This window comes from Epilithonimonas pallida (assembly GCF_900182975.1).
GTDB lineage: Bacteria > Bacteroidota > Bacteroidia > Flavobacteriales > Weeksellaceae > Epilithonimonas > Epilithonimonas pallida.
Map to the genome: position 1 here is coordinate 115,344 of NZ_FXUO01000007.1, position 57,671 is coordinate 173,014.

Annotated in this window: 52 protein-coding genes and 1 tRNA gene (2 of these 53 cut by a window edge); 20 read left to right on the forward strand and 33 right to left on the reverse strand. The window is 35.3% G+C overall.

Annotated elements, in window-relative coordinates; genetic code table 11:
* The 6 genes from QOL71_RS13915 to QOL71_RS13940 form a co-directional block, all read left to right on the forward strand.
* Positions 1–42, forward strand: partial view of a hypothetical protein gene (locus tag QOL71_RS13915; protein WP_283417519.1) — the 3' end only. Its footprint begins 549 nt before the window's first position; only the last 42 of its 591 coding nucleotides appear in the window; the start codon falls outside the window, past its left edge; its stop codon occupies positions 40–42.
* A 79-nt stretch (positions 43–121) separates the two neighbouring features.
* On the forward strand, positions 122–892 hold the full coding sequence (locus QOL71_RS13920) for a T9SS type A sorting domain-containing protein (protein WP_283417520.1): 771 nt from the start codon (positions 122–124) through the stop codon (positions 890–892).
* Positions 893–1,005: 113 nt separating this feature from the next.
* Complete coding sequence (gene ruvX, locus QOL71_RS13925; protein WP_283417521.1) at positions 1,006–1,419, forward strand: Holliday junction resolvase RuvX; 414 nt, start codon at positions 1,006–1,008, stop codon at positions 1,417–1,419.
* Positions 1,416–1,988: a peptide deformylase gene (def, locus tag QOL71_RS13930; RefSeq protein WP_283417522.1), complete on the forward strand. Its 573-nt coding sequence runs from the start codon at positions 1,416–1,418 to the stop codon at positions 1,986–1,988. Before ruvX ends, def begins: the two co-directional genes overlap by 4 nt.
* A gap of 88 nt (positions 1,989–2,076) precedes the next feature.
* Positions 2,077–2,673 carry a DUF5606 family protein gene (locus tag QOL71_RS13935; protein ID WP_283417523.1) on the forward strand — a complete coding sequence of 199 codons (597 nt, stop codon included), beginning with the start codon at positions 2,077–2,079 and terminating at the stop codon, positions 2,671–2,673.
* 119 nt (positions 2,674–2,792) lie between these two features.
* Positions 2,793–3,515, forward strand: coding sequence for an ABC transporter substrate-binding protein (locus tag QOL71_RS13940; protein WP_283417524.1), 723 nt, complete (start codon positions 2,793–2,795; stop codon positions 3,513–3,515).
* Positions 3,516–3,528: 13 nt separating this feature from the next.
* On the opposite strand, the gene QOL71_RS13945 is transcribed toward QOL71_RS13940, so the two are convergent.
* The 6 genes from QOL71_RS13945 to QOL71_RS13970 all read right to left on the reverse strand — a co-directional run bounded on the left by QOL71_RS13945 (position 3,529) and on the right by QOL71_RS13970 (position 9,974).
* Positions 3,529–4,089 (reverse strand): Crp/Fnr family transcriptional regulator, encoded by a 561-nt coding sequence (locus QOL71_RS13945; protein ID WP_283417525.1) that lies wholly within the window; start codon positions 4,087–4,089, stop codon positions 3,529–3,531.
* A gap of 85 nt (positions 4,090–4,174) precedes the next feature.
* Entirely contained in the window at positions 4,175–5,377 is a 1,203-nt protein-coding gene (locus QOL71_RS13950) for an ABC transporter permease (protein WP_283417526.1), read from the reverse strand.
* Positions 5,378–5,392: 15 nt separating this feature from the next.
* Positions 5,393–6,352 carry an HlyD family secretion protein gene (locus QOL71_RS13955; protein ID WP_283417527.1) on the reverse strand — a complete coding sequence of 320 codons (960 nt, stop codon included), beginning with the start codon at positions 6,350–6,352 and terminating at the stop codon, positions 5,393–5,395.
* 20 nt (positions 6,353–6,372) lie between these two features.
* Positions 6,373–7,779 (reverse strand): TolC family protein, encoded by a 1,407-nt coding sequence (locus QOL71_RS13960; RefSeq protein ID WP_283417528.1) that lies wholly within the window; start codon positions 7,777–7,779, stop codon positions 6,373–6,375.
* Between the two features lie 276 nt (positions 7,780–8,055).
* Positions 8,056–8,505, reverse strand: coding sequence for a GAF domain-containing protein (locus QOL71_RS13965; protein WP_283417529.1), 450 nt, complete (start codon positions 8,503–8,505; stop codon positions 8,056–8,058).
* Between the two features lie 44 nt (positions 8,506–8,549).
* On the reverse strand, positions 8,550–9,974 hold the full coding sequence (locus QOL71_RS13970) for a TonB-dependent receptor (RefSeq protein WP_283417631.1): 1,425 nt from the start codon (positions 9,972–9,974) through the stop codon (positions 8,550–8,552).
* Between the two features lie 54 nt (positions 9,975–10,028).
* Here QOL71_RS13970 and QOL71_RS13975 point away from each other — a divergent pair, with 54 nt between their 5' ends.
* The gene (locus QOL71_RS13975; RefSeq protein ID WP_283417530.1) at positions 10,029–10,796 is read left to right on the forward strand and encodes an MBL fold metallo-hydrolase; all 768 of its coding nucleotides are present in this window, start codon (positions 10,029–10,031) and stop codon (positions 10,794–10,796) included.
* Between the two features lie 73 nt (positions 10,797–10,869).
* Positions 10,870–10,949, forward strand: a tRNA-Leu gene (locus QOL71_RS13980).
* Here QOL71_RS13980 and QOL71_RS17740 read toward each other — a convergent pair.
* The 22 genes from QOL71_RS17740 to QOL71_RS14085 all read right to left on the reverse strand — a co-directional run bounded on the left by QOL71_RS17740 (position 10,903) and on the right by QOL71_RS14085 (position 36,814).
* Complete coding sequence (locus QOL71_RS17740) at positions 10,903–12,495, reverse strand: recombinase family protein (RefSeq protein WP_379954105.1); 1,593 nt, start codon at positions 12,493–12,495, stop codon at positions 10,903–10,905. The genes QOL71_RS13980 and QOL71_RS17740 overlap by 47 nt on opposite strands.
* Entirely contained in the window at positions 12,482–12,661 is a 180-nt protein-coding gene (locus QOL71_RS13985) for a hypothetical protein (protein ID WP_283417531.1), read from the reverse strand. Before QOL71_RS13985 ends, QOL71_RS17740 begins: the two co-directional genes overlap by 14 nt.
* A 3-nt stretch (positions 12,662–12,664) precedes the next feature.
* Positions 12,665–13,462 carry a hypothetical protein gene (locus QOL71_RS13990; RefSeq protein ID WP_283417532.1) on the reverse strand — a complete coding sequence of 266 codons (798 nt, stop codon included), beginning with the start codon at positions 13,460–13,462 and terminating at the stop codon, positions 12,665–12,667.
* 154 nt (positions 13,463–13,616) lie between these two features.
* Positions 13,617–15,248 carry a DUF262 domain-containing protein gene (locus QOL71_RS13995; RefSeq protein WP_283417533.1) on the reverse strand — a complete coding sequence of 544 codons (1,632 nt, stop codon included), beginning with the start codon at positions 15,246–15,248 and terminating at the stop codon, positions 13,617–13,619.
* 6 nt (positions 15,249–15,254) lie between these two features.
* Complete coding sequence (locus QOL71_RS14000; RefSeq protein ID WP_283417534.1) at positions 15,255–16,169, reverse strand: hypothetical protein; 915 nt, start codon at positions 16,167–16,169, stop codon at positions 15,255–15,257.
* Complete coding sequence (locus tag QOL71_RS14005; RefSeq protein ID WP_283417535.1) at positions 16,159–17,301, reverse strand: AAA family ATPase; 1,143 nt, start codon at positions 17,299–17,301, stop codon at positions 16,159–16,161. Before QOL71_RS14005 ends, QOL71_RS14000 begins: the two co-directional genes overlap by 11 nt.
* A gap of 77 nt (positions 17,302–17,378) precedes the next feature.
* Positions 17,379–18,227 (reverse strand): hypothetical protein, encoded by an 849-nt coding sequence (locus QOL71_RS14010; RefSeq protein WP_283417536.1) that lies wholly within the window; start codon positions 18,225–18,227, stop codon positions 17,379–17,381.
* Positions 18,228–18,614: 387 nt separating this feature from the next.
* A complete protein-coding gene (locus QOL71_RS14015; RefSeq protein WP_283417537.1) occupies positions 18,615–19,271 on the reverse strand; it encodes a recombinase family protein in 657 nt (218 codons plus the stop codon).
* A gap of 34 nt (positions 19,272–19,305) precedes the next feature.
* The gene (locus QOL71_RS14020) at positions 19,306–19,767 is read right to left on the reverse strand and encodes a hypothetical protein (RefSeq protein WP_283417538.1); all 462 of its coding nucleotides are present in this window, start codon (positions 19,765–19,767) and stop codon (positions 19,306–19,308) included.
* Positions 19,768–19,865: 98 nt separating this feature from the next.
* Complete coding sequence (locus QOL71_RS14025) at positions 19,866–20,297, reverse strand: hypothetical protein (RefSeq protein WP_283417539.1); 432 nt, start codon at positions 20,295–20,297, stop codon at positions 19,866–19,868.
* A 224-nt stretch (positions 20,298–20,521) separates the two neighbouring features.
* Positions 20,522–21,274, reverse strand: a complete 753-nt coding sequence (locus QOL71_RS14030) for a hypothetical protein (RefSeq protein ID WP_283417540.1) — start codon at positions 21,272–21,274, stop codon at positions 20,522–20,524.
* Positions 21,275–21,341: 67 nt separating this feature from the next.
* Positions 21,342–21,533, reverse strand: coding sequence for a hypothetical protein (locus QOL71_RS14035; RefSeq protein WP_283417541.1), 192 nt, complete (start codon positions 21,531–21,533; stop codon positions 21,342–21,344).
* A 25-nt stretch (positions 21,534–21,558) separates the two neighbouring features.
* Positions 21,559–21,705 carry a hypothetical protein gene (locus QOL71_RS14040; RefSeq protein WP_283417542.1) on the reverse strand — a complete coding sequence of 49 codons (147 nt, stop codon included), beginning with the start codon at positions 21,703–21,705 and terminating at the stop codon, positions 21,559–21,561.
* A complete protein-coding gene (locus tag QOL71_RS14045) occupies positions 21,702–22,610 on the reverse strand; it encodes an alpha/beta hydrolase (RefSeq protein ID WP_283417543.1) in 909 nt (302 codons plus the stop codon). The genes QOL71_RS14040 and QOL71_RS14045 overlap by 4 nt, the downstream gene beginning before the upstream one ends.
* A gap of 349 nt (positions 22,611–22,959) precedes the next feature.
* Complete coding sequence (locus QOL71_RS14050; protein ID WP_283417544.1) at positions 22,960–25,284, reverse strand: beta-glucosidase; 2,325 nt, start codon at positions 25,282–25,284, stop codon at positions 22,960–22,962.
* A gap of 3 nt (positions 25,285–25,287) precedes the next feature.
* Positions 25,288–27,987, reverse strand: coding sequence for a TonB-dependent receptor domain-containing protein (locus QOL71_RS14055; RefSeq protein ID WP_283417545.1), 2,700 nt, complete (start codon positions 27,985–27,987; stop codon positions 25,288–25,290).
* Positions 27,988–27,998: 11 nt separating this feature from the next.
* Complete coding sequence (locus tag QOL71_RS14060) at positions 27,999–28,880, reverse strand: prolyl oligopeptidase family serine peptidase (RefSeq protein WP_283417546.1); 882 nt, start codon at positions 28,878–28,880, stop codon at positions 27,999–28,001.
* A gap of 2 nt (positions 28,881–28,882) precedes the next feature.
* A complete protein-coding gene (locus QOL71_RS14065; protein WP_283417547.1) occupies positions 28,883–30,445 on the reverse strand; it encodes a long-chain-fatty-acid--CoA ligase in 1,563 nt (520 codons plus the stop codon).
* Positions 30,446–30,644: 199 nt separating this feature from the next.
* On the reverse strand, positions 30,645–31,520 hold the full coding sequence (locus QOL71_RS14070; RefSeq protein WP_283417548.1) for a helix-turn-helix transcriptional regulator: 876 nt from the start codon (positions 31,518–31,520) through the stop codon (positions 30,645–30,647).
* Positions 31,521–31,581: 61 nt separating this feature from the next.
* A complete protein-coding gene (locus QOL71_RS14075; protein ID WP_283417549.1) occupies positions 31,582–32,706 on the reverse strand; it encodes an alpha/beta hydrolase-fold protein in 1,125 nt (374 codons plus the stop codon).
* Positions 32,707–32,727: 21 nt separating this feature from the next.
* Entirely contained in the window at positions 32,728–35,808 is a 3,081-nt protein-coding gene (locus tag QOL71_RS14080) for a glycoside hydrolase family 2 TIM barrel-domain containing protein (protein WP_283417550.1), read from the reverse strand.
* 10 nt (positions 35,809–35,818) lie between these two features.
* Positions 35,819–36,814 (reverse strand): alpha/beta hydrolase, encoded by a 996-nt coding sequence (locus QOL71_RS14085; RefSeq protein WP_283417551.1) that lies wholly within the window; start codon positions 36,812–36,814, stop codon positions 35,819–35,821.
* 217 nt (positions 36,815–37,031) lie between these two features.
* Here QOL71_RS14085 and QOL71_RS14090 point away from each other — a divergent pair, with 217 nt between their 5' ends.
* The 6 genes from QOL71_RS14090 to QOL71_RS14115 all read left to right on the forward strand — a co-directional run bounded on the left by QOL71_RS14090 (position 37,032) and on the right by QOL71_RS14115 (position 45,160).
* Positions 37,032–37,487: an Hsp20/alpha crystallin family protein gene (locus tag QOL71_RS14090; protein WP_283417552.1), complete on the forward strand. Its 456-nt coding sequence runs from the start codon at positions 37,032–37,034 to the stop codon at positions 37,485–37,487.
* Positions 37,488–37,568: 81 nt separating this feature from the next.
* A complete protein-coding gene (locus tag QOL71_RS14095) occupies positions 37,569–38,741 on the forward strand; it encodes a cation:proton antiporter (RefSeq protein WP_283417553.1) in 1,173 nt (390 codons plus the stop codon).
* A 196-nt stretch (positions 38,742–38,937) separates the two neighbouring features.
* A complete protein-coding gene (locus tag QOL71_RS14100; protein WP_283417554.1) occupies positions 38,938–40,593 on the forward strand; it encodes an AraC family transcriptional regulator in 1,656 nt (551 codons plus the stop codon).
* Between the two features lie 510 nt (positions 40,594–41,103).
* Entirely contained in the window at positions 41,104–43,998 is a 2,895-nt protein-coding gene (locus QOL71_RS14105; RefSeq protein ID WP_283417555.1) for a hypothetical protein, read from the forward strand.
* Between the two features lie 29 nt (positions 43,999–44,027).
* A complete protein-coding gene (locus QOL71_RS14110) occupies positions 44,028–44,609 on the forward strand; it encodes a hypothetical protein (RefSeq protein ID WP_283417556.1) in 582 nt (193 codons plus the stop codon).
* A 149-nt stretch (positions 44,610–44,758) separates the two neighbouring features.
* Positions 44,759–45,160: a hypothetical protein gene (locus tag QOL71_RS14115; RefSeq protein ID WP_283417557.1), complete on the forward strand. Its 402-nt coding sequence runs from the start codon at positions 44,759–44,761 to the stop codon at positions 45,158–45,160.
* Between the two features lie 72 nt (positions 45,161–45,232).
* Here QOL71_RS14115 and QOL71_RS14120 read toward each other — a convergent pair whose 3' ends face one another.
* Positions 45,233–46,339, reverse strand: a complete 1,107-nt coding sequence (locus QOL71_RS14120) for a PAS domain-containing sensor histidine kinase (protein WP_283417558.1) — start codon at positions 46,337–46,339, stop codon at positions 45,233–45,235.
* Positions 46,340–46,614: 275 nt separating this feature from the next.
* Here QOL71_RS14120 and QOL71_RS14125 point away from each other — a divergent pair, with 275 nt between their 5' ends.
* The 5 genes from QOL71_RS14125 to QOL71_RS14145 all read left to right on the forward strand — a co-directional run bounded on the left by QOL71_RS14125 (position 46,615) and on the right by QOL71_RS14145 (position 52,620).
* Entirely contained in the window at positions 46,615–46,965 is a 351-nt protein-coding gene (locus tag QOL71_RS14125; RefSeq protein WP_283417559.1) for a prevent-host-death protein, read from the forward strand.
* 212 nt (positions 46,966–47,177) lie between these two features.
* Positions 47,178–48,602 (forward strand): helix-turn-helix domain-containing protein, encoded by a 1,425-nt coding sequence (locus QOL71_RS14130; protein ID WP_283417560.1) that lies wholly within the window; start codon positions 47,178–47,180, stop codon positions 48,600–48,602.
* Positions 48,602–49,738, forward strand: coding sequence for a hypothetical protein (locus QOL71_RS14135; RefSeq protein WP_283417561.1), 1,137 nt, complete (start codon positions 48,602–48,604; stop codon positions 49,736–49,738). Before QOL71_RS14130 ends, QOL71_RS14135 begins: the two co-directional genes overlap by 1 nt.
* Positions 49,739–49,868: 130 nt before the next feature.
* Complete coding sequence (locus QOL71_RS14140; RefSeq protein WP_283417562.1) at positions 49,869–51,686, forward strand: T9SS type A sorting domain-containing protein; 1,818 nt, start codon at positions 49,869–49,871, stop codon at positions 51,684–51,686.
* Positions 51,687–51,762: 76 nt separating this feature from the next.
* Entirely contained in the window at positions 51,763–52,620 is an 858-nt protein-coding gene (locus QOL71_RS14145) for a T9SS type A sorting domain-containing protein (protein ID WP_283417563.1), read from the forward strand.
* Positions 52,621–52,836: 216 nt separating this feature from the next.
* On the opposite strand, the gene QOL71_RS14150 is transcribed toward QOL71_RS14145, so the two are convergent.
* From QOL71_RS14150 to QOL71_RS14165, 4 genes are all read right to left on the reverse strand, one after another.
* Entirely contained in the window at positions 52,837–54,294 is a 1,458-nt protein-coding gene (locus QOL71_RS14150; RefSeq protein WP_283417564.1) for an ELWxxDGT repeat protein, read from the reverse strand.
* 275 nt (positions 54,295–54,569) lie between these two features.
* On the reverse strand, positions 54,570–55,403 hold the full coding sequence (locus QOL71_RS14155; RefSeq protein ID WP_283417565.1) for a cyanophycinase: 834 nt from the start codon (positions 55,401–55,403) through the stop codon (positions 54,570–54,572).
* A gap of 87 nt (positions 55,404–55,490) precedes the next feature.
* A complete protein-coding gene (locus tag QOL71_RS14160) occupies positions 55,491–56,090 on the reverse strand; it encodes a YciE/YciF ferroxidase family protein (protein ID WP_283417566.1) in 600 nt (199 codons plus the stop codon).
* Between the two features lie 82 nt (positions 56,091–56,172).
* Positions 56,173–57,171 carry a KGG domain-containing protein gene (locus QOL71_RS14165; protein WP_283417567.1) on the reverse strand — a complete coding sequence of 333 codons (999 nt, stop codon included), beginning with the start codon at positions 57,169–57,171 and terminating at the stop codon, positions 56,173–56,175.
* Between the two features lie 482 nt (positions 57,172–57,653).
* On the opposite strand from QOL71_RS14165, the gene QOL71_RS14170 reads away from it, so the two are divergent.
* A protein-coding gene (locus QOL71_RS14170; protein WP_283417568.1) for a Crp/Fnr family transcriptional regulator crosses the window boundary here: on the forward strand, positions 57,654–57,671 show its 5' portion. 579 nt of this gene lie beyond the right edge of the window; 18 of the gene's 597 nt are visible here — the first part of the coding sequence; its start codon is at positions 57,654–57,656; its stop codon lies beyond the right edge, outside the window.

The window sequence follows — 57,671 nt, forward strand, 5'->3', positions numbered from 1 at the left end:
TACATCGATAAAATCAAAAAACTGGTTGAAGACTTAAAATAAAAATATATATTTTTTTTGTATTCTAAAAATTAATAAGTTAAATTGCTACTGATTTACAGCATAATAAACAATTATTAATATGAAAAAAATATATCTGCTTAAAAGTTTCCTGCTGGTTGTATGTTTAATAATATTTGGAAATATAGAAACGAAGGGACAGAATGTAACCCTCAATTTCGATGAGCCGTTTGGCACAAAAAACTGGACAGAAGATGGTTACAATTGGAGCTGGGATCAGTCCGGTTGGGATAACATTAGAAACTACAATCCTAAAAGTGGAACAGGGCATGGCGCAACCGCCAGTGAGTATAGTTCAAAACTCAGCACAACCAAAAACATCAATATATACGGAGTCTGGATATATTGTTTTATAAGTAATACTAATGATTTAGAATACCTCAATTTAAAAGGATATGATATCAACGGAAATGTCTTATACTCCAAGTCTCTTCCTCCTACAACATTTCTTTCAAATTTTGATTATCAATATATTGTTTTAAATTGGACTAATGTTAAAAGTTTTGCCGTAGAATACAAAAAAGGAAGCCAAGTACAGCCTGGACCGTCTGTATATTACGATGATTTGGTCTATTCCATCAATGAAACTCTGTCAGCAGAGGACGCATCTAGTGAAGAAGCAGTTTCAATATATCCAAACCCCGTTAAGAAAAATCTTACAATAGACACAAAAAAACCTTTCTTATCTGCAGAAGTCTATAATGTAAACGGACAAGTTCTAAAAATTTCTAATAGCAAGAATATTGACTTATCAAAATTGGAAAAAGGAAATTATGTTGTAAAAGTTAAAACAGACAACAATGTTATTTCAAAAAAAATTATAAAAGAATAATTTTTACAATTATTCATCACAAACCCTCCAGTTTAAACTTCCGGAGGGTTCATTTTTAAATGAAGAAAAAACCAATTTCCATAAGCTGAAAATTTTTGTAAATTTGCACACTTATGGGACAAATCCTAGCCATTGACTACGGAAAAGTGAGAACGGGAATCGCCGCAACGGACGACCTGCAAATTATTGCGAGTGGGCTTGCAACGGTTGAGACTTCAAAACTTGTAGATTTTTTGAAAAAATATTTTTCCGAAAATAACGTGGACGAAGTTGTCATAGGACTTCCCACAGATTTGAAAGGAAACATGTCCGAAATCGAAACTGATATTCAGAAATTTATTTCGGTATTTGAGAAGGATTTCCCTGATAACAAAATCAATCGTCTGGATGAACGTTTCACTTCCAAAATGGCTTCTTTTTTCATTAGCCAAAGCGGAAAGAACAAAAAGCAGAGGCAGGAAAAAGGATTGATTGACAAAGTAAGTGCAACAATATTGTTGCAAAATTTTTTAGAACAAAAAAGATGATTTTACCAATTAGAGCTTTCGGAGATTCCGTTTTGAGAAAAAAAGCACATGAGATCGAAAAAGATTATCCTGAGCTTCAAAATTTGATTGACAATATGTTCGAGACCATGTACGGTGCCAATGGAATTGGCTTGGCTGCACCACAGATTGGTTTGGATATCAGACTTTTTGTTGTGGATGTTTCTCCTCTTTCTGATGATGAAGATTATGAAGACATTGCTGAAGAATTGAAGGACTTCAAAAAAGTTTTCATTAATGCAAAAATCTTAGAAGAATCTGGCGAAGAATGGAAATTCAACGAAGGATGCCTCAGTATTCCGGAAGTCCGTGAAGATGTGAAGCGAAAATCAACCATCAAAATAGAATATTATGATGAAAATTTCGTTAAACATACCGATACATTTTCCGACATCAGAGCCAGAGTGATCCAGCATGAATATGACCACATCGAAGGCATTCTTTTCACAGATCACCTGAGCGCTTTGAAGAAAAAAATCGTCAAAGGAAAACTACAGAAAATTGCTAACGGGGACGTGAACGTCAGCTATAAAATGAGATTTCCAAAATAGACGTTACATGCTAGAATCTAGATTTTAGACTAACAACTATAAACCGACACTATCAACTAATAAAAATATACTAAAGAAAAATATTAAAATGCAGTTAGAAAAAATTATTTCAATCTCCGGAAAACCGGGACTTTTCAAATTGGTTTCTCAGCTTAAAAACGGTTTTATCGTTGAGGACATCACCACTAAGAAAAAAGCGAGCATCTCCAACTCCAGCCAGGTAAGTCTTCTTGACAATATCGCTATGTTCACATTTGATAAAGAAGTTCCTTTATTCGAAGTTTTTGAGAATATTGCAAAAAAATACGACTACAAACCAACCATCAACCACAAGTCTTCCAGCGAGGAGTTGAGAGCTTTTATGGCAGAATCTCTTCCTAACTATGATGTGGAAAGAGTTTATGAGTCTGATATCAAAAAATTGGCTCAATGGTACAACTTGCTTCAAAAAGCTGGTTATATCACTCCTGAAAGCTTTATAAAACCAGAAGAAACGCCTGCAGCAGAAGTTGTTGAAGAAACTAAAGCTGAAGAAAAAACTGAAAAAGCAGAAAAAGCAGAAAAAAAGCCTGCCGCTAAAAAAGCTCCGGCAAAAAAAGCTGCTGAAAAAACAGAAGAAGCTAAAGCAGAGAAACCTGCTGCTAAAAAGCCTGCTGCTAAAAAAACGACCAAGAAAGAAGATTAATTATTAGTCTTTTAAATTATATGCTCTCTCAAAATTCCTTATTTTTGAGAGAGCTTTTTTATATTTAAAGTCTTCGAGAGCCTCAGACTGACATCTCGAGAAATTAATTTTTGTCATTTATGAGAGTTATTTCATTAGTTCCTTCGATCACAGAAGCTTTGTTTGATTTGGGTTTAGCAACTGATGAAATTGTTGGTCGCACAAAGTTCTGTATCCATCCAAAAGATTGGGTTGATAAAGTTGAAATAATTGGTGGAACTAAAAACCTCAACATTGACAAAATCAAAGCTCTGGAACCTGACCTCATCATTGCCAATAAGGAGGAAAATATCAAAGAGCAGGTGGAAGAACTGATGAAGGATTTCAAAGTTTTGGTAACGAATATCGAAACGCTGGAAGACAATTATTACTTATTGAAACAACTCGGGCATCTATTCGGAAAGGAAGAAAAAGCTCAGTTTTTCAACCTGAAAACATACGAAGCCTTTAATATTACGAAATCTGATAAACGTTTAAAAGTTGCTTATCTGATTTGGAAAAATCCTTATATGACAGTTGGCGGCGATACTTTTATTTCGAAGATTCTGGAAGAACTGGGATTTGAAAATCTGTTCAAAGATCAGAATCGCTATCCGGAAGTTCAGCTGGAAGATTTGAAGGATGCTGATCTGATTTTCCTGTCGTCAGAGCCTTTTCCTTTTAAAGAAAAACATATTGTCGAGATCCGGGAAGTCTGTCAAAATCAGAAAATTATGATAGTTGACGGCGAAGCTTTTTCCTGGCACGGAACACATCTGGCGAAATGTGGGGATTATTATCGGGAGTTGTTAGAAGATTTGTAAATTAAAATTAGCACTAAATTTCGCTTCTGATCCTGCTCAATGTTTCCTGTGAAATGCCGAGATACGAAGCAACCATCCCAAGAGGTGCACGCAGAATAATATCCGGATTTTCCTCCAGAAGTTGTTTATATTTTTCCTTAGCTGTCATGTGCTGGAGCGACACAATTCGGGCTAACATTTGCGTCATCAGATTCCCAAGTATGTACCTGCTGAAATTGGCCGCAGTAAGCGATGCTGAACATAATTTTTCTAATTTGTCGTAATTGCAGCTGGTAACGATCGATTGTTCTACCGCTTCTATATTATTTCTGGCGACTTCATTTTTAAAAAGTGTATCAAGATTCGCAGTAACCTTACCCTCCGAATAAAAATTAGTCGTTATATCTTTTCCGTTTTCATAGTAAAACATCCGGAGCAAACCTTCGTTTACAAAAAAAATAGTTCTGTTATAGTGGTTTTGTTGACTAAGAAGTTTACCTTTTTCAAAACTTTGAGTATTACATTCTTCATTAAAAAAACGCTCTATTTCGGTATCGATTTTTATATGTTTTTCCAGCTCAAGAAGAATGTCCATAGATTATTTTTCGTAAAAATACGAAAAATGAGCGTTTCAAAATTTTCCGAAACGCTCACATACAAACATTAGAACAAATGAAAACTTATTCCGGGTCAATTTCCTGACCTTCATAATTTTCCACAATATGATGAGCCTTGAATAGCATATTGATTTTTATCTTCAAAGCAATCCATCCTAAAATAAAATAAACCCATCCTAAAATAAATAAATGCCAGAAATATTTATAGGTGAGATAATCTGATCCTTTCTCTACAACCATTATCTTCAAAGCCTCTAAATAAGGCGTTAGCGGAATGATATTGGTAAAATTGGCGATAAATGAAGGCATTGCATAGGTCGGCCAAGTAAATCCACTGATAATAAACGCCGGTGAAGCAATTACCATAAGAATTTGTGTCGCTTTGAGTGCATCAGGGATGATAATACTTACCAAAACTCCCAGATTGGTTGCTGCAACTATAAATACAGCAGTCAATAAAAAGAAGTTCGCGACATTTTCCGGTGCAGGAATTTTAAAATAAATACTGCATAGATAGAATATCAGAATATTGAAATTAGAAAAAATCCAGACAGGAAGACATTTTATCGCCATAACCAAAACCGCATACTTATGTTTCCCCGCGAAATCTTTTATAAAGGATTCTCTTTTAAACTCCTCAGAAAAGGTAACTGCCATTGCCAGCAGAATAACTTGCTGTAAAACGACTGCCATCAAAGCCGGCCACATAAAAACCAGATAATTACCTGTTGTATTAAAAAGTGTAATATAGTTTGCTTTGAAAGGCTCAATATTCATTTTTGCCTGTTCTGCACTCATTCCTTTTTTCTGCAAAGCCTTTATATCTACACCTGCCGAAAAAGTTCCCAAAGTCAGCTGAATAGCTTTTGAAGCAAAATTGGCAGTCAATACGTTAGAAGTATTAATATACACGTTGATTTCGGGATATTTTTTCTGAAGAATATTAGCTTCAAATCTTTCCGGAATGATTACAACTGCACCCGCTTCGGTCTTTATAACCTCGTCTTTTATAACAGCCGGCTCTTCTTCGTAATTCAGTACCTTAATTGATTTGTTATCATTCAGCATGTCTATTATTTGGTATGATAACGGTGTTTTATCATAATTAACCACAATTACAGGAATATCCGTAACCTTCCCGCTTTTGTATGTAAATCCCATCAGCAATGCATAGAAAACCGGTGCAATAAAAAACACAGAAAGCATTGTTTTGTTCGTTAAGAACAATTTAAACTCTCTTTTCAAAAGATATCTTAACTGTTTCATTTTTGTAAGTTTAGATTACTTCAAAACAACGCTAGAATTGACCAAAAGTCCGTTGACCTTTGTTCTGTCTGTTGGGATTACCTTTATTTCATAAACTGCATCTCCCGGCTGATAATCCGGAAAAGCTGTTGTGATGTCTGCATATTTTGTCAATTGCTTGATGGAAACTATTTTACCTGAAAATTCTTGATTACCATAGGTAGATTTCATATTTACAGTTGAATCTTTATGAAACTTGGACATTCCACTCTCAGGAATTGTGAAACGAAAGTATGTTGTTCCCGGTATATATCCATTGAATAATGCATATCCTGCGGTCGCTAACTCTCCTACATTCAAAGAAATAGTTTCAATTTCCATATCGTTTGTTGCAATGATATATCTTTCGGAATAGGCCACATTAGCTTCTTGCAATACTCCTTTTGCCTGATTTTCCTGTCCTATGGCCATTTCTATTTTCTCTACTCTGGTTCCCAATTCTACATCATGTAGCTCCGCATTCACGGCATCTAACTGAGCTTTTGCACCTTGATATTTTGCAAAAATTTCATCGTAATTTTGGGGTGACATCAGACTGTCTTTGAACATATTGGATGCTCTTTTATAAGATTTTTGTGCAAATTCATATTGTTCGGCCAGACCCTTTTGTTTGGCTCGTAACTGCCGAAGCTGATCTGCTGTGGCGCCGTTTTTTGCCAATTGCGCCTGAGCTTTGGCAGCAGCAGTAGCCCCTTTTGCCTGTGCAATTTTTGCAGAGACTTCCGGCACATCAAGCATTGCCAGTGTATCACCTGCCTTGACCGTCTGTCCCTCTTCTACATAGATTTTTAGAATACGACCACTGATTTTTGGAGCAAAGGAAATAATTTCCTTTTTTGTTTTTCCTTCGATAAGTTTATTAGGTTTCTCATTTTTACAAGCAACTAAAGAAAGTAGACTTGCTATAGCGATAGATTTTAAAGTATAAGTTTGCATTTTATGTCGAATGTTTGTTGTTAAAGTTTTTCAATTGATAGATTTTGTGTGGACTTCATTAGTTCTACAGCGGCTCTTCTCTGATTAAAAATAGCGGTCTGATATTCCAATTCTGCTGTTTCCATATCATTTTCAGCTTCTATCAGCTGACTGGATTTTATCAAGCCATATCTGAATTCTTTTTCGGCCTGGGTTAAGGCATTTCTGGCAATTTGCCTCGCTTTCTCTTTCAATTCTATTTGAGAAAATGCAATATTGTAGTTGGTCTGATTGTTTGCAAGATTTAGTTGCAATTTCTTCTTAGCATCCGATTTTTTACTTTCCAGGATTTCCTTTTCAATCTTTGCTTTTTCGATTTCGTGCTTTCCTTCATTCCCATCAAAAACATCCCATTTGAAGCCTATACCTGCCTGAAAAATTGGAAATAAATTCAGATTAGTCAGCTTATAGTCTAATGAAGATCCTGTGCCTGGTATTATTTCTTTGGAAGAAGAAATATTGGTATTGTAGAAGCCCAGATATGATAATGATGTGGAAGCCTGAACTTTTGGAATCCACCAGGTTTTTTCAGCTTTTATTTTAGCATCAATTGCTTTCATGCCATAATCTAAAGCTATCAGCTCTACTCTGTTTTCTATATTTTGATTATCATCCAGATATTCAATTCTTTCCAGATTTGGGTTAATAAGAGCAATTCTATTCCTATCAATTCCTGTCAAAATATGCATTTGTGTAATCAGTAATTCTTTTTTGCCTTCATATTCTACCATTTTAGAATCCAAAGTAGCCTGTGCCAATTCTATTTTTTTAAAATCATACGGCGTTATCAATCCGTAACCAAGTGCTTTTTCGGCAGTTTTTTTATTGATGTTCAATCTTTTTTTGCCCTGATCCAGTACATTTTTACTTTCTGCAATTAGTGCAAATTGATCATAAGCTTTCGAAATTTCGGTTATCACTTCATCTATATTTTTTGCCTTTAGGGCCTGACTGGCGTTATTTTTTTCAATCAAAGCCTGTTTTAGGTGTTTCACTTTTCCACCTGAGTATATCAAAATTTTGGCTTCGGCTTTGGCCGCTGCTTCAAAACCGGATAAGGTGAAATTATTGTTAAAGCTACCTTTTGGGATTGTTGCCCCTGGAAAAACAGGTTGGATTGCTGGCAGAGTAATTTCCGGAGAGGTAAGTCTTGCTGTTGCATTGACATACCCCGTTTTTCCAGAAAATTCAATTTTTGGAAGAAAAACATCTTTCAGTTTTTGCTGGTCCAGCAGATTAGATTTAGACTCTAAGTTTTGCTGTTCAATTACCGCATCTTTTGCCATTGCAGCACTTACCAGCTCTTGTAATGTTGGAGCAGATTGTGACTGTAAAACCAAAGGAAAACAAATGATTGAAAAAGAGACAATTTTCTTTAATGTTTTCATTTTATGTTCTGTTTGTTGGTGCAAATTTCCGAATGTAAGGCTTTGTTTCCTTTGACATTTATCAAAAAACGAAAATAACTTTTGCCTTATCTCTTAATTGAAAATTACAAAAAAGCTATAAAATAATTTTTACAGCTAACAATATAATTTTAAAAATCAGTAAAATTAATGATTGATAATTAGTGAAAAACCCGGTAAATCAGCTTCTTTTGAATAGAATGAATCAATAAAAAAAGCCGCAATAATTGCGACTTTAATATTTTATAGAAAAAGTAATTACAAAATCTTCGCAACCTCTACACAAAGCCAGTTCAGCAATTCTTCATCTTCTTTTGTGAATGGATCTTTGGAGTGGCTATCAATATCAATCTGACCAATATTTTCTCCGTTTTTGAAGATTGGAACAACAATTTCTGCTTTGGTGTCAAGCGAGCACGCTAAATAATTATCCTGAGCCCAAACATCAGGAACCACAAAAGTCTCGCCGGAAACTGCCACCTGCCCACAGATTCCTTTTCCAAAAGGTATAATCGTATGATCCGTTTCCGCTCCAACATAAGGACCGAGAATCAACTCATCCTTGTCCCCGTTCTTGAAATAAAATCCCGTCCAGTTATAATAAGAAATCTCTTTATCTAAAACCTGACAGATCTTCAGAAGTTTTGAATTTGTATCGTGTTCGGGACTTTCCAAAATGAACGAAAGTCTCTTTCTAAGTTCTACCATTTTGTAATTATTATATGTTATAACCAGAACTGTTATAATAAAGTTTAATTTAATCCTTCAAATGTCAATTCTTTGTAGCCAAACATGCCGCGCTCTTTTATGATTTCGGCAACACCTTTTGGTAATTCTTCTTCCCAACCCAGTTCGTGGGTAACAATTTTCTTGAGAATCTCGCGGGAATAGATTTCCAAGAACTTTGGGTTATGATTGGCAATATCCACAATTCTCTTATTAAGTTTGAAGTATTTATATAATTCTTTCAGATTATCATGAACCTTCAGATTTTCTGATGTCAGCAATTCACCGTTTTCAGGATTTTTATAAGGGTAAAGATAAACACGCATATCCTTTTTAAAGAACTTACCAAAGGCTTCCAAAATTCCTCCGGGAAGATTTTTATAATATTCCTCATCAAAAACATCCAGAAGATTATTAACGCCCATCGCAACACCAATATGCTGATTGGTAAAGGTTGAGAAATAATCTACCATTCTGTAATATTCGGAGAAATTGGAAATCATTACGGTATAGCCTAAAGTTCCCAGGATATCGACTCTATCCAGAAAATCTCTTTCATCGATATCACCGGCAGCTCTAAGGTTAGAAATCGTAATTTCAAATAAAATCTGTGTATTCTCGTGGTCACACGCATTATCCTGGTTGAACATCTCCAATCCGTGTTCAAACATATCGATATTAACTCTTGTTACCGGACGGAAACTTCCTCTTACTGCAAAAATATTTTTTTTGTAAAGAATATCTGCGGGCAACATATTATTACCTTCGGAATTGAAAATCACAGCATCAGTCATTCCCAGTTTTACCAGCTGAAGACTCATCAGACGGTTATCTACATATTGGAAAGCCGGCCCGCTGAAATCAATCATATCAATTTCTAATCGGTCGGTAGAAAGATCATCATAAAGAGATTCGATTAAAACGCGCGGATTATCAATATAGAAATAAGCACCATAAATGAGATTCACCCCAAGACTTCCCAATGTTTCCTGCTGAAGGGTTGCATTGGTTTCTTTAAATTTGACATGGATAACAATCTCGTTAAAATCTTCGTTCTCGTTATTCTGATATCGGATTCCTACCCAACCATGGCCTTTTGATGTTTTATCAAAATTAATGGTTGTAACCGTATTAGCATAGGAAAAGAATTTTTTGCCCGGATTTTTCTCTCTCGGGATTCTTTCTTCAATAAGTGCCATCTCGTAACGCAACATTTTTCTGAGACGATTTTGCGTTACATACCGGTTTTTGGTTTCTTTACCATAAATAGCGTCAGAAAAGTCCTTATCGTAAGCAGACATTGCCTTTGCAATGGTTTGAGAGGCACCGCCGGCACGAAAAAAATGCCTTACAGTTTCTTGACCCGCTCCTATCTCCGCAAAAGTTCCGTAGATGGATGAATCTAAATTAATGGCTAATGCTTTCTGCTTAGGGGTAAGTTTTGGCTTTATCACGAAGAATTAGATTTATTTTGTAAATTTACCAAAATAACAGCAAAAACAAAAATGCTTTTAAAATTTTTAGGCACCGGTACTTCTCAAGGCATTCCTGTTATTGGCAGCCATCATCCGGTTTGCCTCTCCAAAGACCAAAAAGATAAACGTTTACGCACTTCTGCTCTTATCACTTCCGACTCTGGAAAGAAAATATTAATTGATTGCGGACCAGATTTTCGCCAACAAATGTTGATGAATAACGAGGAGCAAATCGATGCGGTTTTGATAACACATGAGCATAACGATCACATTATCGGATTGGATGATCTGCGACCACTGATTTTTAAAAATAGATCATCAATGCCAATTTATTGTAATTCACGAGTTGCAGGAGAAATCAAGGATCGTTTTCCTTATGCTTTTATTGAGCATAAATATCCTGGCGCGCCAAGTTTTGATTTATTTGAAATCGAGAATAATTTTATTCTTTTTGACGAAGTTGAAGTTCAACCAATTGATATTATTCATTCTGAGATTAATATTCTGGGATTTAAATTCAAAAATCTGGCTTACATAACAGATGCGAGTAAAATTGATGATAAAGAAAAAGAAAAACTGAAAAATCTGGATTTTTTCATCATTAATTGTCTCAGAAAAAAAGATCCTCACCACTCGCATTTCATATTACCACAGGTTCTTGAACTGGTTGAAGAGCTGAAGCCAAAGAAAACTTACCTTATCCATATCAGTCATCATTTGGGTTTTCATGAAGAAGTCGAAAGTGAACTTCCTGATAATGTACATCTTGCTTATGACAGTCTGGAAATCGAATTTTAAATTTGAAAAAACTTTGAAAAAAATTTCTGAATCAATAATTTTTGACATATATTTGCACACCAATTTAAAGCAAGCCCAGGTGGCGGAATTGGTAGACGCGCTGGTCTCAAACACCAGTTCTTAGGAGTACCGGTTCGATCCCGGTCCTGGGTACAGAAGCGGAGACTTTAGAAATAAAGTCTCTTTTTTTGTTTTCAACATCTCGGAAACCCCTATTAAAACTGAAAATTAAGGCAACAGCTTCATTCAATTTTGGCGTTCGATATCTTCGATTTTCAAAAATCAATTTTTCGGCAAATATCGAACGGACAATTTGACGTTTAACCCGTGTCTTTGCATTTCTATAAAAAACATCGATGTTCGAAAGCAATTGCAATCCGAAATCTACCAACTTCTGAATGTCATTGGATTGGTCTTTTGCTTCGGATAATTTTAAGACAATCTCTTCCATCTCTCCGTTATATTTATTTTTTAGTCTTTCATAACTCAATTTATCTAAATCATCAGCCACATATTTTTCAGTCAGTTTATCCAATTTTTCTTCAATAGATTTTTTTGATGTATTTAGCAATTTCACAGACTTTTCTCTATCTACTTGATGTAATTTATATTTATCATCCAAGATGGCTTTAAATAGAGCCAGAATACCTTTAGATGGCTTTAAAGATCTTAATAATTCTTCTAACTTTCCATTAACTTCATCAGCAGGTAAATTTTCATTTAAGCCTTTATGCTTCTGACAATGGTAATAATAAACTTTTTTTCCACTTCCATTAGTTGAAGGACTTCCAGTCATATTGCCTCCGCACTTTGCACATTTTAATATTCCACCCCTCAAAGGCAAAGCCTCATCATTTTTACTTTTGCTACTTGAATTTATTTTAAACGGAATTCTACCGTTCTTTACCATTTGAACTTTAATAAATAAAGATTCATTCACTATAGGTTCGTGTAATCCCTTTACAATCTCTTCTGGATAGTCTTTGTATGCTGGTACAAATATTTTTCCTGCGTATAATGCATTGGAAAGTAATTCGCCGAACTGACTTTTTCCTCTCTTTATTCCCAATTTATAATATTTTTGTCTAAGCGACTCCTGTGAGTAATTTCCTGTAGAAAAATCTTCAAAAATATTTTTTATTAAAATTGCTTTTTCTGGGCAAGGTTTTATTAATGGTTTATTAGGATTTTCAGGGTCTCTCGAATTGATATAACCAATAGGTGCCATATTTACAAATCTACCTTCTCGTAGTGCTCCAATTATACCATCTTTCGTTCTTTCACTTCTTTTTTTATTTTCAACTTTCGCTTGCAGGATGTAAATACCAAGATAAAAATAATAACTTGCATCATTAAAATCAATCCATTCCGAGATGGAGTTTGGTTTAATTCCCAACTTTAGCAATTTCTCAACTTCTGGTATTCCTTCAGGTTCTCTAGAAAACCTGTCCCATTTATGAAAAAGTATATAATCAATTTTTAATTTTTTGGCTTGAATAATTAACTCTTTGTACTTTGGTCTTTCAAAGGTCGTAGAAGTATAATCTTCTTCAAAATACCCTAAAACTTCAATTTTGTTTCTTTCACAGAAATCAAGCAAATATTTTTTTTGCTGTGGTAGACTATAACCGTTGTCCTTTTGGTCAGTTGTACTTACTCTACCATATAAAAACGCCTTTTTACTTTCAAGATTTCTCATTTTCAGTGTTTTTTAAATCATCATCAATATTTTCTTTTTCGGAGATAATTTCTAATACCATTGTGGCATATTCATCAAGTTGTTCAATAATCTTATCCATTTCCTCATCAGAAAAATTCTCTCCCTCATCCAGTAGAATTTTTCTAGCTTTCTCTTTAGTAACCATAATTCAAGGTTTTATGCTTGTTGCTAAATCATCATTGATAATAATGTCGATTTTATGAAAATTCCAATCACCAATTCGTCGCATCACCTCTTCATTTTGAATTAGACTTTTTGAGTTCTCAATTAACCTCACGTCTCCCTGTTTCAAGTGCACTTTAACATATTGGTAATCTCCTGTTTTAAGGAAATACTGAAGCAACATTTTGTTTTTATCCTCAAATAGGTTTTTAATATGAAAATCTTCTGAAAATGCATTATTTGGATATTCTAACGCAATATAATCTTCTAACCTGAATGCAGCGTGAGGAGGAAATCTTTTTTTTGAAAACCATTGTGCATAAGCATCTATTGAGTATAAACTTCCTTTACCTCCAATTGGAAATACTAAAACTTGAGGCATTGCAAATATTGTTTTTATAACTCCTAATTTGAACAAAGAAAAATTTTTGACTGGAGATTCGAACAATTTCTTTCTCGTATACTTCAAATCATCAATGGGAATTCCAAATTTTCGAGCATCAAAAACAATATTTAGCCAGATATTTTCAAGCCGGTCAAATCTGCGTATTTTACCTTTATCTCCCTCTTGTATTTTGATAACATCTTGAGCAAGCCAGCTGTTTACAATTCTTATTGGATGTCCGGTCTTGATTCCTGTTTTATGTTCGTGCAGGCAATAGTTTAGAACTTTACTATTCAGTAAATTGATTATTGCCACTGGCAATTCTCCCAAAACCTCCCTAACGGATTGTTCATTTAATCTATCCTGTATTTTTTTTGCTTTATCGATGTCAAGAGTCATAATAAAATATTTTTACAAAGATATGAATTTTACATTTATATGTAACAAAATATTTTTTTTAATTCTTTTTATTGTAACAAATAAAATCCTATACTAATGTACAGGATTTTGACTACTAAACAAATGTGAGTTTTTGTGATGATATTCAATAATTTTAATCAAAGGGTGAATATTTTCCAAAATCAAAAAAATTCTCATTTTCATAATCCACATCTCCTAGAGATTTTACAAATGTCTTTTCTGCTTCCTTAATAAGGTAATATCTTTCTCTTCCAAACTTAAATTCATCATTATAAGTTTTCATAATAGGAGTAATGAAATTTGCTTGATAATCAAAATTTGGAACATCCTCTGTTAATAAAAATGAATAGTTTCTATTCTTCTTTCTGCTCGTCAAACTTGTAAATTCTGGAAAATAATCTAAATATCTAAATTTTGGGAACATATACTCTGCATCCTTGTTGGAAGGATATAAACTATAAAAATCCTCGAGATCATTATTAATAAGTTGTTGATTATTTTCTAAAACACATTTTATTAAAAACAATGCTAGGGTTTTAGACCTTACACTACCATAATATATAGATTTGGGAAATTCTGGAACTGAAAAATTTTCATTTGTGGCTTTAAACAAAGGGGTTTCTTCTATACCTCTAGAAAAATTCTGAAACTTAAGAAAAGCCCTTCGTTGTTTACTTAAAGAATACAAGGAAAAGTAATTGGAATAAGATGTTTGCCAAAACCAAATTTTTAGCTTTTCAATCTGATTTTGAGTAGGGATTGTGTTGGTTCTAAAAAATTCGGTTAAGAAAATTAACTGTAAGTTATATGGTAATAATTTATATGCTACAACATTCAGTTCATTATATAAAAATTTTACAGTTTCCAATATACTATTAAAAGTTATATCACATAAAGTATTAAAATCTTCCCTTTTTGCCAAAGATTCGGTTTTTACATCAAAATAAATTTTTCCAGTTGCTGTTTCAACACATTGTAAAATTATTTCTGTTTTTAAATCATCGAAATTATACTCAGAAAGTTTAACTCTTAGCTTTTCTATTTCTTCACTAAATTTGAAACCATCATTGTATGTAAGGGCACTTAACATCCACATTGGAGACATATCACTACCTTTACTATTTATTCTTGAAAATATTTCAACAGAATCTTGAATAGTCCCTCCATTGATATTTACAAATGCAATAGAATAATCAAGTAATGTTGTTGCTAATTTTTTTGCTCTATTAATGTATTTAGTACTTAAATCTTCATTATATTGTTCCTTTAGTTCATCTGAAAATGTTAGGAATAAAAATGTATCTACCAAGACGTATAATGGAATAAAATATGGTTCAATATTTTTACTCAAGGGTTGAGAAAATTCTTGGTTTTCTAAATCATAGTAAACAATATACTCTTGTAACTTATCTTTATTAGATAGAGTGGTGGATTCGTCTTCCGGATTCGTTAAAGCACTAAATAAAGTCGTAATTCTTTGATATCCATCAATGATATAAGAGTATTTATTGGGATTAATATTTAATTTGTATGGTCCTACCTTATCATTATATTCATATTCATTTGATTCTGGATTCCAAAACAATAAACTTCCAATAGGAAAACCTCTTTTGATACTATCAAACAAATCTATTCGCTGTTTTCTATCCCAGATATAATCTCTTTGAAATTCTGGAACAACTAATCTACCCTTTTTAACATATTCAAGGATATTTATTAGTCTATCTATTTCAGGTTTTACACTTATTTTATTATTAAAATCCATCTCAGATTATATTAAAGAATTAATTTTGTCTATTATCATTTGAAGTTCTTCTGGATTATCTTGATGAGAACATTCATTTAAAAGCATTTCTTGTGTAAGGTTTTCGCTTAAAAATAATTTAGGAAATTCATGTTTTGTTTTATAAACCCTGGTTGAAAGTTTCTCAAAATCATAATAATCTTTCTCTTCTTTAGTAGCGCTTCTCAAATTCTCTAGTTCACTTTTCTTTACATCCTCTATACCATCTATTACACTTAACGGCAAATAGTTTTCCATCTCTCTTTTTTCCAAAATATGTAAGAGAATTTTATTTTGCGCACAAAATTCTGTTATCTCAAATTCTTTTCTTAATCTTTCAGAATCTGAATCATTTTTTTTTGTTTTGTCACTATCTAATATTAGTATTGCTCTAACATAATGAAAGTTTTCTAAAGACTCCGTATCATATGTTGATAGATTATGGGATATTTGACTAACTGCATCTGTTCTTCCTCCACAATTCCCAAACTTTACCCACCTCTTATCAATAAAACGATTAATTTTTTTTCCACGTTTTTTGAATTTAGAGACCAAACCCTTTATGAAATAACTGTCATATTTTGCATTTTCAACAAATATAATAACTTCATTATTGAGATATATTAATCCATTATCTATACTGTATTTGCCATTTTCTACATCATCATCAATCGAAAGTTCAACATCAAACTTCTTACTTCCTTCTACAGTCTGTACAAAAGTTTCAATAAGTAAGTCTTTATAATTTTCTCTTGCCTCTTTTATCCAATATGAATTTTCAAGGATTTCTTCATCATCAAAAAATAGATCATACCTTCTGTCTAGAACATAATCTAGTACCCTATCAATCTTATTTACGGAAGATTCTTGATTAAACAAATCTGTATTTATCTTAACTACCACTTTTATTTTCTTTTTGAGCAACCTTTAAAGCAATAGTTTCAACAAAACTCTCATCAAATATATGTTCTGGCCAATAATCAACCTCTCCAATATCATTTACATTAATCTTCTTTATTATTGAACTTTCAATATCTTCGTCATAATCAACAAAACACAAATTTAAGTCTTCTTTTTTCATTATTCCTTTTGCAATTAATGTACGAAGCCTTAAAATGAAATTTTTCGAATGAGTTTCAATTAAGTATCTATTATTTGAATTTTGAGTTGAATTAAACAAGAGTTCTGCTAGACTTCCATGTGCAGCAGGGTGCAAGTGAAGTTCTGGTTGTTCAAGAATGTTTAATACTTCTTCATTCTTATAGTCAGTCAACGCTTTGATAATAATTGGCAAAGCCTGACTCATGCCCTGTCCAACATCGACAATATTAACGCCATCCCAATTAGAATCCCTTCTAATTTTCAACTCATAATATGGTTGTTTTCTATCAACAAATAATTCCCATCCATCAAAATTCTTCTTAAACCATTCAGAGACCCTTTTTTCTAACTCTTCATTTTTAGCTATTATGTAATAAGCTTTATCACCCATACCACCAATTGAGTTCGGGTCTCTTAAATCGTTGATATAAAAAATTCTATGCGGTTTAATTCTAAAAGGTCCTAAATAATCTGTTTTTAAATGGAAAGCAGATTTAGAAGGATGCTCATCCAATAGAAATCCTCTGGTTGACTTATGGGTAGATTGTTCTTCTTGGGTTTTATAATCAAAAATAACACTTCCATCTTTTTCTGAGTGAATTTCTAATTTAGATATTAAAGGGATGGATAATGTATTTATTATAGATATTTTTAGTTCATTATTGCCTTCCTTCAGAGAAAAATCTATTTCCCCTTGTATTTCTCCTTTATAAAACAAATCGCGATAATCCGCCCCTAATTCAATGCCTTTATTTATATACATCAAAGGTTCATCGAAATCTAACGACAGAGCTCCCTCAATTAAAGTTGGAAGTTTTGCAACGGCACTTTTACCTGAACTATTTTTCCCAAACAAAACTGTTACAGGTTTCAATTCAAGTTCTGTTTCTACTTTGAATGACTTGTATCCTTTAAATTTTATTGTATCCAGCATAATTATGAATAATCATTAATAAGCAAATTTAATTTAAAAGGATTATATAATTATAATATTAATTATAATTATATAAATCACTTTATATTTCCATTCCCATCAAACCTAATCTTCTTTTCTTTTGATGGTTCTTCTAGTTGGTTATCATCAATAATTTCTTCTTGGTCTTCCTTAATTTGCATTCTCATAAACTTTGAATACTTTGATTTATGAATACTGAACGTAATTCCTTCGATAGTTGTTTCCGCTCCGTCTTTATTTAAATTATTTTCGACCCATTCTCGGGCCTCTTGTGGCTTCGAGTTTTTATATTGTAAGGTAGCCATATATCCTAAAAATGATTTAATGGCCTCAGAGTTGTTCCCAGAAGCATCCATTGCTGTAGTTTCTACCGAAATAATATCACTTGGGGTACAACCTGTAACAATTACATCATATTTTAAACCTCCGTAAGAGAGAGAACAATGTATGTCTATACCTTCATTTTTAATATTTTTATTAACTGAAAATCCTTTCTCTTGTAGATTTGTGTAAATATCAACCGCTATTAAATCTGGAATAATATAAAAATCTCCTCCAACAAAGTTGCAAGTCTTAAAATTTGATTTCTTGTTACTTTGTGCGTCTTCTTTAGGATTTTCGTCTTTCTGAGATACCATAAAGCTTTTTTCTTTTAAAGCTTGAGCATCAAGTTCATCTATGGGAAGAAATGCTCCTATGATGCCCAGAATGACGATATAAAAAACATATCTAATACCTTTGCTTCGCCAGATTTTAAATTTTTCTTTAAGTTGTTCCGAGACAGGCGGTAAAAACAATGCTCCAAGAACACACATTAACAGACCTGCAATCATTATTCCTTGTGAGATTGAGCCAATCCCTCCGAGTATAAAGAATACTCCTAAAGTGTACTTTACTACTTTCATAAGACTGATATTTTTAAAATTAAACTTCAATTTTATCTCTTTCAGTCCCAGAAAGATTTTTAAAACAGGAAACTGATATTTAATAAAAATGAGTTTCCAATCTTAGGGCTTATTTGTTGGTTGTACCTACGGAAAGCCGTAAATCAACGAAAAAGCGTGGAACTAAACTTATCCTATCATCAGAGGCTCGCCAGAACCACGCACCAAGGTAAGATAGTCCACGCCATACGTGAACATCTTACTTTTGAGTTGGTGCTAATTTGAAACTGGCGATTTCTGATGACCATCAAAAGCAAACGCTTTTATATTTTTCGTTAAAATTTTCTACTGCTAAAGTAAGAATTTTGGAGTTAATTACAATTCCAAAATCTTCACTTTAGTTTATCACTAACTCTTCAAAAATATTCTCCTCACTTGAACTTTTGAGAACTTACAATTACTGCTAGTCTTGTAGTCATACTCGTTCAAACTATCGGCAATCTCCTGAAAACTTAGTCCCTTTTGCCGAAGACTTGATATAAGTATAGATGCTTTCTTCGTATTCTCGTTGTCTCGGGCTTTCTGCTGTCTAACCTCCAAACCTTTTGCTCTGGCCTCTGCATTCAGATTCTGAGGACTTCCGAGTTTTACTCCTTTTCTTTTCAATTCTGCGAGTGCGGATTTTGTTCTTTCACTGATGTATCTTGCTTCCTGTTCTGCCAATGCTGCAAAAATGTGTAGAGTGAATTTGTTTGCGGTCGGAAATTCACAAATGACAAATTCTACTTCACTATCCATCAGCTGAGCAATGAAAGAAACGCTTCTTGACAGTCTATCCAACTTGCTCAGAATTAAAGTTACTTTATGTTGTTTGCAATATTCGAGAGCATCTTTTAAGCCTTTTCGGTTATTGCCTTTGGCTGTCCCACTCTCGACATCAATAAATTCTTTAATAGGTTTTTTATTTTTCAGAAAAGTTTCGACAGTTCTCTTCTGTGCATCAAGCCCAAGTCCCGAATTGCCCTGTCTTTGAGTGGACACTCTGTAATAACTAACATATTCCATAATCTATCTTTTGTGACATTTTTTAAATGTGGGTTTATGAAATGTTACGATCTCCCGAAATAAAAAATGAACTTACTTCAAGTTCATTTTTCTTTAGATTCTCATCACTTAAAAGTTTCATTACCTCGTATCCTCTTTTTCTTAAATCTGCTTCAATAATGGTAATCTGAATATCCGAATCGGCTGACATTAATGCAATTCTGTAATTAAATTCCAAACCTGCCTCCAGATAACTTATGCTGTTGAGATAATTAATCGTCATTCGGGATTCTTTCATCTTAGTAAGGTATCCTAATTCTCTACCCATAAATTTGTAAGAAATTTTTTCATTGATGAGATATTGCTCCAAAACATTACAATTGTAACTTGAAATAGAATTTTCCATCGGATTTGGACGAACATCAATAAGAAGATTTACTTGACGACTATGAAGTAGTGATATAAAATCTTCGATTTTTCTCTTTGAGCAATCAATCGTGTAAAATAATTTTTGCATTTGATAAGTATTAAAATTAACTTCGATGTAAACATACTATTAGATAGTTGATTACTAAATATTTACCAATAATAAATCTTTATTTTTTAGAATTTTATCTAAGAAAGAAGTTTCTCATATTTCTTTATCAATTCCGATACCTCTTCTCGGCTACGATAATTTTTCTCGTTTAAAGGTTTTGGTGCTGGAGACTTGTAAACAATTTTCACTTTCTCAGAATAGCCTCTTGACTTTCCTCTTGTTCTGAGAAAGAATATAATTGCCATTGCATTTTCTTTTTCTATAAGTTTAAATAATGCTGATTCAGCAAAGTCTAATGCTGTCGCATCAATCTCTTCTACATTTTCTCGGTACTTTAAATCATTTTTTATCCAACTATAATGAGTTGTTCTGCTGATTCCTGTCTTCTTACAGGCAAAAGCAACTATTCCTAATGACTTTTTAAGAGCATTTAGCATCAATCTTTTTTTGTTGACTGTAGACAGTCTTTCTCGTCTAATAATATCGTTTTCGTGTTCAGTTTTGTTCATTTTGTCATTGGTTTTTGATTCTAATTCTGCATAGCCCTTAACCCTAAAAAGCCTATATCTATTATATCTTCAATAAAAATTCTTAATCATTCCCTCTCACTCTCATCATTCTCTCTAAATTAACCTTTAATACTACTAATGATAGGGACACTCAGCAAAAAGTTGAAAGATTGCGATTGCGATATTAGTCCCTAATATCCTTTTCAGTTTTTTCCACTTAAAAATTAAAATCCAACATTCTTTTTCTTCAAAGTGATAAAACTGTGAATAAGGTCTGCATCTACTTCCTGCAAATGCTTTTTATGATTTCTGATAGTATTGGGCTTACCCTCCTCTTTATGATTAAGAATGAATGCAAAATAATTATCGGAAGTAATTTTTTCTCCTTTGCTGTTCATCACAAAATTCAGATTTGACTTTGTTTCGATAAATCCACCATTCTCTGCTTGCTCCTTGTAGCGGTATGCTGTGGCTGTAGATACGTTCAGACTTTTTGCCAGATAGTTATTTGGCATCGGTGTGAAGCCGTCATTTTTCTTACAGTTCTTTGATATGGCAAATCCCTTGATATTTCCCGACTGTCTATTAAAATAACGTTTTCTCCCCATATAGAATGTGATTACTACACCACAGCACATGGCTTTAAAATATTTATAATTTTCAGGTTCAAACAAAAAACCTGTCTTAAATTTTAAGTCTAATTTTATTGCTAAGTTTTTATAACTAATTATTCTTAATGTATTTTGGATGCTGTCGACAGTTATCCACTTATTTTTTATTAGCCATACTAAAGAATTTTTAATTGTTCTTGAACTTACGCTCAACTCCTTTGCCCATTTTCCATAACTACTCACATCGTAGCTGATTTCACCGCTGCAATTAATTTTGAGATAGATATACAACTTTAATTGATTAATCTTCTGATTAACCAAAGCATATTCGCATAATGAGGCTGGTATGTTGGTATAGCCTAACATTATGGTCGAGAAAATGTTTTTTGATTAGTTGGTGGTGGATAAAGCCCTTCTGCTTCAAGAATAGATTTTAGTTCGTATAATCGTCTAAATCCTTGACATGCCTCGTTCGATAATTCTCCGTTCGAGTGTACAAAACCGGAAAAAGGTGATAATTCACTTTTCTTTCCGGTTTTTTTTGTATATGAAGAAGATATAAACCTAACTTAGAGAAAACCTTACCCGCAGGAATAATAATCGGGATAAAAAATAAGGCTGCCATTTGATTTGGAATTAGATCTTCATATCTAAAATTTACAGGAATCATCATTCTCGCTTTTCGTAGCACCATATAACGTCTGGGAACGTTCCACTAAAATCCCAACACTATTCAGCAGTGCTCCAAAAACAAAAAAAATGACGAAAATGGAAATCTTTACACTGTATTTCTTCATTGATTTTCCAGATGATTATTTTTCAGGAATGCTGTAATCTTGGACCAAGTGATTTGACCTGCAATAGAATTAGGATTGGCATCGTAAACGTGCTCTCCGTATGGTATTTCCACATAAGTAACAGGAAGTTTCATTTTTTCGGTTTTTTCTGCAAATCGCCGAATAGCCTCCACATTCACTACATGATCAATTTCGCCGGTGAGAATCAGAGTTGGAGAAATTCCGTTGTTGAGGTGATCAATAAGATTCACACGCTTAAAACGGTCTGGAAACCGATTCGGGTCCCCACCCAAATATTTATTCATCGGTTCATTAAGATCTACTGTTTTGCCTTGTTTCATTTTATAATAAAGATCGGATAAACTTACAGGCGGATAAAGTGCAATAACTGATGCAGGTGGTGAAACTTCTGTGGCGTCATAAGATTTCACATAGCCTTCCCTTAGTCCTAAGTCGGTCTGCATTACAAGAGCCGCCCCTGCAGAACCTCCTACCAAAACCAGCTTTGAAGCATCTATGTTAAATTTTTTAGCATTTTTGCGGATAAAACTCATGCAAGTTGCAATGGAATTAACAGCACTTTCGTAAGTCTGACGGTTTTTTTTTGCCAACGGATATTCGATACCAAAAGAGGTATACCCCTTTTCTGTAAACCAATTGGCCGCATATCCAAGTTGGTCTTTTTCACCTTCGATGAAAGCACCACCATGAACCAGGATAACTGGAATTGTAGGTTTACCAGACCCAACTTTGGGGCGATACACATCAAAGAGTTGCCTTTCGTTATAAATGGTTAGATAGTGATATGTTTCTTTCGATTTTAAAGGTGTCACATAGCCCTTCAATGTGGGTAAAAGAGAAACTTTTACATCATATTTTGAAGCGGTATTGAGCATGATCTGCATAAAAATCAATTGTCCGATAAGTAAAATAGCACTTAAAATTAAATTCAGTTTCCAGATTTTTTTATCGGTCCTCTGTTTTTTTAAAAACAGAAACGATACCAGTAATGATATCAATGCAAACACAATAAATCCTGAATTGAATTGTGTTGTGAATAAACTGCTGTAACCGCTAAGATACATAGGCCACTTCAAATACACAGATATTATTGAAATACTTAAAACAAGCAATAATATCATTATAATAACAGCAAAAACACTATTAATGACTCTTTTCATTTCGTTTGTAATTTTTATTTATCCTTATAATTTTAGAAATCATAAGAATTATGTTAAATAAATTATCTCAGTTTTATAATTCATTGACAACCCTATCTGGTTTCAACAGATTTTCCGTTTTGAGTACCATCGTTGGATTTGAAACGTGAAAAACCTGTTTTATTAAAATATTCTGTGAAGAATTCCCAACTCTCAATTCATAATTTCCTGCCTCAAGTTTCCAAGATGACGTTGCCGAATCAAATGATGACAAATCATAATACGGAATTGTTACCGAAAATGTCTGGGACTTTCCAGATTGAAGAAGTTCTGTTTTTGCGAAAACTTTAAGTTCCTGAATCGGTTTTTTCATTTTCTGATGGGGCGCCGAAACATAAATCTGAGCCACTTCTTTTCCCTCCGTATTCCCGGAATTGGTAACTGTGAAACTAACTTGCAATGTTTTAGAAGACTCGTCATTTTGCACTTTTAAATCGCTAAAATCAAATTGCGAATAGGACATTCCGTAACCAAAAGGATAAGCCACAGGAATTTTGAACGTGTCGTAATACCGATAGCCAACAAAGATTCCTTCATTGTAATTGGAATCGAGCGGAAAATCAGCCGGAATACCAGGAAAAGAATTAGAAGAAGGTACATCTTTATAGTCTTTAGGAAATGTCTGTGCCAGTTTCCCCGAAGGATTTACAATCCCCGAAAGAACTTCTGCAACAGCATCTCCGGCTTCCTGTCCCGGCTGCCAGGATAGAAGAACAGCATCTGCTTTATCTTTCCAGCTTAAGGTCTCGATAACACCTCCAATATTCATAATGATAATGAATTTTTTATTTTTTTGATGAAAAACAGAGCTGATTCTGTCAATCATTACTTTCTCGTCATCAGCCAGATAAAAATCCGAAACGGGGCGGTCTCCGTTTTCACCTGCATTTCTCCCGATGGTGAAAATTGCAAAATCATTTTCATTGGAAGCACGTTCTATTTCTGCATCAGAAAAAGGCATTTCACGGATTCTGATATACTTAGAAAGTGCTCCTTCCCGCTTTCTTCTTTCGGTTTGTATACTGTCTTCAATTTTGATATAAGGAAGGTATTTTGAAGAAAGGCGTACATCAGTCTTTGCACCGCTATTTTTCAACCCGTCCAGTAACGAAACGACATATGCTTCATTCACATCCCCACTACCTGTACCTCCCGAAATAAAATTATAAGACGTATTACCGAAAAGGGCAACTTTTTTCCCATTAAGTTTTAAAGGAAGTGTATTACTTTTGTTTTCAAGCAAAACCATACTTTCAGTAGCTGCCTGTTTGGATATTTTTGCGTGGGCTTTTAAATCCGGATTGTCCGAATATTTGTAATTCCTGAAAACAGGGGATTTCAGAATGATTTTCAAAATTCGTTCTGCACTTTTATCCATTGCCGATGTATTAAGTTTTCCGCTTTTGACCTGTTTTATAACTGCTTCTATTTGCTGTGGTGTTCCAGGCATGAGCCAATCGTTTCCGGCATTGATTTGTGCTGCCACATTGGAAACCTTGTTGGCTCGTACTTCATCTTCGCTTCCATAACCACCGAACCAATCCGTCATTACCAATCCTTCGAATTTCCATTCGTCCCGCAGAATGTCCGTCAATAGTTCTTTATTTTCAGAAACATAAGTTCCGTTGATTTTGTTGTAAGCTGTCATTATTGCCCATGGCTGCGAATTTTTAACGGCAATTTCAAATCCTTTCAGATAAATTTCGCGGAGCGCACGTTGCGAAATGTGCTCATTAACACCAAAACGGTTGCTCTCCTGATTATTGGCAGCAAAGTGCTTTAAAGTTGCTCCAACACCGTTCCTTTGTACCCCATTCACATAGGCTGCAGCCATTGTTCCGGTTACTAAAGGATCTTCGGAAAAGTATTCAAAATTTCTTCCGTTTAAAGGGTTTCGCTGGATATTCATTCCCGGGGCTAAAAGCAGATCGACACCGTATTCTTTGGTTTCGTTTCCGATAGCTTCACCTATTTCCTTCACCAAAGCTGCATTCCAGCTGCTTGCCAAAGCTGTCGCTACTGGAAATGCTGTTGCAAAATATTTTTTAGAAACATTATCGCGTTCGGGTTTTATCCTTAGTCCTGCAGGTCCGTCCGCAAGTATAAGTTCTGGAATATTGTATTTCGGGAAAGCCATATTTTTTCCTGCGCTTCCAGGAACTTTCATTTTCGGAGGGTTGGGAAGTTTGGTAAGACCAACCCAACCCGGCATTCCGGTTCCGACAAGGAGTCTGGCTTTTTCTTCCACCGACATTTTTTTCACAAGATCCTTGACAGCTGTTTTGCCCAACTGTGTTTGTTGGGCTGAAACTGTAAATGATGTAAAAAGCATAAAAAATTTGATGTATGAAAGCTGCATCCTTTAAAATTTGTAAGTTAAGGTAAGATAGGCTGATGTTGGCGGAATTGCTACTGTAAAATATGGTGTATTGTTAGCCACTGCAGCATCATATTCGACTTGAGTAAAACTTTCGAAACCTGCTAATTGCTGAATAAGAGATCCTGGTCTTTGATAGCTCATCACACCGTATTTATTGAAAATATTGTTGACGTTTATAAGAGCGCTCAGGTTTTCATTGAAATTATATCCCAAACCAAGGTCAAACTGTGAAAATCCAGGCAATTTGTAAATATTGGTATTACTGCCTTCCCTTTCGCCCAAATAACTCCAAGTTAAAAATGCAAAAGCTTTTCCTATGGTTAGATTTGGGGTAACATTGAGTATGATTTTCGGAGTGTAAGCAACTGTTGTTCCAGAATAGGAAACGACTTCATCATCAGTGATTCCTGGACTTTTAAGATTCCAATAATATCCTTGTTTTACTTTTGGATCCTGTAATGTGAGCACTGCACGAACATTAAAATTAGTGATTGGTTTGATATTAGTTTCTAATTCTACACCCCAGGTTTCATTTTCGTTGTAAAGTGTTGGTGTCGTATAAAACCCTCCTGCTCCATTATCCGCCATTGCTCCAACAGGTACATTTTTCAGTAAACTGTAGAAAGGCGTTATAAAAGCATCAAAATAAGTTGTTCGTGATTTCAATCCCATTTCCACTTGTTGTGTTTTTCGGGATTGCGGGTTTAGCAGACCGATGGTCTCAGGCCTGTTCGATGCAAAAAATACATCCAGATCCGGCGCTTTACTGCCTTGCGAGTATCTTCCATAGACCGCAAAATTGTTGTTAAATTTATAATTAACCGCCGCCGAATAGGAAAAATTTTCGATTTGACGGTCGTAATCCACGTTAGTTAATTTCACCAAGGTGTTATTATCGTAAATAGTATAAGGGTTATTATCAGGTCCCGGTGTTAAAGCAACGTTCCCATTTGTCACCTGAGTATTAGTAAGGAAAGTTCTTATGTTCTCTCCTTTTATCCATATTTTTTCATAACGAATTCCCCAGTCTAAGGTTAATTTATCCGTAATATCCCAGGTGTGCCCAAAAAAGGCAGCACCTTGTTGTTGCTTTGCTTTAAATTCCAATAAGTCTCCAGTGCTTCCAGCTCCTTGTGCAAACCCATCTTTATTGGTAACCTGGAAAGCTCCTGGAATCAGATTAAAAGGATTTGTAGTTGTAGGATAATATAAACCGCCTGTAAAGTTTAAAGTTAACATTCTTGGACGATCTTCCAAGGTGGTAAGAGCGATCCCATTGATTCCTGAAAATCTCCATACATCTGAGTAGCCATAATATCCACCAAATGAAAAATTCATATTTTTCCATTTTTTATTAATGGTAAGCTGGGACATAGATTCCTTTACCTTATTTTCATAAAAATTAAGCGGAGACATCAAAATAGAATTATTTTGAACGCCTTGTCCTGACAAAAGATTTTTGGTCACATTATAAGTCACGCCAGATGTACCCAAACCAGCAGTAACTGCGGCAACCTCTTGCCCGGTAAGTGCATCACGAAATGAATAATTGCCAATTCCAACAGTTCCCATCAGCAAAGCATACGGAACATTATCGGTCACCGAAGTGACAAAGGAATTACCAATACTGTTCTGGGCAACAGCATTATCAGAATATTTGCTCGCAAGAAACAATTTCCAGTCATTGCCAAGATTGTGATCCCAATTCAGCCCGATCGATCTGTATTTATTCCCTACCAATCTTCCTGAATTGTAATCTACATTGCCCCCGTGGATAAAGTCCTGAGAATTGTATTGCAGCTTAGGAATCAGCAAAGAAGAACTGCTGCTAAAACCTTCTGCAGGTTCCGGATCGGAATAGTTTCTGGTCGGGATAAGTTGGGCATACCCGTTGGTATCGTCGAGATATTTCAGAAATACTTTAATAGTTCCCCGATCATATTTTTTCATAATATTTCCTTTGATCTGTCCACCATTGTTGAATGGGTATCCAGGATATCTTGCTCCCAAATCATAACGATAGAAACCACCAATATTATAAAACCAGTTATTACCCAAAGGTCCGCCAAAATCTGCATCAATCCTATGATAGCCGGAATTATTCGCACCTTGTACTCCGTATTTTGCACGGATTTCTCCAGCAAATTTATTGCCGCCTGTTTTAGAGATGTAATTGAAAATTCCTCCGGGTGCATTGGCCGCAGTAATAGAAGCTGGTCCACCCCTCACTGCATCAATCTGTGCAATAGTAGCATCCGCTCTCAGGAAAAAATCCGGACCATAATTAAAATAGGTGGTATTGGTTACAGGAAGTCCGTCTTCCTGCATCGAGATATATTCGTAAGCAAAAGTTCCGTCTGCAGAACCTGCGGAAATTCCTCTGGAAGCTACATTATTCCTGATTTCTCCCAAAGAAGAGTTCACATAAACTCCGGGAACATTTTTCAGGAGGTCGGCTGCACTGTTCGGAACCTGTTTTTCTATCAGCTCGCTTTTAAGAACGGAAATAGCAATCGGTGCATTCATCCGTGTTCTTTTGTCGAAAACCCCTGTAACAATCACCTCATCTATATCTTTTGTTTTTGTGGTATCAGTAGGCTTCTGCTGTGCAAAAACCGAGGTAGAAGCAGTGAGAAAAATGACTGCAACACTTAGTTTTGAATTTAAAATTCTGATGTTCATATCTTAATAGTTTAGTTTGTTCCATAGTGTTTCAGCCAACTGGTCATCTCAGTAAAAACAGTTTGCTGGTCTTGGGGTAATTTTTCGATCTGATGACCAGCACCCGGAACTATTACTAATTTGTATGTGGTTCCTTTTGCTTTCAGTGCACTTTCAAGAAGATAAGCCTGTTGAATTGGCACTACCTCATCTTTGTCTCCGTGGATAATCATTATTGGAATTTTGTTCACGAATTTTATCGGACTGGTTTTAGCATATAATTCAGGAACAACATCACCAGGATTCCAAACGGCTTTATTGCCAGACATTTTATCCAAAACTTCGAAAAGATTGGCAGCTTTTATATATTGTAAGGTCTGTATATCGGTAAAATCAACAGGCCCGCATCTTTCAATAATAGTCTTGATTGCCGGATTTCTGGTATAAGCATACATCATAGAAACGTGTGCACCGGAACTTCCTCCGGATATAGAGAATCCGGTTTTTCTTGTATTCCATTCTTTGGAATGTTCAGAAAGATATTTTACCACATTATTGATGTCATCCAAAAGCTGCGGAAGATGCGTATCCTGCAAATCAGCATAACGGTAATTGAGATTGGCAACAGCAACCCCCTGAGAAACCAAATATTCTGAAAGCTTGTCATCAAATCTTTTATCGCCTTGTGTCCATGCGCCTCCGTGGATATTTACAAGAAAAGCCGATTTTGGATCTCTGTTGGCAGGCAGATAAACATCCATCAAATTTCTTTCAAAGGGGCCATATTTTACGTTTTTCAGAACTTCTTCTTTAGTGGGAGAAACAGAATTTTCTACACCACTTATCTCATGTCCAGTTGAGCAGGAAAGAACGGTAAATCCAACCGTCATAAGAATAATTTTAAAATAATTCATTGCTATATTTTTTCGGTTTTAAGTAATTTTTTAAGAATTTTACCTGATGCATTTATGGGAAGTTGATTCAAAAATTCAATACTTCTTGGATATTTATAAGATGCCAGTTTTTCTTTTGTCCAATTTTTAATTTCTTCTTCCGATATATCACTTCCATTTTTTTTCACCACAAAAGCTTTAACTTCTTCACCTAGTTTTTCATCAGCAATTCCGACCACAGCAACCATAGAAATATCAGGATGTTTCATCATCACTTCTTCCACTTCGCGTGGATAGATATTCATTCCGCCACGGATAATCATTTCTTTTTTACGATCAACTATAAAGAAAAAACCGTCTTCATCTTTTATAGCAATATCTCCGGAGTAAAGCCAACCATTTTTGAGAACTTTTTGAGTTTCTGATAGTTTTCCGTAGTAGGATTTCATCACATTCGGACCGCGGTAGATCAATTCTCCTTTTTCGCCTGTGGGAAGTTCATTTCCTTCATCATCTACAATTTTCACATCCACACCATAAATGGGAGTCCCTACGGAGCCTGGCTTGCGACCTATTTCCAATTGGTTGAATGTCACCACCGGAGATCCTTCCGACATGCCGTATCCTTCAATAATAGGAACTCCGAAACGAGATTCAAATTCCTCTATAATCTTAACCGGAAGTGAAGCGCCACCTGAAATAGCAATACGCAGATTCTGAATAGTTTTATGATTTTCTACCGTATCCTCCTCATTCAGCAGTGCCCAATACATTGACGGAACACCTGCGAAGATTTTGATATTGAATATCGATATTAACCGGTAAACCGTTTTTGCATCGAATTTTGGAAGCAGAATCAAATGTAGTGATTGACGTATACCTGCAAGCATCATTACCGTTAAACCAAAGATGTGAAATAGCGGAAGCACAACCATTTGGGATTCAAATAGCTGTGATCGTACAATTCCTGTACTGATTTCGGCATTTGTATAAAGATTGATATGCGAAAGTTCTGCACCTTTAGGTTTTCCTGTGGTTCCGGAAGTATAAATGATTACTGCTGTGGCTTCGGAAGATGTAATGTAAGATTCAAAATCTTTTTTTTCATCTTTTATTAATTCATCAAAAGAAGGAATTTCATCTGAAATCTGTCCGATGCTTATAAAATCCTTGCAGGTTTTGGTTTTATCAAATCCTTCTTTCCCAAAAATACCCATAGGAATCTCCGGGGTTCCTGCAAAGCAAAAGAATATTTTGCTTTCGGAATCGGCAAGATGATAGGCAATCTCATCCGTCTTTAATAAAATGCTGAGTGGAACAACGGTAGCTCCTGTTTTTAAAATCCCAAAGAAAATAATGGGAAACTGTGGAATATTGGGACAAAGCAAAGCCACTTTGTCTCCATAACCAACTCCCTTCTTTGATAGTGCATTGGCAGTCTGACACACTTTATCATGGAAAGATTTGTAATTCAGTGTAACTTCACCCAAGCTTAGAGCCGGCTTATCTGGATTTCTTTTTGCACCCTGTTCCACTAAAAATGATAAGTTCAGCATATAATTTATTAATGTTAAGTTAATATTCATTTAGTAAATCCCCTAACTATGGGAATTTTTCTATTCATTAATCTTAACTCCAAATTAATCATCCAAAAAAGTTGAACTGAAACGAAAAAGATATTTTGTGATACGAAACGGAAATATTTCCAAAGTGTATAAAAAGTAAATGCCAAAGAACTTCTTTATGATAGTAGTTCTTTGACATTAGCAAAATTTTGTTTAATTTTTATAATCTTTCTTCCGAAGGTAATTTTCCGAAATAGCGTTGATAAAGCTGTGAAAAGTGGCCCCGGTTGCAGTAACCGATGGAATCGCCTATTTCTCCAACCGATTTTTCTGTTTCCAAAAGCATCTGACGGGCGGCTTCCATACGAGTCTTGATAATGTACTGGCGGATTGGCAGTTGTGTGTAATCTTTAAAACCTTTTTTCAGGTCGCAGTTGTTAAGCCCGCAGTATCGGCTTATTTCTTTAATAGCAAGCTCACGGAAAGCATTGGTATCTACAAAATCCTTTGCCAGTTTTATTTTCTCTTCAAAAGCTTTTTTGGATTCAAAGGTTTTTTCATCGGAAAGAAGATAATGAATCCAATAACTCAGAAATTCCAGAATACGGCTTTCGAGAATTATACTTCCCGAAAAATCTTCAAATGGTGTATCAAAAATTGTTTTCAGCTTTTCCTGACTCAGATAATTACGCTCTGCATTATTCAGCTTTTCCATCAGTAGTCCGTTGTCCTTTGGAAATAGATTTTTAGGAATAAAAATTCTCATACCGTCAATATCGGTGGTATCGTGTTCGAACTCTTTTTCTCCGCTGATAAGATTACTGCTGATCTTTCCTTCCGTACTGATTCGGAAATCCATCAGGTCATTTTCACCAACTTTATGTGGCGAATGGAAAATGGTTTCTTCTCCAAAATTCCATTTTCCACGGAAGAAATGGAAGTTTTTTTTGCTGAAAAGAATTAATTTACCTGTTCCCAAATCATCGGGCATTTCCATAAATGTCGAATTTAGGAAATCCTGATGCCGAAACCTGTAATCATGAAGCAGGCCTTGCTTAAAACCTTCGGATTCGAGATAAGGAAGAACTAATTCCATGAGAAAGAAAGATTTGCTTGTGGTAAGTTAACAAAAATTTAATACATGACAAAAGTCATGTTTATTTCTTAAAAATTTTTTGAGCGAACTGATACAGACATCGTCTCCAAGTAAGCCATTCGTGGTAAGTCCCAGGAGATCTGTACTGAACAAAAGGGTAATCATTACTTTTCAAAAAAGCGGTGAGAGTATTGTTAAACTCTTCAAAAAGGTTTCCCTCTTTTTCTCCAATTCCAATGAAGAAGAATGGTTTTTTTTCAGATTTCAATAAATTTTGGATGGGAAGTTCCTTATAAGGTTCTGCTTGTGTCCCTTCATAAATGACCGGACTGAAGGCTCCTATTGCAGAAAATTTTTCCGGATGATTCACACCGATCAGCATGGCCTGGTAGCTTCCTCTTGATAGCCCTGCCACCGCATTGTTTCCATTAGTTTTATAATGTTTTTCGATATAAGGCATTAGCTCTGAAACCAACCATTTGTCGAGTTTTTTTGAAGACAGTACTGTTCTCGGATAATTGTCGGGCATTCTTTCCAGTTCGGGAGTCAGAGCAACACCGTAATCCATTATAACAATCATTTCTCTAGCTTTTTTCGCTGCAAAAAGATTATCTAGAATGTTTTCAATGTAACCTTGCCTTTCCCAGCCTGTTATATCTTCTCCAGTTCCGTGGTAGAGATATAAAACCGGAAATTTCCCCTTTTCGTAGTTGGGAGGAAGATAAACTTTGAAATTCCTCACATTCTTCGTGATGTTTGAATACAGACTATCATTCAATATTTTGCCGTGTCTTATATTTTTTCTAAGAAAAAAGTCTTCTCCGGACGGAATTTCTATTCCGCTTGTTGGCTGGCCATAACCGAAATACAGTTGCGTATTCGGATCATTGGTTCGTTTTCCATCAACATTCAGCCAATAATAATGAAATCCGATTTCTACAGGTGAAGTAGTAATAGTCCAAAATCCATTATTATCCTTTTCAGAAACCGATTTTACATTTTTCATTCCGTCACCACCATCCAGAACAACGGATTTCGCATCGGGAAAATAAATTTTAAACTCAACTTCATTTTTAGCATTTATCCTTGGAAATTCTTTTCCTGAAAGGTTTGTGGAAGAAGATTTCCAATCCTGTGCAAAAAATAACTGGATGAAAAACATACAAATAATTAACGAAAGTTTCATTTTTAAATCATTTTTGGGAAGTTATTTTAATTTTAAAATATACGAAAATTCATAATCAGAATTCTTGAGCAAATACTGTTCGTGGGGAAGCGATTTCCAGCTGTCATCGCCTCCAATGCCGCGTTGGTTAAGGTCGATATTCAGGTAAATATTTTTTCTTGGTGGCAAATCGGTTGGATGCTGCTGTTTTTTGGTGTAGCCTGGATCCAAATCTTCTGTACTGTGATGAATCGCTGTGAAATTAAGTTCCTGCAAACCTTCAATAGAAACTCCGTGTCCGTTTTCGTCTCCAAGTTCCAGCCAACGGATCCCGGTTCGGTTTCCGCTTTCCTGTGGCCGAATATAACCTTTATAATATTGATTTTCGGTAAAATCTTTATAAATCCCTACAAAGGAAGCGGTGTTTCTATCCTGATAATTTTCGTAGGGACCTTTGCCGTAATAAGTCAAATGATGAAAATTTTGCGGAAGAATCATCCTGCTTCCAAAACGTGGAATCTCGGAAAATTCCGTCTGTTTGTTTATGGAAAACGTCAGTTGAATGCTTCCGTCATTCAGAATATTATATAAAATCTGATAATCCATCTTATTGAGCGAATATTCACACAAAATTCCAAAACCATTCTTATTTTGTGGAGAAATTGTCAGATTTTTCAATTTTAAATCATTGTGCGCATTTCGCCAAAAGCCTAATTTTTGTGGCATTTTGTTCCCGAAATCATTATCAGTGGGCGCTCTCCAGAAATATGGCTCCGGAAGCTGTTTCAGTTGTACAAAACTGTTGGAATATGACGTGAATTCACCTTTTTCTTTATTGAAAACACCTTTTGTATTTCCCGAAACAAATGAGATTTCTTTATCATTTTCAGAGATTTTGAGATCTCCAGAATTTTCTTTTTGAAATTCAAAAAAGTTGCCCGAAATTTTAAACTGTTCCCAAGCCAGTTCGGTTTCTTTCGGCAAGATTCCCCAATCTTGGTTGGTTATTGCTTTAAAATTAATGAAATATTCTTCTCCTGGAACAATTTCCGGATAATCGATTTTGATTTTTCCTGTTTGCCCAGGTTTTAAATTCAACCGAAAACTTCCGGTTTTAATGACTGTTCCGTTTCCCAGAATTTCCCATTCAAAGTTAAATTTTTCGGTAGTGGAAAAATCATATTCATTTCTAATTTCAAAATTTGCGGACTTTATATCTTCAGTTTTAAAATTGATGTACTGATAAACTTTCCGTACTTCGTAAGCGCCGGGATCTGGTGTTCTGTCAGAACTCAGAATTCCATCTGCAACGCCATTTTCATCGTTATAATACATAAAACTTCCCAAATCTCCACCATAAGCGTAGAAAGTTTGCCCATTCAAATCTTTGGTTTTCAACCCCTGATCAACCCAATCCCAGATAAATCCGCCCTGCATATATTCGGATGAGCAGATAACCTCAAAATAATCCCTGAAATTCCCATTACTATTACCCATTGCGTGAGAATATTCGCACATAATGTAAGGTCGTTTCTGGTTTTTTCTTTGGAAGAATTCTTTCATCTCCGTAAATGAAGGATACATCGGGGCAATAATATCCGTATTCCATTCTTCGTGTGCCTGTTCAAACATAATGGGACGGCTTGGATCATAAGCTTTCACCATCTTGTACGTTTTTTTGAAAACCGGACCGTTGCTGCATTCGTTTCCGAGCGACCAAATAATTACGGACGTATGATTTTTGTCTCTTTTTATCATTCTTTCCGTCCTGTCAAGGTGTGTTTTTTCCCATTCCGGAAGATAGGCGGGATGATGAATGGTGTCGAGACCGGGTGAGTTGGCGTCTCCCATTCCGTGGGATTCGATGTTAGCTTCGTCCACGAGATAGAGTCCATACTGGTCGCAAAGTTTGTAAAATTCCGGATCGTTGGGATAATGCGAAAGTCGGACTGCATTGATGTTGAATTGCTTCATTAGCAAAATATCTTTCAGCATCAGTTCTCTGGTGGTGAAATGTCCGGTTTCCGGATCGTGTTCGTGGCGGTTGACACCGTGGATTTTGATAGCTTTTCCATTTACAAGAAGCTGCCCATGCTTAATTTCCACTTTTCGGAAACCTATTTTTTCGGAAATGAATTTTTCTGAATTTTCTGTTTTAAATGAGATCAGAACCGTGTACAGATTAGGATCTTCAGCTGACCATTTTTTTGGATTTTTAATCCCGGATGTGAAGTAAACGGTTTGTAAAGTATCTTTATTTAAGATAATATTTTTCTTTTCAGAATATATTTTTTTATGGTTCTGATCCAAAATACTGAGATTTAACTCGGCATTTCGACCTTGAGAATTTGAAAACTTCCTTACATCGATGTCTGCCGAAAATTTGGCATTCTGGTTATTTTTGTCTAAATCAGTTCTGAAAAAATAATCCCAAAGAGTGACATTGGGGAGCTGATACAAGTATACATTGCGTTCAATTCCGCTAAGCCGCCAAAAATCCTGATCTTCAAGATAACTTCCATCGCTCCAGCGGAAAATCTTAACGATCAATTCATTGTTCTTTTCGTTTAAATAATTTGTAATATTAAATTCCGCAGGGATTTTGGAATTTTTCGTCATCCCAATTTTCTGTCCGTTAATCCAAACGAAAGCACAACCTGAAATTGAACCGAAGTGCAGAATAGTCTGCCCGTTATTAAAAGGTCTATCAAAGTTTTTACGGTAAATTCCGACCGGATTATTATCGCCTATAAAAGGTGGATTTTTCGGAAAAGGATACGGAATATTGGTATAAATTGGTATCCCAAAACCCTGCAATTCCCAATTAGAAGGAACTGAGATAGAATCCCATTGCCAATCCAAAGGTTTTGAAAAATCGAAATCGGCTTTTTTATAATCAGCAAAATATTTAAAATCCCATTTTCCGTTTAATGATTTGTAACTATCTGATTTTGAAAAATCCTGAAACAACGCCAAATTTTCGTCATCAAAAATTATAAATGCAGAGTGTGATTTTTCTTTTCCTTTTTGCAGGTAAGAAGGATTTTCCCAATCATTCGATTGGGAAAAGAACATTGAGAAAACGATATGAAAAACAAATATTAATCGAAATTTGCGGGACATCCAGAGTATTTTATTTTAAAAATTGCTTCATAAGTCGTAATGTGATGTCCATACTTCCGGGAAGAGGCATTCCATGCGCATAACCTGCAAAGACATGAAGCTCAGTAAAATTTCCGGCTTTCATTAACCTGTCTGCATACGCTAAACCACTGTCACGAAGAGGATCGGCTCCTGCTACAAAAATAACTGTGGGTGGAAGATTGTTTACATCATCAATATTGCCGGGCATAACATATTTGGCTTTGGAATTTCCATTTTTACCAACATAAAAGCTTTCCATAATAGGAAAATCCTGACTTTTCAGTCCGGGAACACGGGTAAACTCGATTGTAGAAGGATAATCAGTACGAAAATCTCCCGGAAGAATTTCCAATACTTCTAGGCTGATTTTCGGCCCTTTCTGATCTCTTGCATACTGCGCCAGACTTCCTGATAATCCAGCACCTGCACTAGAGCCTCCTACAGCAATTAAATTTGGATTTCCGCCGATAGTTTTTGCATTCTCATTGACCCAAACGAGTACTGCATAAGCGTCATGAAGTGCCGCAGGGAAAGGGTTTTCTGGCGCCAATCGATAATCTACATTGATGACCACGGCCCTACCTTTAACAGCATAATCGGCGCAACGCTGGTGATCCCATTTTGGTGTCCCAAAAATAAAACCGCCGCCGTGAAACCATATAAAAACAGGGAGATTCTCAGCATTTTTAGGTTTGTAAATCGTAATTGGAATTACAGCATCATTTTTTTCCAGCCCCTGGATTTTTGATTGTATAACATCTAAATTGTCTTTGTTTTTCAATTCCGGCCAAGGTTTATCGAGAAGTTCCCTGCGTTGCTTTTTTATTTCATCCAATGTAATATCCGTAATTGGTGTGTAAACGGCAATTGAAAATTGTGGCAGGAGACGTTTTCCGGCTTGTTCCAACGATAGAGGTTTATATTCCTGAGAAAATAACGCCCCAGAAATGATTATAAGTAATAATCTTAGGATAAACTTTTGCATGATAAAATTTGTTATTCAGATTATCAAATTTAATGTTATGCTTTATTGCCACTGATACGAAAGAGATATTTTATGATACGAAAGAGTAAAAACATCCTCATTCTGACATTTTTTCATTCGCAGCATGACATTTTTTCCATCCTGTTTTTTGGTATATCGTTTGTAAATTTTCAACTGTGATCATTGAATTATTGTTTAACATTAAAAAACGTTTGTTATGTCAATCGAAAAAAGAAACAATGGCAGTTTGCTCCCTGCAAATCCACGTACACTGTTCGATGACTTTTTCAGTCGCGAACTTTTTAATTGGGGCAACAATAATTATTCTTCCACTCTTACCACTCTCCCATCCGTAAACATCAGAGAGAATCCTGAAAATTTTGTAGTGGAAGTCGCCGCACCGGGTATGGAAAAACAAGATTTCCAAATTAGCCTGGAAGGTAATCTCCTCACCATCTCGTCTTCGAAAAAAAATGAAGCGGAAGACAAAAATGACAATTATACCCGTAGAGAATTTAGCTATCAGGCTTTTCAGCGCAGTTTTGAGCTCGCAAGAGATGTAGTGGACGAAGAGCATATTGAAGCTAAATACGAAAATGGAGTTTTGAAGCTCACAATTCCTAAAAAGGAGGAAGCTAAAAAACGTCCTCCTAAGCTGATCGAGATTCAATAATATTATAATTGGTTTCCTTTTGGAAACCAATTTTCTATTCTATCCGGTAATTAATTCATTATCAATTTTAATTATTAAATTATGCATGGATTACTTTCGGCCATATGCATTTTGTGCCTCACCACATTAGGCATAATGCTTCTTTTGAAAAAACTGAATCAACCCTATCTTATTGCTTATATTATTGCAGGTATAATCTTGGGACCATATGTTTCAGGAGTTTTTACCAAACCGGATGAAATAGAAATCATCGGTGAAATCGGAATTCTGCTCCTGATGTTCTTTTTGGGAATGGAGATCAATGTTCCGAATAACCGAAGCCTACTTATAAAACCTGTGATAGCACAAAGCATAAAAATACTTCTAAGTATAATATGTGCCCTTGCGATAGGTTATATGACAGAGCTTTCTCTGAATAGTATGATCCTTATTGCTGTACTTTTTATATTCAACAGTACTGCGGTAGTCAGTGAGTTTTTGAAAAAACACAATACTTTAAAAACAACATTCGGAATCATGATCCTTAATATGCTGATATTTCAGGATCTGCTGCTTGCTCCTGTGTTAACAATACTGAAAGTATGGGACAATAAGAACTTTGATTTTCTACAGATTACATTACCTATATTGGTCTGTATTGCTATTTTTCTGCTTTTAAGAAGAGTGAGAAACATACAGGAAATCAGGCTTCCGGGATTTTTTCATACTCTTGAAAGTGATCATGACCTGCAGGTGTTTTCAGGATTGATTATTTGCCTTGGATTTGGATTATTCGCAGAAACAGTGGGCTTGAGTGGTGCGCTCGGAAGTTTTATAGCCGGCGTTGTTGTCGGAAGAGTGAAGTCATTTAACTGGCTCGAACATTCATTAATGCCTTTTAAAGTATTTTTCACAACGCTTTTTTTTGTTTCCATAGGACTTCGGCTTGATCTTTCGTATCTGTATTTTAATATAAAAACTGTTCTGCTGGGAACTTTCTTTGTTCTGGCAAGCAATAGTGTGATGTCGGCTATCATTTTCCGATTGCTAAAATATAACTGGAAGGACAGTTGGTATGGCGGTGCCTTACTATCTCAAACAGGAGAATTTGGCATATTGGCATTATCTGTTGCTTATAAAACAGGGATTATTGAATACAGCTTATACAAGACCGGACTTGGAATCACCTGCCTGTCTCTGTTATTCTCCACCATCTGGATCGCCATCCTGAAAGGTATTATTGAAAAAAGATCATTAATTAGTCAGAAAAATTAAGCCTTTATATAATTAGAAATGTGTCTTGTCAATCTTTTTACTATCGTATAATATGTAAATCAACTAAAAATATATTTTTTAATTAAAACACTGAAAAACAAAATTATACAACAATATTTTTAAGAGCCATTTTCCTGATTTTGATTCAAAACAAAAGACAGAATACGTGTCTGGTCATAATTGTTAAAAATATATTATGTTAACTTTGAAAGTTCAACAACAATACATGATGACTATAAAATTAAAATGTTGGAAGATTATTGTTTTCCGTTTGGTATTTCTTTTTACTAATTTTCTTATCAACAGTTTAAACGGCCAAAATGCAGAAGCATACAATCAGATTTACACAAGAACCTATCTTGAAATTTCTCAAAAAGATTTTCCGAAAGCTTTAAAAATTGCTGACTCTCTATATAATACTTCTGAAACCCCTCGCTATAAGGCCAAAAGTCTGATGCTTTCAGCTTCATTACTTCAACAATCCGGTGAATTTAAAGATGCTATTGATTACGCTTTAAAAGCAGAAAAAATACTTGAAGACACCGATGACAATGTGTGGAAAGCAAAAATATCCGGTTTCCTTGCTACTCAGTACCGTCATCTGAAGCTCTTTGACCAGTCTAAAAAATATATTGAAGAAACGTCAGAAACCATCAAAAAGATAGATGATCTCAGACTTGTGAATCAGACCAACGGTTTTCTGATGCAGGAAAAAGCTTACTATGAAAACGAACATAAAAATTACAGACAATCCATCAAATATATTAATGACGCTTCGAGCTATTTTAAATTAAGCGGACAGGACAATCCGTTTCTCTCAGCTAATAATGAACAGCTTTTAGGTTTGAATTACTATTATCTGAAAGATTATTCTAAGGCTATGGATTACTATGAGCAAGCTTTGGACAAGCTGAATCATATGTCAGACAACTTTCTTAAAGCACTCGTATTGAATGGAATGGCGCAGATATATATTGCTCAAAAAAATCCTGAAAAAGCAAAACCTTTGATAGACCAGGCACAAAAAATGGCTGAAGAATCTCCATATCTCAGTCTAAAAAATGAAATATATGAAAGCTCCCAGCAATATTATGCTTTAACCAAAGATATTGAAAAACTGAACCAGGCTAAGAAAAAACAGGATTCTGTCTCGGAAAAGATAAGCAATAAAGCTTCAGCTTATATCAACGACTCTTACACCAGACTAAAGAAAGATAACGAACTGAACAAGAAACAATCGGGGTGGAAAAATGTCATCATTATGTCTGTACTTTTGATACTAATTATCATTATTGTCTATTTTGTAATTTATAGAAAACGACAGAAAGAAAAATTTGCTAAAATCCAGCAGATTCTAGAAGAAATCGAACAAACCAAACCGGCATCTCTTCCGGAAACCGAGATTACACAAAATTTAGCGTATGAAGATGTATCGGAACCAAATATTGTAAATTATGACACCGAGCCAGAGTCACAGGCGCTGATGACTCCTGCTACTGAGAAAAAAATCCTCAGTAAATTGGATAAGTTTGAACAGACAACATTATTTACAAGAAATAATGTATCACTTCCATATGTAGCTGCTTACTGCAGTACGAATACTAAATATCTTTCGTATGTTGTCAACACTTATAAAAAGAAGGATTTTAAGAATTATATCAATGAGCTACGAGTCAGACATATTATTTATAAATTGAAAAATGACAGCCAGTATCACAAATATAAAATTTCAAGTCTGGCTGAAGAAGCCGGTTTTTCATCTCAGAGTAAGTTTGCAGCTGCATTCAGAAAAGTTACAACTGTGTCACCGTCTGAATTTCTTGAACATTTAAGATCCCAGCATCTTAATTAAACGATAGATTTTTTAGGAAACAGATGTATTATGTTTTATAAATCGTAATCCATTTGTGATAAATTTCAGTTATTGTATTCAATTAATTCAATGCTGAAGCCGAATTACAGCTGTTTAATGACTTCATAATACCATTCTTGGAAGATAAATGATTATTCAAGCTTACATCATCTTTTTATTTTCGCTAAATAACAGACTATTAAATTATTAAATCTCTATTAATAAAGCTTTATCCTGATTCATTTTCCCGAATATGACCCTTCATTTTATTGCACACCCGCTTTTATAGCTGCTATTTTGCACCAGATTTTTTGACTTGCTGGAAACAGAATACAAATGATGGAAAAAAATCTAAAATGCTTTTCCCGACAATCTATCGGGAAAGTATTTTTTACATCAGCATATGAGAACAAGAATCAATATGCTTTTATAGCTGTTAATAACTAACAACACAAGATGACACGGAAAATTTTAAACTTTCTCAACAGAGGAAGGTTCATATACGCTGCTATGATCCTTCTTAATTGCAATCTTTTTTATGCTGAAGGCTCAAAAGACCTCTACCCCAGCGGTGTATCCGGAGGACGAGCTTTTTTATACAGCAATTCATATACAGCTGGTGGCACAACAATGGCTTCATGGCCATTCAAATCCGCAGGAACCCATTATGCATACGTTAAAGCGGGCGAAGCTATTCATGCGGCATCAAGTGCCCAAGGTAGCGGAAACGGCAGGATTATATTAACTGCGCCTGATGGCACCGTTTATACTTCTCCTAATAATACAACAGGACAGATTGGTAGCAGAACTGCAGAATTGGCAGGCCCCAGACTCCTGGCACAGGCAGCTGGATCTAACCGCTACTCCACTTTTAACAGAACAGCTTCAGCTAATCAGGCTGGTATCTGGAAAATCGAATTTACGCCGACTGGTGATGTTAATTCCTCCGCTACACCTTCCGTGACAAGTGTTGCTGCGGATGCTGCGTGGACACAGTCTGCAAATTCTGAACTAATAGCAGCTTGGGATGTCTCTGTGGAGTCATCGGGCTCGTGGATAGCTGGCAGAGTCTATTCCAATGTAATGAATCTTCATATCAGTAATGCCCAAAGTGGATTTTACGGACAGGTTTATGCTTTAACAAAAGATGGCTACATCTATAGAGTCAATAATAATGGCAATAACGGTGTTGGTTTTACATTTTTTGTGAATAATAGAGGTTTTATTTCTAATAATACTTCAACTTATAAAAGTATGGATTTTTCAAGCGGAATTTCCTCTTATGTACAAAGTCCTCTTAATGCCGATACTTCTACAGATATAACCCATAAAATATTCTACAGCCAGCCGGCATCCGATATGCCGGCGACAGCAACCGGCAGTGTACCCGGAAATACCACTTGGCTTAAAACCACCGTAGTTGAGCCAACAGTGTTTAATGTTAGTCTCGTCGGTGCAGAAACAACACCGGGACAGGTCAGCAGCGTCAAAGGCGGCTATGTCAGGTTTAATGCTGCGGTACAGGGCTCATATACAATAACGATAGAAAGTGCCTCTACGCCGGCAACATTTGTAATAAGGACACTTACAGGAATTGCCACTGCAGGTAACAATAATATATTCTGGGATGGAAAAGACGGTAACGGAAATAATCTTCCGCAAGGCAATCAGCCGATAAGACTCAAAGTACAACTGCGTGGTGCAGAAGTCCATTTTCCATTTATTGATATGGAAATTAATCCTAACGGTATGGTACTTGAGCTTTTAAACGGTACCGATACTACTAATGAACGCTACCGCGTATACTGGGATGACAGTGATATTACAAGAACGACAACCAATAATCAAGGAAAAGGCTCTACTCCCGCCAATGCTAGTGTAAGTGGCTCATTAAGTGGACCAACAGGAACCGGAGGTCACATGTGGGGACAGCAAACCAATAATACCAGTCCTCTATCATCCGCAAATCTTGGAAATGGTTTTGGAAATGAAAAATCTATTGATACCTGGTCCTATATCAAAGGTCCAATTGCACAGTCTGAAACATCTGTCATTGTCAAAACAGCAGACCTGCAGGTTACGGCGGTAACCGCAGATAAAACAACTCTTGCTATTGCAGACCAGATTACCTACACAGTAAAAGTTAAAAACAATGGTCCCAGTGATGTCGAAAATGCACCTTTCACTTTTATAGTTCCTTCAGGATTTGATCCGCAATCTTTTACTTTTAGCGGTAATAATTGTGGTGGTGAGGCGGTAGCTGTTACATACAACGCTACAACACATACCTATTCCTCACAGCTTAATCTTCCAAATGGCTGTGAAATTACTTATACTTTTACAATGCTTGTAAGCAGTGCTGCAACACCAGGCCCTGTACAGGTTCAGGCTGCTATTCTCAGACCGAACGATGTAACGGATCCTGACGCTACTAATACAACACCGGGAGTCCCTCCTACCAGTGCGCAATATGAATGTGCCAATAACGGACTTGGTGGTGTTTGCAATAATATTGTTAATCATAACACGGTAACTTTCACACCTGGTGAAATTTGTACAGAACCTGTCAATGGTAACACATTTCAATGGAGCATTGCCGATTCACCAGGTCCATATGTTACCCAAAACATAACACAGCCTGCTTCCAATTACGGTTTTGTTTTTGACATTTATGAACTGGATAACTCATTCAACCTAAATATCAACGGTACATTAATAGCAGCCCAAGAACTTCAGTTCCAGTCGTCAGGTACATCAGGTATTAATGTCAGATTTGCAGACGGCTCTCAATATGAAATCAATACAACTCATAATGGATCAGCTGCTGATATATGGCAAATGCGAGGCAATGCAGCTAATCCGCTGATCCGTATTTCTATCAGCCCGGCGGGAGTTATTTCATTGTACGGCAGTAAGGCTTCATATGGTCCTCTTCAGCCGCTGGTGCTGACCAATGGCAATACATTGAACGCTATTACCTGGAATCATACAGGAACCAATAATATTACTGTGACACAAAATGTTGTTGGGCTTACTATCATGGACGGATATGGGTACGGACTTAACATTACTCCTTGTGCCTGCTATCGGCCTGCTATACTCACAGGTAACGGCCCGGATACCAAGATGGGGATCACACTTTTAAAAAGGGCTGGTGGCGATACAGCCGGGAACTGGCCGATGGCAAGAAAATCAGGGCATATTGCCTTAGAATCGAATAACAAAGGTTTTGTGATTACCCGGTTGTCTACTGTTGAAATCCAGGGACAAACCAACCCAACAGTCATTACACCAAAAATTACAAACCCTCAGGAAGGCATGATGGTTTATGATACTACAGCTAAATGTCTAAAAATCTATCACGACGGTATCTGGAGTTGCTTTAACAAACAAGCATGTCCTTAGTGATGTTGTTAATTAAAAATAATTTAATAATGAAACTTTTATTTTCAATAATCGCCCTATCTCTATATTCCACAGCATTTTCACAAGTGATTATCGGCAATGCAGTAGGAACTGTGCCTGTCGGACAAAAAACTTCCGTTCTGCTGGAGTTCGCAGCAGGCCAAAATAAAGGTATTGTGCTGCCTTATTTACGAACACTTCCATCTGGGATTGGCCTTACAGAAGGCACCATTATTCTGGACGCCAGAGATGCAACCAAAGCAAAAATAAAATATTATAATGGCGTCACAGATATGCAATCTTCTGATGGATGGTTTGATCTCAGCAATGGTAATGCAGCTGACATCTCAACTGTAATAGCTACACAGCCTACTTCTGCGACTGTTACGGAAGATCCGGCAGCAAAAGTAATTATTGGCGCAGACAGTACTTCTGCAGATGGCGTTTTGGTTTTGGAATCAGACAGCAAAGCAATGGTTCTTCCTATGGTAAATAGTACTGATGACATTCCTGATCCCGCTCCGGGCATGATGGTTTATATCAACAAAGAAGGCGCAAAAAGGCTGGCCGTTTATAATGGTAGTATGTGGACATTCTGGAAAGCGCCTTAAGAAAGAAAGATAAATAATAAATAAAATATGGCTGGGCAGTGTTTTTTTAGAAGGTTAGAAATCTTATAATTTGTGTTTTTTCTGTCCAGCCTTTAATAAAGATGAAAGTCAGCAACAAAAAAAGTATTGAGAAATTAGGACTATTTTTAATGTTCATGCTAATACTGGATCTTACGCTTATCGGTATGCAATGGTTAATAGTCAGGCAACCAGACCAATTCATAATAACATTACTAATATTATTCATTGCATTGGTCATTTATATGACTAAGCTTAAGTACACTGAATTTGAAAATTCTGGGTTTGTTATATCGATAAAGAAAAAGCATCTATTGAATGGGAGTGGCTTTGTATTTCCTTTACTGGAATTTCCTTCAGAAATCATTAAAGACTGCAAACTCAAATCTCAAGTGATTTACCTTCAGGTTCTTAATTCTACAAACTCCAAAAAGAAAGTTCAGGTATTCAGAATAAGTTTAGCAGGATTTGATCCTAATGAACAAAAAGAAATATTGCATCAGATTCTCAATGACAAATCTAAACTTTATTAAGGTAATGGAACAAAAACCGGATCAAAATAACCCTGAACTGAATGTTAAAAGTATTCCATCAGGTTAATAAACTTAAGTTATAGCTATATTAGCAGGAAGCTTTATCCAAAAAGTACTTCCTTTTCCAATTTCACTTTCAACCCAAATCTGACCTTGATGCTGAGAAATAATTTGTCTACACAAATACAGACCTAAACCTAATCCGGAAATATTGCTCGAGTTATGAATCTGGTAAAATCTTGAAAAAATATTTTCAAAATGGTCGGGATCAATACCTAATCCGTAGTCCTTAACACTTATCAGAATATTATCATTATCATTTTTCAGCGAGACTTCAATATTTTTGTTGTCATTTGAATACCGCACTGCATTAGTTAACAGATTAACGATTACCTGTTCGATTTTATATTTATCACCAAACAACATAACAGACTCCAGATCAGAATGTAAAGTAATGACGAAGCTCTCATTTGAATCTGAAATGAGTTCAATCGTATCCTCAAGTAAACTTTTGACATCAAATTCTTCAGGACGTAAGATCAATTTACCAGATTCTATTTTAGAAACATCCAGCAAATCGGATATCAGATGGTTAATTTTTTTTGATTGTGAAAGTGCTTTTTCTACAAAGACCTTCACTTTCTCATCACTAATATTTCTGGATAAGATCTGAAGATAGGCATCCATACTGGTCAATGGAGTTCTTAGCTCATGACTGGCTAATGCTATGAATTCATCTTTTCTTTTATTGAGATCCTTTAATCTGTCAAGCAATTCCGCCTTTTCTTTCTGTGCATTATGACGTTCGCTAATATCGCGGGCAATTTTTGATGCGCCAATAATGTTGCCATTTTTATCAATTACGGGCGATACTGTAACAGAAATCGGAAATAATCGGTCATCTTTAGTTTTTCTGATGGTCTCAAAATGATCAACTCTTTTCCCGGCCTTTATCTGACCAATAATAAAATCTTCCTCATTCAACCGATCTGCGGGAATGATCAATGAAATATGCTTTCCTATTGCTTCATCCTGCAAGTAACCAAACATTCTTTCGGCAGCGGTATTCCAGCTTGTTATAATCCCATCTAGTGATTTGCTGATAATAGCATCGTGACTAGACATCACTATGGCATTGAGTAATGCTTGCTTATTTTCCGATTTGTTAAATATATCCATAGTTTAATTTCTACATAACTTCATACATTATTGTTAATCACAGAATAATTGGATTTTAAACCTGTAATTACAAATAAAAGACTTTGAATTTAATTCTGATTAAAAAAATAGATAAAACAAAATAAAATTAGTTATTCGTCCAGTACAGCTTTATGATCCAAATCATAAACGACAAAAAAAATATATAAAAAATAATATTTAGTCATAAAAATTCAATAATATTTCACTTTTGGTTTGTATTTATCAAATCCGATAGTATATTTGCAGCAATATTTATGAATTTTACATTAGAAATCAATACGCCTGAGCGTGGATCAAATCTTGGCTTTAAAACAATCTATTTTAATGCTTTCAAGATCAATATCATTGAAAGATATAAAGGCAAAGACCTGTCGAAATTTTATCACATTGTTATCAAACTCAGAACAATCGATAATGAGATTATAAAGACAAAAAGCGGAGCCGGAAGAATGATGATCGCAGAATCCGACTATCAAAACTATGGTCGGTTAGCAAAAATGTTAACTTCTTATGAGTATAGGAATAAGTTAATTGACAGAAAGAAAATCGATGATGAATTTGTCAACTTCATTCTTAGCAGAATGACCGGTAATTATCAACTTTAATTTGTTATTGAATTTTTTAAAGTGCATTAGCCTTCCTAAGATTCCAATAACCAGAATGACCTTTGGCCTTTGTAACAGTTATAAAATTCTTAAAGGACTGCTCTGTTTTAGCTTGATATGGTTATTATCTGCTTTTTATTAATGATATTTTCTCAAAAGAGCGATTGTAGGTTTAAAATAAAAACATAATTTTAACCTTCAATTAAAGTCCGGTGCTAAAATTTTTTTTTGTTTTTTTTATATTATTTTTTACTGCTGCAAGTGGGAAACCTATTGATCTGGAGAAAAAACAGCTTCTCCAAAAAGCCGGCTATGAAATAACACTGATGCCGGATAAAGCTACAGAATCTCTGGACTATCTTGAAAAAAACTTCATACTCACAGATGACGAAAGAGAGAAATCCGATTATTTGAGAATCAAATCATTGTATTACCAAAATAATCTTACCGATGCTTTAAAAAAAATTTCCGCAAATAATAATGACCTGCCAATAAGCATCTTTATTCTTAAAAGAAGCATCCTAAATTATCTTAGCATCAGCACCAACGATGTATCTGCAACTAAAAAAACATCACAAAATAAAGACCTTGTATTTTCTGATGAAATCATTCTCCTTCTGACCAAACTTAATCAGAATAGAACAAACAACCTCAACAATAATTTGCTGGCTGTTCTGGAAAAGGCAAAGTCCAGTAATCTTATGATTCTTAGGGACGATATACTCAGTCTGTTTGATTATGTAGCTACTAACAAACTATCAGATCAATTTCTGATTGGTATAAGAAATCTATATAAAAATGATATAGAATTTGATATTGTGTACAGCCAATTTTTGCTCAATAATGACAATCTGGAAAAGGCAAAAAAAATTATCCTCAGCCTTCCCAAAGAGCAATTGGAACAATCATCAAATCCAAAAATCAAATATGAGTATTACGATCTTTTGGCATCCTATTATTCCAAAATTGGAGATTCCAACAACTTTTCAGACTCCATTAATAAAAAGCAGGATTTGCTAAAAAAAATAGATCAGGCAAAATATTCGGCAAAGAATAAATGGTTCAACATCTCCGAAGAAAAAAATAATGATGATCTTGACCTCATGATAACCAAAAGGAAAAATATAATATTAACCATAGTTATCATAGGATTAATAAGTGTAACTCTGATTTTATTAAGATTTTATCAAACTAACTTTCATATCAAAGAATATCAAAACTTCATTAATAAAATTAATGCCTTAAAAGATAAAAAGACACCACAAACACAAACAATACCGGAGAAAACGGAAAATCTATTATTGAAAAAACTCGATGACTTTGAAAATACCGATGATTGTATCAATCCTGATATTTCTTTACAAAGTCTCGCTAAAAAATTAGAGACCAATACAAAATATCTTTCCGAAGCGATCAATAACCATAAACAAAAAAACTTCAATGCCTATATTAACGAGCTTCGTATCAACTACATCATCGGCAAACTAAAAAACAAGCCAATATACAGAAGCTATAAAATAAAATACCTTGCAGAAGAAAGTGGTTTTTCTACTCACAGTGCGTTCGCAGCAGTGTTCAAATCCGTTACCGGAATGTCACCGGCCAATTACATCCAACTATTAAAACAGAAGGAATAATGAAAAGGATTATCTGTATAATAATGTTATTTCTAAGTTTTTTAGTAGCCGCAAGATCTTCTGATCCAAAAGATGATTTAAGTAAAGCTGAAAATCTGATGCTTCTAGATCCTGCAGCATCATGCAAGATTGCTGAAAAAATTTATAAGAATAAGGATCTGAATCATAAGCAGAAGCTTTTATGTCTTTTTATACTAACCAACACTTCCAATATTTTGCAAAAACCTCTGGATGTTATAAAATATGGCAATGAAGCTCTGGAAAATGCGGACAACAGCGGTGATAAAATCATCAAAATCAAAATACTGGGCATTGTTGGAAACACCTATCAGTCACTGCAGCTTAATGAAAAAACAAGAGTTTATCTGGATCAGGCAGAATCGCTTTTATCGTCAGCCAAAGCTTCGGATTCGCTTAATCTTGTAAAAGGAAATATCTATTACCTGAAAGGAATGAATTATTTTTACAGTCTGGACAGTGATATTGCATTATCATATTTCAACAAGGCTATTAATCAATATCTTTTATCGAAAAATTCTTTAGCTGAAATTAATATCAAACTAGCTTATCTCAACAAAGCTTATGCATTGATACAACAGAAGCAACTGCATCAGGCTGCAGAAAATTTGAAACTGGCAAGCGTTAACATCTATGAGACATCACGTCCTTATCCTCCACAGTTTGCAGAGCTTCAGGAAATATTTATTGAGATGGGAAAAGCAAAAATCTTATCGCTTCAGAAAAAACCGGATTTGTCCAACGAAATTCTTTTCAGGATCTTGAACCTGCGAAAAAATCAGCCGGCAAGAGATGACATAGAGAATGAAATCTACCAACTTTTAGCCGATAATTATTTACAAAAATCTGACATCAAACAGTACAATTATTATAACACGATGTATAATAATCGTGTTAAGGAAAGTAATCGTGAAGCCGCAAAATTAGTCAATCAATTAATTCTTGAAGAAGACAAACGCAATGATTCCGAAAAAGAATCTATCGGAAAAAAATATGCCATCTGGATTTTGGTAACCTCAGTTTTTTTCTCCGGATTAATCATTTTTTTATTGATCGAAACCATTAGAAAAGAGCAAAAACGCAAGTTGTTGAAGAACGAGGCATTCAAAAATATATAAACCTATCAATCAATAGTTTAAATTAAAAAATCCACTGTCAAAATCATAAATTTTCTATAATAAAGCTATTCAATTTCTTGTTTTTACATTGATTAAGGGATATTTTCGTACTCATTAAATGTTAACTGAAATGAAGAAACTTTATTATCTGATCGCAGCATTCTTTGCCATAATTAATGCGGGTCTTAATGCTCAAAGTTGTAATACACTGAGCAGCTTTCCCTTCAAAGAAACTTTTGAAACAGACAGCCCAACCCGAAGCTGCTGGACACAACAGGTTATCGGCGGACACTATCCTAGTTATGATGGCTGGGCTTATAAAAAAGGTTCTGGCGGAGGTGTTGATTATAATATAGTAAATGCGCATTCCGGACAACTGAATGCCTGTGCTCAGATTGCAGCTAACTCTCCTGATGCAAAGGTCAGGTTAATCAGTCCTGTAATGGATGTTACAGCATTACAAACACCAACGGTTTCATTCTTTATGGGACAAGAAGCATGGGGAATCTATCAGAATCTACTGAATGTTTATTATCGTGTTTCTCCTACCTCCGAATGGATAACGCTGAAGAATTATAATTTCAATGTTCCGGAATGGAAACAGCAAATTATTAATTTACCGGAAAAATCATCCCAACTGCAGATTTGTTTTGAAGCTGTAATGAAAACCGGAAGATCTAATGTTCTGGATGACATTGTTGTAGGAAATAGTGATAGTGTTGAAACTTACCCGTCAGCCTGTGCGCCTTCTACGCCGAGCAACAATTTTGAAACAGGAACTGGTGATCTGAAGCTTTTATATCTTGCTAATGACTTTAATGTTGCAGCGCATACTAACTTAACTGTAACCAGTATCATCCTGAACACAATTGACAAAGGTGGTATAGAATCTTTCGATATTTTCATTATGAAAGCTGGTCCTGACGGATTGCCATTAGACGCAGTAAAAGCCTATAACACGATCGTTCCTGATACGGTCACAGACTTGAATGAAAGAGAAGGATTTACGTTCAGAAAAAATACTTTCAATCTTCCCGAACCGCTTGTTATTACCGGCGGAGCTGTGGGTTCAAGATACTGGCTGGTTGTAAAAGCTGTAAATAAAGTTCCGGAAAATGCATCCTTTATAGAAGCGACTTCTATACGTAACAGCGGAAAAGAAACCTATTACAGCAATGACGGATCTATCTGGAGAGCTGTTAACAATGGTGTTGATGGTGTATTCACATTAGTTGGAAGCTGTGTAGAAACCAATCCTACTGATAGCTATTGTATGCCTAGATTTAATTTCCTGATGCCAATTGATCAGGTAAAAATAGGAACAATCAACAATACTTCTACTGCTGAGGTAGGTTATGAAGATTTCTCTGTAATCAAAACGGATCTTGAAAGAGGGAAAACTTATCCAATCACGATCAATGCGCAAACTTATAATAGCTCATCTACTCAAGCCCTAACAGCTTTTATAGACTGGAATCAAAATGGATTCTTGGGCGATGTGGGAGAAATTTATAATCTTGGAAAAGTTAATGCTTCAAATGGCAACACCATCACTTACCAATTGTCAATCCCACTGACGGCCAACTTAGGAGATACAAAAGTGAGAATCATCTCAGAAGCTTTTAACTATCCAACTTATTCTTGTAGTGTTTTTGACCAGGGACAGGCTGAAGATTACACCTTCACAATTCTAAAAGAAACGCTTGCAGTAACTGAAACCGATAAAAAAATTAGTACAATTATTTTCCCGAATCCTGCCAAAGATATGGTTAATATCAAAAATGATAAAGGCATTAAAAAAGCTGAAGTCATTGATATGAATGGCAGAAAAGTAATGGAATCTACATCGAAAACAATTGATGTTTCTAGGCTTACCACTGGCCAGTATGTTATCAAAATAACATTTGATGATGGTAAAACTGACACGCAGAAACTTATCAAACAATAACTTCATAAATTATTTTTTATCAGTGATGTCCTGGCTATCAAGTCAGGGCATCTCTTTAACTCAACTACTACAAAAAATGAAAAAACTTTATCTATTCGCGATGATGGCTTTTGCATCATCTTTATACTCACAAACTACTCCGCCTTATAATCAGGACTTTACAACATTTCCATTAACCGGCTGGTATCTGGGCTATACTTTTAATGCCAACGTTGGAAACGGACCAACTAACGCTTCAACCAATTATTGGCAACAGAAGCCCTTTATGGGAAATACTGCGGCTAATGACCAGTCGCTTTGCGTTAACATGTATACATCTAATATCTCTTATTGGGCTGTAACTAATGCTTTTGATCTATCAGCTGGTGATTATGAAATCAGCTTTGATTACGCAACAACCAACGGTCCTTTTATGACTAATCCTAATGGACCGGCACCACAGGTTGAAGGAGGAGACAAATTTAAGATTCTTGTTACGACAGATAATGGAGCAACCTGGCAAGAGCTGAGAAACTGGGATAATCCCAATATCACCATTTCTAATGAAAGAAATAAACTGACGATCGATGTTTCTGCTTACAAAAGCAACAATGTCAAGTTTGCATTTTACGCATCAGACGGCACGGTTTTTAACTCTCAGGCAAACTACCGAATCTTCGTAGATAATTTTAAAGTACAGTTAAAGTCATCTATGAATGTAACAGAATCCGGCAAATCCAATTTCACTGTATTTCCAAATCCAACTGCAGGAAAAATTTCGGTAAAATCGGAAAAAAATGTTAAATCATTGGAACTATACGAAATCAGCGGAAAAAGTCTGTCAACCTCAGCAACCAATGAATTAGATCTTTCCAAAGCTACAAAAGGTTCGTATATATTAAAAGCAACTTTCAGTGATAATACAACTGCTACAAAAAACGTAATCAAAAAATAAATGGATTTTCTTACAGATAATGGTTAAGTAAGATTTTTCATCATTTGTGTTTTTTAGAGCTTCCTTTAATAGGGAAGCTTTTTATTTGTCTTGAAAAAAAATCAAAGCCTAAATTGGATTTAATAGAATCCTATTAAGTCTTCTCTTATTTAAAAAATAAAGCTGGAATGTCATGACATTCCAGCTTGTAAAAATTCAGTTTTAATTTTTATCAGATTATTTGATAATAACTCTTGTTACAAAGTTTGTTTTTGAATTTTCTGATTTTAATTTCAGCACATAAACACCTTGCTGAGCGCTTAAGAGAATCTTACTATCAGAGAAATTACCTCCTTTGATCAGTTTTCCTGTTGTGTCATACAATTCAAATTTTCCCGACTTTAAATTTGATATAAAAACTTCACCTTTTGAAGGATTTGGATATACGCTGATATTATTATTTTGCATTTCCGAAGCAGCCAATGTATCATCCTGAAGATTAACCTTATACAACTCAACACCTAGTGTGTCCGTATTATTAATTCTACCAGAAAAATAAAGCGTATCATTGTATATAACAAGAGCAGAAGCTGTGCCTATAGAAACTAACGCTTTTGTTCCGGCATCTGTCCCGTCACTTTCCCAAAGCTGTTTCACATTGCTTGCATTTGTAGCAAAAAAGTACAATTTATTTTTATACACTGTTAATTTTTCCGGGAAAGATCCTGTTGTTCCGGGTATGATATCTTTGAACATTTTAGTTCCTTGTTCAGTTCCGTCTGTCACCCATAGTTCTATGCCGCTTGTAAGCCCATCAGAAGCTGCAAAATAAACTTTTCCGTTATACTCTGTGAAACTTGTAGGATTAGAACCGGCAGTAGCATTGGAAACATTAATGTCTTTTACAATGGATGTTCCTGCTTCGGTTCCATCGGTCATCCAAGGCTCACCTCCGTTTCCACCATTGGCATTAAAAAAAGTCTTACCTAACGCCGGGCTGTGCAAAAAATACTGCGGATAAGAAGACGTGGAAGGATTAATTGTTTTAACAAGCGATGTAGAATTACCCTCAAAGCTAAAAAGCTGCGTTAAAAACGGGCTCGCAGCATTGGCTAGTTGCGCATTTGCAAGAACTTTATTCCCGATGAAACCAATTGTATTCACATTAAGATTATCATCAGCAATAACAGATTGGCCGGAGCTGTCAAGATAATACAGCCTTTGGGTATTCGGCGTAACAGATGTATTAGTTGCTTTAAAATATAATGTATTGCCTACTTTTGTAAAATTGGTACTGAACTTAGAAACGGTAGATACAGTCTGGATACCATTGACATCATCGTAAGACAATAGCAATCCTGAAACATTAGTGCCATTCACAATATTGGTTCCACTGAAATAAATTTTATCATTAAATGTAAATAAACCACCTGGTGAAGTGGAAGAAGAACCAGGAATATTATCAGAAACCAGCTTGGTGCCGGCTTCCGTTCCGTCACTCTCCCAAAGTTCAGTCCCAATGGAAGTACCATTGACACTAGAACTGGCAGAAAAATATAATTTTCCTTTGTAAAGTGTGAAATTTGAAGGTCCTGAACCCGTTGCTCCGGGATAGATGTCTTTTACCAAAGTGAAGGTAGTTTGTGCAGATAATAATCCGCTTAATAAAAAAGCCAAATAGTTAATTTTTCTCATACTGCTTTAATTAGTTAGTTATAATTGATTTAATATTCCAACACATTTTTTGGAATTGATCGCTTTGAAAGTTCTAAATTATAAATGCTGTACCTAAAATAACAGGACAACACTACCGTAATTATGTAAACTTCCACGATTTCGATATTAAAAAAAACATCCATAACTCACTATTAATAAAATAGTTGCATCACATTTTTCAATGAAAAAAGAATTAAGAAACCACTTTTTGCTCTTTTCTTAATTTTGATTAGGATTTAGCTAAAATTTGAAAATTATCTTGCATCCGGAACATCAATATCTCCTGTTTCCAAATTAATCTTACAATCTTCTGTCAAAATATCAATCACTAGATTTTCCGCATAAACAGGACAGCCTTTTTTTACCGTTTCGATATTGGTTTGTTTGATCTGTTTCGAATTGATGATGATTACCATTCCGGAACCTTTGCAAGTTGCTGTTTTACCCTGTTCTATAATCAGCGATGTATCTTCCCCGAGACCAATTCCTAAAAATTCCGGGTGTAAAATCGTAGCGTGCGCTAATCTTCCAAAACGACCACGATGAACAAAATGCGTATCAATAATACAATCCAGAAAGTCGAGACCATTGTCCAGTTCGAGATCATAACCGACAATCGCTTCCCCATTAATGGCATCAGCAATCATAATTGATGACAGACACATTGCACCCGCACTGGTACCGGCAATTGTGAAATCCTGTTCATGCAAATATCTTTCATGGATCCGTTCAATAATCTCGGAATTTTTAAAGACATCACAGATTTTTGACTGATCACCTCCGGAAAAAAATACTGTTTTAGCATCTTGTAGTCGTTGTAAACTTTCTTTATTATCTTTTTGTGTGATATAGAGAAATCCAAAGTTGGTGTAACCGATATCTTTAAAAGTTTGACTGTAAGTTTTCTCCATATCATCAGGATCTGACGTTGCAGTTGTAATGATTTCGATGCGGTCATCTTTGGATTCTGCAATCAGTTTGAGAATTTCTTTGGGAATAAAACCGTGATTGACATCTTCCATTTCAGGAACGGTTTCGCTTTTGTCTTCTTTTCCTCCAATAATTATTAATCTGCCTTTTGGTGTCATTTTTAATTAATTTAGTTCGCAAAATTTTTAGATGTAAAAAGCCATACAAAAGTGATTCTGTATGGCTCAATATGTAAAACTTAAAATTTAATCTTCCTGCTCCGCATTGATATTGATAGAAGATTCTGCAATATCTGTCAATAACAAATCGGCATCCTCTTCTTCCTGTAAAGTTCTGTCCAACAGATCGGCAGCTTTCTCATGTCCCATTGTAATCGCCAATTGAACAAGACCACCGTAAGTTGCAATCTCATAATGTTCCACTTTCTGAGCAGCGATAATCAATCCCACATCCCGTGTCATAGAGCCTTCTTCTGTAGATTTGATAATCTCTTCGCCTTCTTTGATGATGCCTACAATAGCTTTACATTCTTTTTTCTCTGCCTGTTCACCAATCAGTTTGAATACTTTTTCCAAACGGCTGATGTGTTTTTTGGTCTGAAGCTGATGATCTTCAAAAGCATCTTTCAGTTCTTCTGTTGTAGCGGCTGCTTCCATTTTTTCCAATGCATCCACAATTGCGTTTTCTGCATAATAGATGTCTTTCAAAGCATCTACAAAAAGCTTGTGCAAAGGCGAATCTGCCATATTTTGATCTTTATCTTTGGATTCCGGTGTTTGAGTTAGATTTTCTACAATATCTTTTTTAACTGTAGAGCTCGTATTATTTTCTGTTTTGGTAGCCATAATGATTGATTTTAAATGAGTTTAAAAATGATTACCTCCCAAGAGAGGTAATCATGCATATAATGAAGTGAAGAATTAAAGATTAAGAATTGTTTCTTCTTCCTCCGAAACCGGATCTTCCAGATCCTGATCTCCTTGAGCCAGAAGATCGTCCACCGCCATGAGAAGCTTCGCCGCCCATTCTTGCGATTCTTGTACGTTCTGCTTTACTCATAGATGCAAATCCTCTTCTGGATATTCCGTTTCCAGAACCAGAGTTTCCACCTGATCTTCCGGAATTGGATCGACCTCTATCAGATCCAGAATTACCACCTCGACCAGAGTTAGAACCTGAACCGGATGACCGGCCTCCGCCGTGAGACGCTTCACCGCCCATTCTTGCGATTCTTGTACGTTCTGCTTTACTCATAGATGCAAATCCTCTTCTGGATGTTCCGCTGCCTGAACCAGAGTTTCCGTCTGACCTTCCGGAATTGGATCGACCTCTATCAGATCTAGAATTACCGCCTCGACCAGAGTTAGAACCCGAACCGGATGACCGGCCTCCACCGTGAGAAGCTTCGCCGCCCATTCTTGCGATTCTTGTATGTTCTGCTTTACTCATAGATGCAAATCCTCTTCTGGATGTTCCACTTCCAGATCCGGAATTGCCGCCCCGTGAGCCAGAACGTGAGCTTCCTCCAGATCCAGAACGTCCTCCACCGGATGTATATCTTCCCTGGCTGTCACGTTGCTGATTTCCTCTTCCGCCTCGTGATCCCCCGCGACTATCATCTTCGTTTTCGTCATCATCCTCATAGTCTTCCTCGTCATCATCGTAATCTTCATCATCATAGTCTTCTTCGTCGTCGTATTCCTCATCATCGTAATCTTCTTCATCGTCATCATCATAATTTGATATTTCGTAATCGTCAAATTCGTCCTCGTAGTCCGAGAAATCGTTATCATAATCCTCATCTTCTGAGGCATCGTTGAAACCATGGTCGTAACCTAATTGATAAATTTCTTCAAAAACAGATCTTGCATCGTTTGAAGAATTGGAAGAATTGTTTGAACGGCTGTTTGAATTTCTAGTGTTCATAACTTTGAATTTTTTATATTAATATTTAGTGATAAAATTGCTGGTCTGTGACTAGTATTTATAACAGCAACTTTTTTGTGAAAAGTGGTAATTCAAAGCTAGACAATGTGACATTTGTCATGTTATGATCTGAGTCATAAGAGTTAAAAAACGGTATTATTTTTAAACGATTGATTAATTTTAAAACACTAAAAAAACAGCTGTTAAAAAGAATTACAGAAGCTTAACCCTAAAATAATTTTATTTAAAACAAAATCATTATTTAACATTTAAAGGTTAATTTTTAACATTTGGAATTGATTTGCTTTGGAATAATTTGGTAGAAATTATATCTCCAAATCGCAACATTAAAATGACACAGAGAATTTTTTGTTTATGATTGCAGTCATAAAACATCAATACTATTTTTTCATTAATTTATTGCATTGGTACTTTGTTTGCAAACTATCAATTGTTTTGAAAACTACTACTAAAATTTTTATATGCTAATCGCCGCAAAT

Coding starts and splice junctions, on each gene's coding strand:
- QOL71_RS14115 (WP_283417557.1), top strand. CDS start 44,759: ATGTTCATGCTAATACTGGATCTTACGCTTATCGGTATGCAATGGTTA.
- QOL71_RS13955 (WP_283417527.1), bottom strand. CDS start 6,352: ATGCAAACTTATACTTTAAAATCTATCGCTATAGCAAGTCTACTTTCT.
- QOL71_RS14025 (WP_283417539.1), bottom strand. CDS start 20,297: ATGAACAAAACTGAACACGAAAACGATATTATTAGACGAGAAAGACTG.
- QOL71_RS13975 (WP_283417530.1), top strand. CDS start 10,029: ATGCTTTTAAAATTTTTAGGCACCGGTACTTCTCAAGGCATTCCTGTT.
- QOL71_RS14070 (WP_283417548.1), bottom strand. CDS start 31,520: ATGGAATTAGTTCTTCCTTATCTCGAATCCGAAGGTTTTAAGCAAGGC.
- QOL71_RS14160 (WP_283417566.1), bottom strand. CDS start 56,090: ATGGCTACCAAAACAGAAAATAATACGAGCTCTACAGTTAAAAAAGAT.
- QOL71_RS14045 (WP_283417543.1), bottom strand. CDS start 22,610: ATGCAGATCATGCTCAATACCGCTTCAAAATATGATGTAAAAGTTTCT.
- QOL71_RS14085 (WP_283417551.1), bottom strand. CDS start 36,814: ATGCAAAAGTTTATCCTAAGATTATTACTTATAATCATTTCTGGGGCG.
- QOL71_RS13985 (WP_283417531.1), bottom strand. CDS start 12,661: ATGGTTACTAAAGAGAAAGCTAGAAAAATTCTACTGGATGAGGGAGAG.
- QOL71_RS14020 (WP_283417538.1), bottom strand. CDS start 19,767: ATGCAAAAATTATTTTACACGATTGATTGCTCAAAGAGAAAAATCGAA.
- QOL71_RS13945 (WP_283417525.1), bottom strand. CDS start 4,089: ATGGACATTCTTCTTGAGCTGGAAAAACATATAAAAATCGATACCGAA.
- QOL71_RS13920 (WP_283417520.1), top strand. CDS start 122: ATGAAAAAAATATATCTGCTTAAAAGTTTCCTGCTGGTTGTATGTTTA.
- QOL71_RS13990 (WP_283417532.1), bottom strand. CDS start 13,462: ATGACTCTTGACATCGATAAAGCAAAAAAAATACAGGATAGATTAAAT.
- QOL71_RS13940 (WP_283417524.1), top strand. CDS start 2,793: ATGAGAGTTATTTCATTAGTTCCTTCGATCACAGAAGCTTTGTTTGAT.
- QOL71_RS14095 (WP_283417553.1), top strand. CDS start 37,569: ATGCATGGATTACTTTCGGCCATATGCATTTTGTGCCTCACCACATTA.
- QOL71_RS14105 (WP_283417555.1), top strand. CDS start 41,104: ATGATCCTTCTTAATTGCAATCTTTTTTATGCTGAAGGCTCAAAAGAC.
- QOL71_RS14005 (WP_283417535.1), bottom strand. CDS start 17,301: ATGCTGGATACAATAAAATTTAAAGGATACAAGTCATTCAAAGTAGAA.
- QOL71_RS14035 (WP_283417541.1), bottom strand. CDS start 21,533: ATGGCAGCCTTATTTTTTATCCCGATTATTATTCCTGCGGGTAAGGTT.
- QOL71_RS17740 (WP_379954105.1), bottom strand. CDS start 12,495: ATGAGAAATCTTGAAAGTAAAAAGGCGTTTTTATATGGTAGAGTAAGT.
- QOL71_RS14090 (WP_283417552.1), top strand. CDS start 37,032: ATGTCAATCGAAAAAAGAAACAATGGCAGTTTGCTCCCTGCAAATCCA.
- QOL71_RS13950 (WP_283417526.1), bottom strand. CDS start 5,377: ATGAAACAGTTAAGATATCTTTTGAAAAGAGAGTTTAAATTGTTCTTA.
- QOL71_RS14145 (WP_283417563.1), top strand. CDS start 51,763: ATGAAAAAACTTTATCTATTCGCGATGATGGCTTTTGCATCATCTTTA.
- QOL71_RS14040 (WP_283417542.1), bottom strand. CDS start 21,705: ATGAAGAAATACAGTGTAAAGATTTCCATTTTCGTCATTTTTTTTGTT.
- QOL71_RS13935 (WP_283417523.1), top strand. CDS start 2,077: ATGCAGTTAGAAAAAATTATTTCAATCTCCGGAAAACCGGGACTTTTC.
- QOL71_RS13995 (WP_283417533.1), bottom strand. CDS start 15,248: ATGGATTTTAATAATAAAATAAGTGTAAAACCTGAAATAGATAGACTA.
- QOL71_RS14155 (WP_283417565.1), bottom strand. CDS start 55,403: ATGACACCAAAAGGCAGATTAATAATTATTGGAGGAAAAGAAGACAAA.
- ruvX (WP_283417521.1), top strand. CDS start 1,006: ATGGGACAAATCCTAGCCATTGACTACGGAAAAGTGAGAACGGGAATC.
- QOL71_RS14120 (WP_283417558.1), bottom strand. CDS start 46,339: ATGGATATATTTAACAAATCGGAAAATAAGCAAGCATTACTCAATGCC.
- QOL71_RS14055 (WP_283417545.1), bottom strand. CDS start 27,987: ATGAACATCAGAATTTTAAATTCAAAACTAAGTGTTGCAGTCATTTTT.
- QOL71_RS14030 (WP_283417540.1), bottom strand. CDS start 21,274: ATGTTAGGCTATACCAACATACCAGCCTCATTATGCGAATATGCTTTG.
- QOL71_RS14135 (WP_283417561.1), top strand. CDS start 48,602: ATGAAAAGGATTATCTGTATAATAATGTTATTTCTAAGTTTTTTAGTA.
- QOL71_RS14140 (WP_283417562.1), top strand. CDS start 49,869: ATGAAGAAACTTTATTATCTGATCGCAGCATTCTTTGCCATAATTAAT.
- QOL71_RS14100 (WP_283417554.1), top strand. CDS start 38,938: ATGTTAACTTTGAAAGTTCAACAACAATACATGATGACTATAAAATTA.
- QOL71_RS13965 (WP_283417529.1), bottom strand. CDS start 8,505: ATGGTAGAACTTAGAAAGAGACTTTCGTTCATTTTGGAAAGTCCCGAA.
- QOL71_RS14080 (WP_283417550.1), bottom strand. CDS start 35,808: ATGTCCCGCAAATTTCGATTAATATTTGTTTTTCATATCGTTTTCTCA.
- QOL71_RS14075 (WP_283417549.1), bottom strand. CDS start 32,706: ATGAAACTTTCGTTAATTATTTGTATGTTTTTCATCCAGTTATTTTTT.
- QOL71_RS14125 (WP_283417559.1), top strand. CDS start 46,615: ATGAATTTTACATTAGAAATCAATACGCCTGAGCGTGGATCAAATCTT.
- def (WP_283417522.1), top strand. CDS start 1,416: ATGATTTTACCAATTAGAGCTTTCGGAGATTCCGTTTTGAGAAAAAAA.
- QOL71_RS14165 (WP_283417567.1), bottom strand. CDS start 57,171: ATGAACACTAGAAATTCAAACAGCCGTTCAAACAATTCTTCCAATTCT.
- QOL71_RS14050 (WP_283417544.1), bottom strand. CDS start 25,284: ATGCAGCTTTCATACATCAAATTTTTTATGCTTTTTACATCATTTACA.
- QOL71_RS14065 (WP_283417547.1), bottom strand. CDS start 30,445: ATGAATATTAACTTAACATTAATAAATTATATGCTGAACTTATCATTT.
- QOL71_RS14150 (WP_283417564.1), bottom strand. CDS start 54,294: ATGAGAAAAATTAACTATTTGGCTTTTTTATTAAGCGGATTATTATCT.
- QOL71_RS14060 (WP_283417546.1), bottom strand. CDS start 28,880: ATGAATTATTTTAAAATTATTCTTATGACGGTTGGATTTACCGTTCTT.
- QOL71_RS13960 (WP_283417528.1), bottom strand. CDS start 7,779: ATGAAAACATTAAAGAAAATTGTCTCTTTTTCAATCATTTGTTTTCCT.
- QOL71_RS14110 (WP_283417556.1), top strand. CDS start 44,028: ATGAAACTTTTATTTTCAATAATCGCCCTATCTCTATATTCCACAGCA.
- QOL71_RS14010 (WP_283417536.1), bottom strand. CDS start 18,227: ATGAAAGTAGTAAAGTACACTTTAGGAGTATTCTTTATACTCGGAGGG.
- QOL71_RS14015 (WP_283417537.1), bottom strand. CDS start 19,271: ATGGAATATGTTAGTTATTACAGAGTGTCCACTCAAAGACAGGGCAAT.